Genomic DNA, 43,460 nt, shown 5'->3' with positions numbered 1-43,460 from the left:
CCGGGCTTCTGGCGCATGGTCTGCGCAGTGGCTTTCACGGCCTTTTGGTCGCGCGGCGTGTAGGCCCGCAACGCATGTTGCACACGGTTGCCCAGCTGGGCGAGCACGCTGTCGGGGATGTCCAGCGGGTTCTGCGTCACGAAATACACGCCCACGCCCTTGGAGCGCACCAGGCGCACCACCAGCTCGATGCGCTCGACCAGCACCTTGGGCGCTTCGTCGAACAAGAGGTGCGCCTCGTCGAAGAAGAACACCAGCTTGGGCTTCTCGGGGTCACCGATTTCCGGCAACTGCTCGAACAGCTCGGACAGCATCCACAAGAGGAAGGTCGCGTAAAGGCGCGGAGAGTTCAGCAACTTGTCGGCGGCCAGGATGTTGGCAACGCCGTGGCCCTTCTCGTCGGTCTGCAGGAAGTCGGCGATGTTGAGCATGGGTTCGCCGAAGAACTTTTCGCCGCCCTGCGATTCGATCTGCAGCAGCCCGCGCTGGATGGTGCCGACGCTGGCCGCGCTGACGTTGCCGTATTCGGTGCGGAAATCGGCCGCGTTGTCGCCCACATGCTGCAGCATCGCGCGCAGGTCTTTCAGGTCGAGCAGCAGCATGCCGTTGTCGTCGGCGATCTTGAAGACCAGGTTCAGCACGCCGGCCTGAGTTTCGTTGAGCCCGAGCATGCGGCCCAGCAGCAGCGGGCCCATATCGGAGACGGTTGCGCGCACCGGGTGGCCTTGCTCGCCAAAGACGTCCCAGAGCGTGGTGGGGCAGGCAAAGGGTTCGGGCGCCGGTAGCCCGCGCTCCTTGATGACTTCGGCCAACTTGCCTTCGATCTTGCCGGGTTGGCTGATGCCGGTGAGGTCGCCCTTGACGTCGGCCATGAAGACCGGGACGCCGATTTTCGAGAAGTTTTCGGCCAGCGCCTGCAAGGTCACGGTCTTGCCGGTGCCCGTGGCGCCAGTGACAAGTCCGTGCCGATTGGCCAAGCCGGGCAGCAAATGGCACTCGGTTTGGCCGTTTTTGGCGATCAAAAGAGGTTCAGCCATGGTGTGAAAAGTAAAATGCAGACCAACGCAATATAAGGCGAAGGGGAATACTTCAGTGGCCGGACACAGTAAATGGGCGAATATCCAGCACCGCAAGGGCCGCCAGGACGAAAAGCGGGGCAAGGTCTGGACGCGGGTCATCCGTGAAATCATGGTCGCGGCCCGCCTGGGCGGCGGCGACATGGCCATCAACCCCCGGCTCAGGCTCGCGGTCGAGAAAGCCAAAGCCGCCAACCTGCCGATCGACACGGTCAAGCGCAACATCGACAAGGCCACCGGCAACCTCGAAGGCGTGCACTACGAGGAAATCCGCTACGAGGGCTACGGCATCGGCGGCGCGGCGATCATCGTGGACACCATGACGGACAACAAGGTCCGCACCGTGGCCGACGTCCGCCATGCGTTCAGCAAGTACGGCGGCAGCATGGGCACGGCGGGTTCGGTCTCGTTCCAGTTCAAGCACGTGGGCCAGCTCATCTTTGCGCCGGGCACGAGTGAAGACAAGGTGATGGAAGTGGCGCTGGAAGCGGGCGCCGAAGACGTGATCACCGGCGATGATGGTGCCATCGAGGTGCTGACGGCCTACCCGGACTTCGAAGCCGTCAAGAACGCCCTGGAAGCAGCCGGCCTGAAGCCCGAAGTGGCCGAAGTCACGATGCGCCCGGAAAACACCATTGAACTCTCCGGCGAAGACGCGGCGAAAATGCAGAAGTTGCTGGATGTGATCGAGGACCTGGACGACGTGCAAGACGTCTTCCACAACGCAGAAATTGATCTATGAAAGTCCTCGTGATAGGTGGCGGCGGCCGTGAACACGCGCTGGCCTGGAAACTCGCCCAATCGCCGAAGGTGCAGGCGGTGTACGTGGCGCCCGGCAACGGCGGCACGGCGCTCGATGCGCGGCTGGAGAACGTAGACATCACCGACATCCCGGCGCTGCGCCAATGGGCGCTGGACCAGAAGATCCAGCTCACCGTGGTCGGCCCCGAGGCGCCGCTGGCGGCCGGTGTGGTCGACGATTTCCGCGCGCACGGTCTGCGGGTCTTCGGGCCGACCCAGGCGGCGGCGCAGCTGGAAAGCTCCAAGGCTTTCTCCAAGGCGTTCATGAAGCGCCATGGCATCCCCACGGCGGAATACGAAACCTTTTCCGACCCGGTGGCGGCCCACGCGTATGTGGACCGCATGGGCGCGCCCATCGTCGTGAAGGCCGATGGCCTGGCGGCGGGGAAGGGCGTGGTCGTCGCGACGACCGCGGCCGAGGCGCACGAGGCCATCGACTTCATGCTGCTGGACAACAAGCTGGGCGTCACGCATGTACGCGGAGAAGACGGACAGGTGGTCGCGCGCGTCGTGATCGAGGAGTTCCTTTCGGGCGAGGAAGCCAGCTTCATCGTGCTGTGCGACGGCAGGAACGTCACGGCGCTGGCCACCAGCCAGGACCACAAGCGCCTGCTCGACGACGACCAGGGCCCCAACACGGGCGGCATGGGAGCCTATTCGCCGGCGCCGGTGGTCACGCCCGAGATCCACGCACGCGCCATGCGCGAGATCATCCTGCCGACCATCAAGGGCATGGAAAGGGACGGCATTCCCTTCACCGGTTTCCTCTATGCGGGCTTGATGATCGACCCGCAGGGCCGCGTCAAGACGCTCGAATTCAACTGCCGCATGGGTGACCCGGAGACGCAGCCCATCATGATGCGGCTCAAGTCCGACCTGTACGACGTGATGATGCGCGCCACGTCCGGCACGCTGGACCAGATCGACCTGGAGTGGGACCGCCGCACGGCGCTGGGCGTGGTGATGGCCGCTGCCGGCTATCCCCTCAACCCGCGCAAGGGTGACGCGATCACGGGCCTGCCCAAGGCCAAGGAAGACTCGATGGTGTTTCACGCCGGCACGGTGCCGAAGGATGGCGGCACGCTGACCGCGGGCGGGCGGGTGCTCTGCGTCACGGCACTGGCAGACAGCGTCAAGGCGGCGCAGCATCGCGCTTACGAGGTTGCCGCCGAGATCCATTTCGACGGCGCCCAGTACCGCCGCGATATCGGCCATCGCGCGATCCGCGGTTGATACTTCCATGACCAACGTCGACGCCGTACGCGAGTACCTGCAGGACTTGCAGGCCCGCATCACCACGGCCTGCGCCGAAGTCGATGGCGGCACTTTCACCAAGGACAAGTGGATGAAGGGCAAGGGCGAGCCGCTGCAGGGCGACGGCGCGACCATGATCCTGGAAGAGGGCAACGTCTTCGAGCGCGCCGGCTGCGGCTTTTCGCACGTGGTGGGCACACGGCTGCCGCCGTCGGCCAGCCAGCATCGCCCGGAACTGGCCGGCGCCGGCTTCGAAGCGCTAGGCGTTTCGCTGGTGTTCCATCCGCGCAACCCCTATGTGCCGACGGTGCACATGAACGTGCGCATGATCTGCGCGACGCCCGAGAAGGGCGAACCGGTGTTCTGGTTCGGCGGTGGGATGGACCTGACGCCGTATTACGGGTTCGAAGAGGACGCCGAGCACTTCCACAGCGTGTGCAAGCAGGCGGTAGAGCCTTTTGGCGCCGATAAGTACCCGCGCTTCAAGACCTGGTGCGACGATTATTTCTATTTGAAGCACCGCGACGAGCAGCGCGGCATCGGCGGCATCTTCTTCGACGATTTTGCCGAAGGCGGTTTCATGAACAGCTTCGCGCTGATGAGCAGCGTGGGCGATTCATTCCTGGACGCCTATGTGCCCATCCTCAACGTCCGCAAGGGCACGCCCTACGGCGAGCGCGAACGCAACTTCCAGCTGTACCGGCGCGGCCGCTATGTGGAATTCAACCTGGTGTTCGACCGCGGCACGCACTTCGGCCTCCAGTCGGGCGGGCGCACGGAATCCATCCTGATGTCGATGCCGCCGCTGGTGAGCTGGGCCTACCAGCGCCAGACCAAGCCCGGCTCGCCCGAAGACGATCTCTACAAGAAATTCCTGGTTCGAAGGGACTGGGTGTGACCATTCCGGCGCGGCGCGTCGGCGTCTTCGGCGGCGCGTTCGACCCACCCCACGTCGCCCACGTGGCGCTGGCGCGGGCGGCGGTGGAGCAGCTGCGGCTGGACGAACTGCGTGTCTTTCCGACCGGGCAGGCGTGGCACAAACCCAACGCCCTCAGCCCGGCGGAACACCGCCTTGCCATGGCGCGCATCGCCTTCGACGGCCTGCCGCAGACGGTGATCGACGAACGTGAGCTGCGCCGCCCGGGCGCTACGTATACCATCGACACCCTGCGCGAACTCGCCGCCGAGATGCCCGGGGCTCAGCTGTTCCTCGTGATGGGCGAAGATCAGGCCGTTTCGCTGACCCGCTGGCACGAGTGGCGAGCCATCCTGGCGATGACCACCGTTTGCATGGCCTCGCGAGCCGCGGATCCGAATTCGGGGCCGCGACTGCTGCCTGTCGAAGCCGAGTTGAGGCTGCTGCGCCTGCCCGAGATGCCTGAGAGCGCCACCCAGGTGCGCGACCGAGTTGCCGCCGAAGAAGGGATCGCCCATCTGGTCCCGCCGGGCGTTGCACGTTATATTGACCAACATTCCCTTTACCAACCTGCCTGATGACCCAAGAAGCCGCCGCAAGAAAAGACACGCAACGCCTGCAAAGAGCCATCGTCGATGGCCTGGAGGACGTCAAAGCGCAGGACATCCAGGTTTTCAACACCGAGCACCTTTCGCCCTTGTTCGAACGCGTCATCGTCGCGTCGGGCACCTCGAATCGACAGACCAAGGCACTCGCGTCCAGCGTCCGCGATGCCGTCCGTGAGGCGGGCTTTCCCAAGCCGCGCATCGAAGGCGAGGAAAACGGCGAATGGATCATCGTGGACTGCGGTGCCGCAGTGGCGCACATCATGCAGCCGGCGATCCGGACGTACTATCATCTTGAAGAGATCTGGGGTGAGAAGCCCGTACGGTTGAAGTTCGGCGCCCCGAAGCCGGCGTTCGCCGAGGCTGAGCCCGAACCCGCCACAAAGAAGCCCGCCTCCAAGAAGGCACCCGCGAAGACAGCAGCAAAGGCAACTGCGAAGACGACAACCGGGAAACCGGCAGCCAAGGCGCCTGCGAAAAAAGCGCCCGCCAGGAAGTACCTTGTTCCCACACGCAAGCCGGCCGCGGGCAAGTCCACTGGCAAGACCGCAGGCAAGACGCCCACCCGCAAGAGATGAAGCTGCTGGTCGTGGCGGTCGGCCAGCGGGTCCCCGACTGGGCCCAGACCGCCTGGGACGACTATGCCAAGCGCTTCCCGCCTGAACTGCGCGTGGAACTGAAGGCCGTCAAGACCGAGCCGCGCGCTTCCAAGACGCTGGAAACGCTCTACGCCGCCGAAAGGCAGCGCATCGAGGCGGCCATTCCCAAGGGCACGCACGTGGTGGCGCTGGACGAGCGCGGCACCGCGCTCACCACAGTGGCCCTGGCGTCGCGCCTCAAAGGCTGGCAAATGCAGGGCGGCGATGTGGCGCTGGTGATCGGTGGTCCCGACGGGCTCGATCCCGGATTCAAGCAGGCCGCGCACGAGCGCGTCCGCCTGTCCGATCTGACGCTGCCGCACGCGATGGTGCGGGTGTTGCTGGTGGAACAGCTGTACCGCGCATGGTCGATCAATGCGAACCATCCCTATCACCGTGAATGATCCGAAGCCCACATTCGTTTACCTGGCATCCCAAAGCCCGCGCCGCAGGCAACTGCTGGAGCAGCTGGGCATCCGGCATGAACTGCTGCTGCCGGACGCCGGCGAAGATACCGAGTCGCTCGAAGACGTGCTGCCCGGCGAAGCACCGGCCCGCTACGTCGTGCGGGTGACCGGGCTCAAACTCGACGCCGCGTTGGCGCGCATGAAGCGCCGCGGCCTCCCGCCCGCGCCGGTGCTGTGCTCGGACACGACGGTGGCGCGGGGCCGCACGATTTACGGCAAGCCGGCCGATGCGCAAGACGCGGCGCGCATGCTGCGCGAGCTGTCCGGGTCCACGCATCGGGTGCTGACGGCCGTGGCGGTGCAATCGGGCCGCAAACGCCAGGAGGCGCTGAGCGATTCACGCGTCACCTTCGCGGCGATGACGCCCGCGCAGATCAAAAACTACGTCGAGGGCGGCGAGCCCATGGGCAAGGCCGGCGCCTATGCGGTGCAGGGCAGGGCGGCGGCCTATATTTCGCACATCAGCGGCAGCTACTCTGGCATCATGGGTTTGCCCATGCACGAAACCACGCAGCTGCTGCGCGGGCTGGGTTTCAAGATCTAGATAGTGAGACAAATGCAGCAGGACATCCTGATCAACTGGTCGCCGCAGGAGACGCGCGTGGCCATCGTCGAAAACGGCGCCGTGCAGGAACTGCATGTGGAACGCACGCTGGAACGCGGGCTGGTCAGCAACGTCTACCTGGGCAAGGTGGCACGCGTTCTGCCGGGCATGCAGTCGGCCTTCATCGACATCGGCCTGGAGCGCGCGGCGTTCCTGCACGTGGCGGACGTCTGGCACCGCCAGCCCGAGGGCGAGCCGCCGGGGTTTGTGCGCAACACGCTGCCGCAGGTGCCGATCGAAAAGCAGGTGTTCGAAGGCCAGTCGCTGATGGTGCAGGTGATCAAGGACCCGATCGGCACCAAGGGCGCACGGCTGTCGACGCAGATCAGCATCGCTGGGCGCCTGCTCGTGTTCCTGCCGCAGGACGACCACGTGGGCGTCTCCCAGAAGATCCCGGTTGAGCAGCGCGAAGCGCTGCGTGGCCGGCTGCAGGCGCTGGTCGGCGCGCAGGGCGGCGGCTTCATCCTGCGTACCAATGGCGAAGACGCGTCGGACGCCGAACTGGCGGAAGACATCGCGTACCTGCGCAAGACCTGGACCCGCATCAAGGAGGCTTCCACCCGCCTGCCGCCGATGTCGCTGCTGCACCAGGATCTGGACCTGCTGCAGCGCGTGCTGCGCGACCTGGTGAGCGAGGAGACACAGACCATCCGCCTTGACTCGAAAGAGCAGTTCGCGCGGCTGCATGCCTTCGGGCAGGAGTTCATGCCGGCCGCTGCCGGGCGGCTGCAGTTGTACAAGGGCGAGCGGCCGATCTTCGACCTGTTTTCGATCGACGACGAAATCGCCAAGGCGCTGGGCCGCCGCGTCGATCTCAAGTCGGGCGGCTACGTGATCGTCGACCAGACCGAAGCGCTGACCACCGTCGACGTCAACACCGGCGGATTCGTGGGCGCGCGCAATTTCGACGACACGATCTTCAAGACCAACCTGGAAGCGGCGCAAGCCATCGCGCGGCAACTTCGGCTGCGCAACCTGGGCGGCATCATCATCGTGGATTTCATCGACATGGGGCGCGAAGACCATCGCGACGCCGTGCTGGCGGAGTTCCGCAAGCAGCTGGGGCGCGACCGGGTCAAGACCATGTCGGGCGGCTTCTCGCAACTGGGCCTGGTGGAGATGACGCGCAAGCGCACCCGCGAATCGCTGGCGCACATGCTGTGCGAGCCTTGCCTCGCCTGCCAGGGCAAGGGCACGGTGAAGACCGCGCGCAGCGTGGCGTACGACATCTTGCGCGAGATACTTCGAGAGGCGCGCCAGTTCAATCCGCGCGAATACCGCGTCGTGGCGTCGCCCAAGGTGATCGAGCTGTTCCTCGACGAGGAAAGCCAGCATCTGGCCGGCCTGTCGGATTTCATCGGCAAGCCGATCTCGCTGCAAAGCGAAAGCGCGATGGGGCAGGAACAGTACGATATCGTGCTGCTCTGATGCGCCCCCCGATCCCGATCCTTACCTATCACCAGGTCGACGCCACGCCGCCGCGCGATACGGCCTATCGCAGCCTGGTGGTGTCGCCCGCGACGTTCGCGCGGCAAATGGGCCTGCTGAAGGTGCTGGGCTACCAGGGCCTCTCCATGACGGCGCTGGAGCCGTACCTGCGCGGCGAGAAAACCGGCAAGGTCGTGGGGATCACGCTCGACGACGGCTACGTCAACAACCTCGAGCACGCACTGCCGGTCCTGCAGCGCCACGGCTTCAGCGCGACGTGCTACATCGTGAGTGGCCAGATGGGCGGTTCCAACATGTGGGACCATGCCAAAGGGGTCGCACCCAAGCGGCTGATGAACGCGGCGCAGCTCAAGGCATGGGTGGCGGGCGGCCAGGAGGCCGGCGGACACACGCGCAACCACCTGGATCTTCTCAAGATCAGCGACGACCTGGCTCGCGACGAGATCGCGGGCTGCCGGCGCGACCTGCAGGACCTGCTGGGCACCGAGGTGCGGCACTTTTGCTATCCCTACGGATTTCACCGGCCCGAGCATGCGGCGATGGTGCGGGAAGCCGGCTACACCACCGGCACGACCACCCAGCGTTCCCGCACGCATGCTGCCGACGATTTGTTCGAATTGCCGCGCGTGCCCGTGCTGCGCACGACGTCGTGGCCCGTGCTGTGGATGAAGGTTGCGACCCGGTATGAGGACAAGCGCCGCGATGGCCGCTGAAACGCCGCGCCGCCTGCGCATCGCCGTGTTGAACCGCGTGTTCAGCCGCGCCGGCGGGGGCGCCGAAAGCTATTCGATCCATGTCGTGGAGCATCTGGCCGCGCGGCACGAAGTGCATGTGTTCGCGCAAGAGATCGTTCACGAGTTTCCCGGCGTCGTGTACCACCGGGTCTCACGCCCGCTGGTCAAGCCGCGCTGGATCAACCAGCTCTGGTACGCGACCCGCACCTGGTGGGCCACGCGGCACGGCTTCGACGCGGTGCACTCGCATGAGAACACTTGGCACGGCGACGTCCAGACCATTCACGTCAAGCCGGTGCGTGGCAACTTGCTGGTAGGGCGGAGAGACGGGGCCTTGGCGCTCGCGTGGCTGAAGATCGTCACCAGCCCTCGCCTTATCGCGAACCTGAGGCTGGAGTCGGCCCGCTTCGAGCGGAAGCCTGGACGCGCGATCGTGCTGGCTTCAGAGACGTTGCGGCAACAGGCCGCCGCCGCGTATCCCTCCGCGGGGCCGATGATGTCGGTCATCACGCCGGGCGTAGACCTGCCGGCCGCGGGGCCATCGCCGGGCGAGGCACGCCGGCTCCTGGGCTTGCCGCAATCCGGTGTGCTGATGCTGTTCGTCGCGAACGACTATGCGCGCAAGGGCCTGGACGCTTTGCTGGCGGCGATGGCTCGCCTTCCCGAAGGCACGATGCTGGCCGTGGTGGGCAACCCCGCCGGCATCCCGGCCTACAAGGAGCAGGCGCGGCGCCTTCACGTTGCCGAACAGGTTCACTTTCTCGGCACGATGAAGGACGTGAGCCTGGCCTATCGTGCCGCCACGCTGCTCGTGCATCCGACGCTGGACGACACCTTCGCCATGGTGGTGCTGGAGGCCATGGCGCACGGACTTCCGGTGGTGGTGAGCGGGCCTGCGTACTGCGGCATTTCGGCGCTGCTGAAGAACGGCGAAGATGCATTGCTGCTGGACGATCCTCGCAACGAGCGGCAGTTGTCCGCAGCGCTGTCGCGGCTGCTGGCCGATACGGCACTGGCCGCAAAATTGTCCGAGAACGGCCGCCGTTTTGCCCGGGACCACACGTGGGAAGAGGCGGCGCGGCGGTACGAAGCGCTTTATCTTTCGACGGTCTCTTAGGCCACCAGCTTGAAGTGCTTGCGGCTGAAGTCCAGGCCGGTCAGGTTTTCGATGGCCTTCGACAGGCGGTACTTTCGCTCCTTGCGTGTGAGCTGGTAGTCGGGGTTGAACACCAGTTCCTGCTCGGCCTCGGTGGCCAGCCAATGCGCCATCACCTTCGGATGCGTGCCCTTGAATGGCGTCACGGCCTGCGGGTCGAAGTTGGCGTAGTTGATCGTCGGCACCACCGCGCCCTGCCAGTATTTGGACACCTGGTCGAGCTTGGCCTGCATGTATTCGGCGCGGCGCACCCAGCCGTAGTGGTAGATGTGCGCCCCGGCCAGCGCACCGTGCGGGTTGCGGGGTTTCTTGTGCTGGTGCATCACCAGCCAGTACTGGCCGTCCGGAGCGTACGTGCGAATGGTGTTGCGCACCAGCCGGCATTCGCGCCGGTACCAGCCCGGGCTGATGGAGATATAGCCCGGCGAGCCGTAGAAGTGCAGGTAGTCGAACACCAGCGCCTCGACAGCCGGGTTGCCGTGGTGCTTCTCGACGCTGGCGCGGATGGCATCCAGCTCGCTCTCGTGCACCACCTCGTCGCCTTCGAGGTAAAAAGCCCAGTCGCCGGTGCAGGCGTACTGCGCCATCATCTTCTGCTGCGCGTAGACGAAACCACGGTCGGCCATGCGTTCGTTCCACACCGTTTCGATGATGCGAATCTTCGGGTCGCCGATGGCCTGCACGCGCGCCAACGTGTCGTCCTCCCCGCGCCCCACAGCGACGACGAACTCGTCCACGAGCGGCAGCAGCGACCGGATCGACTCCTCGAACGGAAAGCCCAGCGAGACGCCGTTGCGGATAAAGGTGAAGCCGCTGATCGAAACCTTCATTCCAGAACTTCCTCTTGCGAGCTGTCCAGGTCGCTCGTCACAGCCAGGTTGTACAGGCGAGCGTAGTGGCCGTTGCGGCGCAGCAGCTCATCGTGCGAGCCTTCTTCGACGATCTTGCCCGCGCCCATGACCAGGATGCGGTCAGCGTGCTCGATGGTGGACAGCCGGTGCGCGATGATGAGCGTGGTGCGGCCTGCCATCAGGCGCTGGAGCGCGGACTTCACGGCCTGCTCGGATTCCGTGTCCAGCGCCGACGTGGCCTCGTCGAGCACCAGGATGGGAGCGTCCTTGTAGAGCGCACGCGCGATCGCGAGCCGCTGGCGCTGCCCTCCCGAGAGCTGCGTGGCGTTGTGGCCGACGACAGTGTCCATCCCTTCCGGCAAGCCGGCGACGTGTGCGTCGAGGTTGGCGGCTTCCAGTGCGCGGGCGATGCGTTCGCGATCGGGCGGGAGGCCCAGCGTCACGTTCGCGGCAATGGTGTCGTTGAACATCACGACGTCCTGGCTGACGAACGAAAACTGCCTGCGCAGCGCCGACAGGCGCCAATCGCGCAGCTCGACGCCGTCCAGCGTGATGCGGCCGCTGGTGATTTCGACGAACCGCGGCAGCAGGTTGACCAGCGTCGTCTTGCCCGAGCCGGAACTGCCGACCAGTGCCATCGTCTGCCCCGGATCGACGCGCAGGCTGACGGCTTCCAGTGCGTCGCGGTTGCTGCCGGCATAGCGCACCGTCACGCCTTCCAGCACCAGTTCGCCGCGGGCGTGCGCGGCCTCGTGCGTGCCTTCCTGTTCGGGCGGCGTGTTCTGGATCAGGTCCAGGCCGCGTTCGACGGCGGCCAGGCCCCGCGTGATCGGCGATGCCACTTCCGACAGGTGCTTGATGGGTGAGATCAGCATCAGCATCGCCGTCACGAAAGCGGCGAAGGCGCCCACGGTGATCCCGCTGGTGCTGCTTTGCCACAGTGCGGTGCAGATCACCGCCGACAGTGCGAGCGCGGCCAGCATCTGCGTGAGCGGCGTCATGGCGGAAGCGGCGATGGTGGACTTCATGGCCAGGCGCCGCAGCTCGCTGCTGAGGCGCTCGAAGCGCTCGCCCTGGGCCTGCTGCGCCTCGTGCAGGCGCACCACGCGATGGGCCAGCACGTTCTCCTCCACCACGTACGCCAGGCGATCGGTGGCCTTCTGGCTGGCCTGGGTGATGCGATGCAGCCGCTTGGACAGCACCTTCATCACATAGGCCACGCCGGGGAAAATCACCAGCACGATCAGGGTGAGCTTCCAGTTCAGGTAGAGCAGGTAGCCCATCAGCGCGACGAGCGTCAGCGTGTCCTTGATCAGCGACAACATGGCGTTGACCAGCAGGAGGGTGCCGGTCTGCACTTCGTAGACCACGGTGTTGGACAAGGCGCTGGCGGACGTCTGGCCGAACAGCGTCATCGGCGCGTCCAGCAAGCGGCCGAACAGCCGGCTGCGCAGCCGCACCATCGCGTGGTTGGCCATGTAGGCCAGCGAATACTGGGCGATGAAACCGGCCAGGCCGCGAATGCCGAAGAGGCCCAGCAACGCCACGGGCACGACCCAGAGATAGAGCGTGCCGCCCTGGAAACCACGGTCCAGCAGCGGCTTCATCAGCGCCGGGATGACCGGCTCGGTGAGCGCGACGACGATGGTGGCAATGAGCAGCCCCGGCATGCTCCAGCCGGCGCCTTTGAAGTACGGCAGCAGTTGCGCGATGCGCGACCTGAGACTCGCTGCGGCTGTATTCATCGCCGCTCGGCGGACAGCGAATGCATGACCATGGCCGCAACCTCTTGTGGGGAAATGTCCGACACCCGGTCCGTCGCCGAGCGCAGTGCAGTGTAAGTGCAGTCTGCCGGCATCCGCCATTCGGGCGCGATCTTCGCGGCGAACAGCGGCACGATGGGCGCGCGCGTGGTGAGCGCCAGGTGCATCAGTCCGCCGTCGGGGCAGGCCGTCACGGCAGCGGCATCCAGCACCGCGCGCGTTTCGGGCAGCGTCAGGCGGCCCGTGAGGTCGGCGACCTCGGCACTGCCGGACAGCGCCTGGGCCAGGGCTTGCGCTTGCGTCCTGGCGTTGTCGCTGCCGACAAGCACGAACCGGCGCCGGCCCGCCGCCAGCAGCTCGCGCATGACTGCTTCCCAGTGGGAATAGGTGCGCGCGTCATGGACGCCGCCCACGCCGAGCGCAACGGCACCGGGCGCCACGGTCGAGTGCTCGGGCTGGATCGGCCCCAGTTTCTGGCGGCCATGGTGGTCGATCTGTGCGGGGCTCAGCGCCTGTCCGGCCAGGTCCGCCAAGCGCTGCGCCGCAAAAAGGCCGCGATGAAAATTGGGGCCAGTGAAGTTCTCGTGCACCGACACCCACGGCAGGCGCGGGAAGCTGCGCATCTTCGGCTGCAGGGGACGGCGCTTGTTGCTGAGCACGATCGCACACTGGTATTCCGCACCCACGAAGTCGGAAGCAAGCGAGCCCACCCTGCGCAGCCAGGGATCGCCCTGGAATACCGCTGCGAGCGCAGGGACGGTGAACAGGTCGACTTCGAACCCCAGCTCCTGCAGCAGGGAGCGCGGCGCGAGGTCCATCAGGGCATCCCCGAGCTGCGCTTCGCCGAAGTAGCACCACAGGACCTTGCGCGCAGCTGCGGGGAAACGGTCATGCTTGAACTTGCGCTGGCCCGTGAGCCAGAGCACGCCCTGGCGCAACGCGGCCCGGCGGGCAGCCTTCGCCGGGCCGACAGCGGCCAGGTGGCTGGCAGCGCTTTCGCCGGGCACGGGCCGGCTCAGCGGCTGCGTCGCGGAGGCGAGGGCGAGTTTGCGCAGCATCGCGGTCAGGCGGGACGGGCTTGGGGTATCTGCGGCGCCGACCCGGCGGCCAGCAAGAGCCCGAAGAGGATGCAGAAGTAGTCGCCGATGAGGGCGTCGTAGAGCATGGAATTGAACATGCACACGGCAGCGAAGATCACCACCAGCGACCAGGCCGCCTCGCGAACCGGCGGCGTGAACCGCGACGCGTCATGCGCCAGCGCGGCCAGGAGCGCGAGGAACAGCGCGACGCCCACCGCACCCAATTGCACGGCCCACATCAGGTATTCCTGGTGCGGGTTGCGCAGGTTCTGTACTTCGCTGCGCAGGTGAGTGCCCTCTAGCCGGCGGAATTCGGTGTTCCAGCTGCCCACCCCATGGCCCAGGATCGGGCGTTCGGCGAAGGCCTCGACCGATCGACGCCAGTACGTCAGGCGCAGGCCCGACGAGGTGGGTTTGACGTCGCCGCGCTGGTAGGCCTGGGCTTCGGACACCACGGCCGCGGCCCGGTCGCGGAATTCCGTCGGCAACCACAGCATCGCGGCCACGAGCAACAAAGGCGCCGCGAGCGCGGCCGGACGCAACCGGCCCGGGAGCGCCCACAGCAGCGACATCGTCAGCACCGCGAGCAAGGCGACATGGCCGCTGCGCCCGGGCAAGAGGAACAACACGTTGCCCGCGCACAGCAAGGCGATGGCAACGCCGATCTTTGTGCCATGCCGGCCCGGAATCTCATGGCGCAGGTGCCACGCGAGCGCCCCCAGGCCGACGGTCATGATCGACTGGTCGAGGTAGCTGGAAAACACCGCGCCTTCCGAGGTGCGTTCGACAACGGTCTTGTAGACCCAGGGGAGGGGTACGTTGACGCTGAGCAGGTAAGACGACGCCACGACGAACAGCTGCGCGCACGCGTACACGCCGAGGGCGATGAGGGCGTGCCGCCGGGTGGGCAAGACCAGCAGCAGCAAGGGAATCGCCAGCAGCTTGCTGTACTTGACCCAGTCATGGGCGCCCTGCGACAAGGTCGCGGATGTGTACCCCAGGCTCATTGCCAGGGCGCCCAGCATCAAGGCAATGACCACCAATGTGCGGCGGCCTTGCAGCGGCTCCAGCCGCCTGCGCCCGGCCACCGCACCGAGCAAAAGCGACAGCGCGAAGACCAGCAGCACGGCCTTGAAGACATTGGTGGCGGCCAGCGAAATGGGCACCGAAGCCGCGACGGCATAGGCAGGCCACGGCCGAAGGCTTTCCCAACTGAATCTTTCCGACACCCGGTCCCACCTCTTCGTTCTGAGAGCCTTCGATTATGGACGCCCTGCAATAGGCCAAAATACCCGCCCAGACGCCCCACAGCGAGACAGCCCTTCATGCCCCGGATTTCCGCCTACATCATTGCCTACAACGAAGCTGCCAAGGTGGCCGACGCCATCCGCAGCGTGCAATGGGCCGACGAGGTGGTGGTGGCGGATTCCAATAGTACGGACGGGACGATAGCGATCGCCGAGGGCCTGGGTGCGCGCGTGGTGCAGATTCCGTTCGAAGGCTTCGGCAAGCTGCGCAACGATGCGATTGCCGCATGCACGCACGACTGGATCTTCAGCCTCGACTCCGACGAGCGCTGCACGCCCGAGGTCGGCCAGGAAGTGCGTGCCTTGGCCGAGCGTGCCGAGCATGGCGCCTACTTCGTGCCGCGGCGCAACTTTTTCCTGGGCCGCGAAATCCGTCATTCGGGCTGGTACCCCAACTACCGCCAGCCGCAGCTCTTCCGCAGGGACTCGATGCGCTACGAGATGAGCCCCGTACACGAAGGTTTTGAACTCTCGCCTGGCGTTACCACAGGTTACCTGCGCAATGCCATCTGGCAGCTGCCGTTCAAGGATCTGGCCGAATCCATCAGTAAGATGAACCGCTATTCGACGCTGGGCGCCACCAAGCGGCGGCAGGCCGGCTCCAGCTACGGCAAGGCGCTGGTCCACGCGAAGTGGGCTTTCCTGAAGCACTACCTCTTCAAGCGCGGATTCATGGACGGCTGGGCGGGCTTCATCATTGCCCTGTCGTATTTCGAAGTGACGTTCTACCGATACGCCAAAGCTGTCGAGCTGGAGCACCGGGACAGCTGGGCGGCTAGCTGGAAAGACATCGGCAAGCGTTAAGCAGTTTCAAAAACAAGGACCAGACAAGTCATGGGTGAAAAAATGATGAAACGACGAACCTGCGTGGCCGGCCTGCTGCTGGCACCGGTGGCCGGGGCCTGGGCGCAGTTCCGCGTGGAGGTAACGGGTGTGGGACTCACGCAGCTACCAATCGCCATCGCGCCTTTCCGCGGCGAAAGCGCGGCGCCGCAGAAGATCGCGGCCATCATCCAGGCCGACCTGGAGCGCAGCGGCCAATTCCGATCCATCGATGCGGCCGGCGCCGCGCTCGATGAAACCAGCCGCCCCGACCTCACGCCTTGGCGCCAGAAAAATGCCGACTCGCTGGCCACGGGTAGCGTCGCCCGGCTGGCCGACGGCCGCTGGGACGTGCGCTTCCGGCTGTGGGACGTGGTCAAGGGCGTGGACCTGGGCGGCCAGAGCTACGCGGTCACGGAAGCCGACCTGCGCCTTGCGGCCCACCGCATCGCCGACTTCATCTACGAAAAACTCACCGGCGAGAAGGGCGTGTTCTCCACCCGCATCGCGTACGTGACGAAGGCCGGCAACCGCTACAACCTGTGGGTGGCCGATTCCGACGGCGAGAACGCGCAATCGGCGCTGGCCAGTGCCGAGCCCATCATTTCGCCCGCTTGGTCGGCCGACGGCGGGCGGCTGGCGTACGTGTCGTTCGAATCCCGCAAGCCCGTGGTCTACGTGCACGAGGTCTCGAGCGGCAGGCGCCGCCTGATCGCGAACTTCCGCGGCTCCAACAGCGCGCCGGCATGGTCGCCGGACGGGCGCACGCTGGCCGTCACCCTGAGCCGCGACGGCGGCTCGCAGCTCTACACCATCGACGCGAACGGCGGCGAGCCGCGGCGCCTCACGCAGTCGTCCAGCATCGATACCGAGCCCCTCTATTCGCCCGACGGCCGCAGCATCTATTTCGTGAGCGACCGGGGCGGCGCGCCGCAGATTTACCGCGTGCCGCCCAGCGGTGGGAATGCCGAGCGCGTTACCTTTACGGGGAGTTACAACATATCACCGACCATCAGCCCAGACGGGCGGTGGCTGGCCTACATTTCGCGCATCAACGGTGCGTTCAAGCTGCAGGTCATGGAACTCGGCAGCGGGACGGTGCACTCAATCACTGATACCAGCGCCGATGAAAGCCCCAGTTTCGCGCCCAATGGCCGCCTCATCGTCTACGCGACACGGCAGAATGGGCAGGAAGCCCTCATGACCACCACGCTCGACGGCAAGATCAAGGCACGCCTGCCGGGCCGCGGTGGCGACATTCGTGAGCCCGATTGGGGTCCTTTTCAGAAGTGAACACATTTTCAGGAGGTAATTGAATGATCAAGCGTATGTTGCTGGCCCTTGGCGTCGTGGCCGTCATGGCCGGCTGTTCCAGCGTTCCGCTCAGCGACGTGCCGGTCGAGGACAAGACGCCCAAGACGGGCGCCGCGACCCAAGCCGGCACCGGCGGGCAGACCCAGGTAACGCCGGTGGTGACCGACCCGACCGCCGGCACCACCCAGGGCCCCGTCAACGTGGCGCGCCTGGTGTACTTCGACTACGACAGCTACGTCATCAAGTCGGAATACCAATCGCTGATCGAGGCGCATGCGCGCTTCCTGAAGGCCAACGCCGGCCGCAAGATCAACATCGAAGGCCACACCGACGAGCGCGGCGGCCGCGAATACAACCTGGCCCTGGGGCAGCGCCGCGCCGAGGCCGTGCGCCGCGCGCTGGGCCTGCTGGGCGTGACGGACAACCAGGTCGAAGCCGTGAGCTTCGGCAAGGAAAAGCCTGCGGCCCAGGGTAGCGACGAAGCGTCGTACGCCCGGAACCGCCGCGCCGAGATCGTCTACCGTTGATGAGCAGCTCCTTCATTCGCTCCGCCGTCCTGGCCTCGGCTGCCTTGTTGGCCGCCTCCGGCGCGTCGGCCGCGCTCTTCGACGACGACGAGGCACGCCGCGCTATCCTGGAATTGCGTGGCCGCGTGGAGCAGCAGCGGCTCGCGCACGAGCGCGACGCTGAAGCCCAGCGCCAGGACACCATGCAGTTGCGCCGCAGCCTGCTCGATCTGCAGGCACAGATCGAAACCGTGCGCGGCGAGCTTGCGCGTATCACTGGCCAGAACGAGCAACTCCTGCGCGAGATCGCCGACCTGCAGCGCCGCCAGAAAGACATCGCCGCGGGCGTGGACGAGCGTCTGCGCAAGTTCGAGCCATCCAAGGTGTCGGTCGACGGCAAGGAGTTCATCGCCGACCCCACCGAGTCGCGTGACTTCGAGGCCGCGCTTGCCGTCTTCCGCAAAGGCGATTTCCCCGGCGCGCAAACGGCGTTCGCGGATTTCATCAAGCGCTTCCCGCAAAGCGGTTTCCGTCCGACGGCGCTCTTCTGGCTGGGCAACTCGCAGTACGCCAACCGCGACTACCGGGGCGCCATCGCTAATTTCCGCGGGCTCCTGGCCCAGGCTCCCGATCACCCGCGCGCGCCCGAGGCCGTGCTGTCGATTGCCAATTGCCAGATCGAGCTGAAAGACGCTGCGGGTGCGCGCCGCACGCTGGACGAGCTGATCAAGACGTACCCGCAGTCCGAGGCGGCAGTGGCAGCGAAAGACCGGCTGTCCAAGATCCGCTAGTCCCTAGAATCGGGCGGTGACCCACCTCGATGAAACCGCCGACCTCCAACGCCGCTTCGGCGGCTTGGAGCGCCTCTTTGGAGTCCCCGGCGCGCAGGCCATCCGCGCGGCCCACGTGGCGGTGGTGGGAATCGGCGGCGTAGGCTCGTGGGCGGCGGAAGCGCTGGCCCGCAGCGGCGTGGGCCAGCTCACGCTGATCGACCTGGACCACATCGCCGAATCCAACATCAACCGGCAGGTCCACGCACTGGCCGCAACGCTCGGCCAGGCCAAGGTGCAGGCGATGGCGGAGCGCATCGCGCAGATCAACCCGTCATGCAAGGTGCATTGCGTCGAGGAGTTCGTCGAACCTGACAATTGGCCCCGGCTGCTGCCGCCGGGCGTCGATGCGGTGGTGGACGCGTGCGACCAGGTGAAGGCCAAGGCGGCCATGGCGGCGTGGGCGCGGGATACCGGCACATTGTTCGTCGCGGCTGGCGCGGCCGGCGGCAAGCGGCTGGCGCACAAGGTCGACATTGACGACCTGGCCCACACCACGCATGACCCGTTGCTCGCGCAACTGCGGTACCGGCTGCGCAAGTTTCACGGCGCGCCCAAGGAGGGCAAGAAGATCGGCGTGGCCTGCGTGTTCAGCCGCGAAGCCGTGGCGCCGCCCGACCCGTCCTGCGCGATCGAAGGCGACGGCTCGCTCAACTGCCACGGCTACGGATCGGTCGTAAGCGTCACCGCGACGTTCGGCCAATGCGCGGCGGGGTGGGTGTTGGATCGGTTGGCTACGTCAAAAGGCCAAAAACCGGGGATATAATCGTTGGCTTTGCTGGGACGTTAGCTCAGTTGGTAGAGCAGCGGACTTTTAATCCGTTGGTCACAAGTTCGAATCTTGTACGTCCTACCAGTTTCCCCTCGTGGGGTTTGAAAAGCCTGCTACTTAAAAGTGAGCAGGCTTTTTTCTTTTCGGGTTGGGTGACAGTTTTCCGGCCCCGCGATTGATGCGAAAAGGTGGCATGCGTAACCGAAACGGAAGGGTATGTTGGCAAGCGTTGGGGTCGATACCCCCCAGTCCGGGTCGACAGCGTCTAGGGGTTCAACGAGGATTTGCCGTGCAGTAGCGATGCCATGTCGGCGTCGGCTGACCCAAGGAGCCGCGAAGATGGATGAAGACCAAGGTGCGATCATGAAGATGCAGGCTTCGCCCAAGCGTTCGCTGTACCGGGGGCGGCCGCAATTTCCCGGCGCGACTCTCTCTATGCTCCCGCGAACCCTCCAGGGTCCGGATCCACAATTGATGACGAGCGCCCCGAGGCTGCATATCGAGCCTGCACCTGCGCGAACTGCGCCGCCGAAGCATAGGGACCGACGATAAATTCGCAGCTGTGGGGCCAAGCACGCACGCCATTGCGTTTTACGAAGCCGATCAAGCGCTTTTCCATCTTGTTCACCGTGAGCTTCGCAATCAGCAGCTGCCTTGAGCCCGAGCTCTTTTGCTCGTCGAGCATCAGCCGCGCCGCCATGAAAACAAGTGATGCTGCGGTGCACGCGCGAAGCGAGTCCCCCTCGGTGTCGTGCGCGCGCTGAAGAGTCGTTGCGGTGATCTCGCTTCCCATTACGAGACGCACGATCGTCTCTGCGTAGCCGCACCGCTCCGAGTGGGATCCGAGGTCCGCGACCCTCATCGCGACTTCCATGTCTGTGTGCATACGGCGAACGGCCGCAAGCAGAGGGTCGGAATTGAAGAGCTGAGTCAGTGTTCCCATGATTGCCACCTCCTGTGGAAACCGGCGCGCGATCCCATAGTAGGTGAGCCCGCAGGGAATGGCACATGACATTTGCCCCGGATCCCATGGGAAAAACCTCCCCTTTAACGTGGCAGTCCTGTCAGCTGCGCCCTCGCAACTCCCAGCGCTCAAAGTGTGCGGCGTGGTGAGGCTAAACGCTCACAGGAAGCGCGATCGGCATCACGGTGAGGGTTGGGCCCCGGTTCACCCGCTAACCGGTTCCATGCGGACGGGATGTGACACTGGTGGAGCGCTCGATCAATGCCAGCGCCTTCTGCAGCTCATCGAGAATTTCTGACTTCAGTGTGCCCACGCTGTCTGCGGCGTCGTGCATACCGAGGGATGAAGCGCTCGCAAAATGAACGAGCAGGCGCAGAAGCCCAGGGATCTCGTGGTCCGGATGTGACGGGCCGATCTCCTCCTCGTTTTGCCACCGGGCAAGTTGCCGGCCGCCTCCATGGGAGTAGTCGCACAAGGCATCCCACGCCAGGGCCTTCGATTGCGCAAAGACGCCGCTTGGGGCCGCGCCAGGAGCGCGATGGAGCTGCTTAACGATCGTCTCAAACTTGGGGCTCACCCCTTGGCGCATGCCGACTAGCTGGTGTTCTTCGGCGGCGTAGTTGACCCAGAGTCCGCGGAAACAGGCTTCATAGACCGACCTCACCAGCGCGTTGCATTGCACCTGCCGGGCTTCCTGCTCCGGGACAAAAACGGGACATTTTTCCCATACAGGTTTCCGCGCTGCTCCCCTCTAATGACCTACCGGCCCTTTAGCTGTAGTAGAGGTCGACGTGAGGCAGTTGATTGTGAAAGAGCAGACCGAGAGCTGGCGGCTCGACTCGGGCTCGTGGTATCGCGATCCAGGATCGGACACCTGGCATCTTGCCGCGTCCACCGATGGGACGCTCGTCAACGCAAATCTCTCAACCCAGGACGTGCGCCGGATGATCGGCGCACGAAAAGACACCTCCACGGGCCAGTGGTTCCCGTCGGATTTCAATTACTCACCGCAATCCGGCACTCAGCTGCATGACACGATCCTGGGCCAGGACTCGTCGTGGGTTCCACCCTTCGGCGCGTCGCCGGTATCCGACACCTGCGGCCCTGCGTCAGCGGGCTTGAGGCAAACAGCTGCGCCCCTGGTCTTGGCACGGTCGAACGCGCGCCTCGATCCAGCAAGCGATGCGGACAGAACCTTGCCGGCATTGCCACCGGGGCAGTATCGATTCGTGGTTCACAAGTTCGATGTGGCCTCGTCGACCTTGATGGCCATAGAGCCGCAGCAAGGCAAGCTCCTCGTGTTTCTGCCGGAATCGAAGGTCTGGTTCCCGCTCGAAGGCCAGGCCGGTGCGACCTTGGCACCGGGGTTGCAGAACTTCCGTGGTTGGCGCATGGAAGTCGCCGAGGGGGTCCGCAGCGCCACGTTGTACTTTCCGACGGCTGATGGATTGGCGGTGCTAACACCGACTGTGATCGGTTTGTCGTACACGGTAGAGTATTTTGGAGACGGCCCGGCGCTCGGCGGTCCAGTTGCATGGGCAGGCGAAATCTGGTTGCCGCAACTGGGCAAGAACGGCACCGTGAACCTCGTCGGCCAACCCCTGGGTGCGGCCGAAACGGTGGTCCTGCCGACGGGTGCCGTCGCTCCCGCACATGGCTTCGAGGCGCCGGTTTTCGATTCCCTGCATGTGATCTGGCCAAGCGAGGAAGGACAGCTCATTCTTCGCCTCAATCAAACGGACAAGAAGAAGTCCGATTGGATGGCCTGGCCGGATGGGCTGAGGCCGGCTTTCTCGTTGGGCTGTCCCTTGTTTTTCGAGTCTTTCTGGCAGCAGTGTTGGAGCGACCAGAACGCGCCGCTGGAGTACGTGCAAATGGGCAAGCTGTTTCCGCAGCGGGTACCCATCGAAGCGCCGCGGCTGTGCACAGGGTGCATCAGCTACGCGAATGACCAACGCATCGAGGGCAGCCCCGGAATGCAGCCCGGGTGTGTTTCCGCTCGTACGTCTCCACAGGTCGTTGTGCCACTTGTCGAATCGGAGTGTGAGCGGGCGGTCGTCGGCCTGCGGATCGATGCACCCCAGGGGGTTCTCGCCTTGCTCGCATCCGATGAAGAAACACATCTTGCCGTTCTTCAACTGCAGGCAGATGGCAACCCTGAGGTGCTGTTCGGCACATTGAGCGTCGCAAGGCCATGGCTCACGTCGCTGTTTGTCTACGACGCTCATTTGTGGGCATACCACCCCGCGCTTTCGCAAGCGTCCGGTTGGAAATTGGAGAGCCAGGTTGACTAGGCGAACGTCCAGATGAACAACCCGACTCAATCGCCGCAAGCTGACAACCTGTGTGAGTATTGCCGGCGGCCGTGGTTCGGGGTAGTGGCCTTTTGTCCATACTGCGGACGCAAGCCCCGCTTCGGGGCGGCCGACCGGCAGCCCGAGGGCGCTCCTGGAGGTGGCGTAGCGATCGCACTTCGACAAGAAAGCTCGGGGCGGCCGACGGGCCGGACGGCATCTCCGCTTCTGTTCACGACCGTCATCGCGGGCGTCATCGCCTTGGTGCTGTTATGGATGGTGGCGAAGATTCTCGCATCCCGGACCAGCGAAGACGCATCGCCGCAGCCACCGGCGCACGCCACAGCTATCGCCTCCCCAGCTCACATCCCGTTGACGAGCGGGGCAGAAGCGTCATCGGTGCTGCTCACCGAGAGTCCGGTTGCGCCGCGATCAAGCAGGTCGCCGTGCTCCGCGGCGCACCAGACCGCAGGGTTGTGCACATCGCAAGAGTGATGTTTTCAAGGAAAGGATACGCCATGCAACGAATGACACCAACGGCCCACTTGTGGCTTGACTTGATGAAAGGTGTGCTTGTGCTTGTGCTCGTGGCTGTCGCGGTGGCTAGTGCACATGCAGAAGTCATCGTGACGGGTGGGAAGACCGGCACTTACTACCAGATAGGCAACAACCTCAAGGAATTCGTTTCCCCGGCGCTGGAAGTGCGCGATTCAAAGGGCTCCTGGGCGAACGTGGAGGACATGAGCCAGACGGAAGGCGTTACCTTGGGGATTGTGCAGTCGGATGTTTATGCCGCTTTTGTGTACTTGCGCGACAGCCGTGACGTGCCTGCGGAAACAAGACGGCAATACGGCAAACTCCTCAAGAATCTCAGAGTCTTCATGCCGCTGTACAGAGAGGAGATCCATTTCCTGGTACACAAAGACAGCCCGCTTGAGTTCATTTACCAGGTCCGGGGCAGGCGGATCTGGATGGATGCCGAGAAGAGCGGGACATATCTGACTGCACTGAACATCTACAGCAAGATGTTCAACGAACGACCAACCGCCGTGGCGCCTTTCATCAATCCCGCTGTGACGGGCGACGATGAAGGCACCCGGACGCGGAGATCGGCATTGATGGTCCTGAGCGACCCGGACTTCTACTCGGCCTTCCCCAAAATCGATGTACTTGTGCTTGTCGGCGGCCAGCCTCTCAAGTTGCTCGAGGCGAACGTGCCTCCAAACTTAAGGCTGCTGAAGTTCGATCCGGCGCATGGCACCTCGGCAAAAGTTCTGCAGGACTACAAAAGGGCGGAGATTCAGAAGTCCAGCTACCCCGCATTGAATATCACTGGTGCGGGCCTGCCCTCGCTCGGCGTCGATTCGTATCTGATCACCGCCAACTTCATAAGCGAAGAACGCAATCAATTCATCACCAGTCTGGCCGGCCAGTTCTGCGAAAAGTTTGAAGCCCTCCAGAGCAAGGGCCATCCGAAGTGGAAGACGCTCAGTTGGAAACCAGGTGCGCCTTTGCCTCCCCTGGCCGTGGGGTGGCAATACTCCGCAAGGGTGAAGGATCGGCTCAGCCGATGCCACGTGCAAGGATCTGTTGATGAAAGCCCGGCCGCCATTCCCGGTGCGACTTGCAAGCCACAAGACCGTTTCGCCGGGCTATGCCGATGAGGCGCGTCTGACCAGATCATTGACGGAAGAGGCGGCTGCCATGGCCTGTCCCTTTTTTTCGTCGCTTGCCAGGGCGCTGAAGCGCCGGGTATGAGCCCTTTAGTTAGCATCAATATTGATGATCGCGTGATCCTTCCGTTTGCGTTAAGGTCCGGCGCACCCCCATCCATCGCCTACGCTGACGAGAGCACACGCGCCCTATGGAGTACATCGCTGGCCCGATCCATGGCTTCTATCTGGCCTGCTACACCGTCCCTTCCCCCGATGGCCACTACGCCTATGCGAAGGTCTGCGTCAACTGTCCGGAATCGGTCTGGGAAGAAGGAATCGCTACCCGCAAGATCGGCGCGGGACCGTTTGCGACGGAACAGCGGGCGCTAGATGCCGTACAGGCTGAATCACGCAGGCGGCTGGCTGCGCGTGCTGCCCATATGGGACTTCTGATGGGGCACGGCGCGGAAAAAATCGCCTCGTAGCGCGCCAGCAAGAGGGCCCAAAAGGCCTCGCCGTCTAGGCGCCCAGCCGCCGGTGGGCCGTCGGCGCCGGAAGCGCCAATTGCGCGGCCTGTGCCACCCGCACGCAATCCTTGATGTGCTCTTCACCCAGGTAGCGCAGGGCCGTGTAACCCATCACAGCGGCTATCGCCTGCCCGGCCAGGGGCACGTACTTGGCGGCCTGCTTGGTGGTCATGCGCATGCCGACAGTCTTTGCCATGCGCAGCACCATGTCGCGCGTGATGAGCTTGCCCACCAGCACCGAGCCGACCGTGGCCAACGCCTTCTGCACATTGTCGCGCTGGTGCGCGGGCAGTTCAGCGAGCTGCTGGGGCGTCAGACCGAATTCGGAATTGATGGCGGGGACAAGGCGGGACAGCAGCGCGGCGTCCACGGCCCAGTCCAGGCCCGGCACGGGCACGGCGCTGGCAGCCGCGCCCACCAGGGCCCGCCGGTTCAGCAGCTTTCGGCTGCGGCGCACGGCGTCCATGAGGATGGGGTTGCCTTCGGCGAGCTGCAGGGCGGTGGGCATCGCAGCATGTTAACAATCCCTGGGCGGGGATGGGCAAATCACCTAAGGCTGGCTAGTCCACATCCTTAACTGGCTGGCGTGAGGCGGTGGCCCAATGCATTCAAGGGTTGAAGTCATTCCAGCTCTGCCAAGAAAGGACCCGCTATGCAAACCATCACAACCAAGGTCGCAGCCGTGGCCATTCTGCTCGGACTGGTGGGCGGTGTTGCTTCGGCGGTCCGGCCGCACAGCGGTGGTGCGACTGTGGCGGTCCACGATACCGCCGACGTGTGTGCCATTGCGGCGAGCTTCCAGGGCGACCACGCCACCCGCAACGCGGTCCGCGCCGCTATGGGCTGCGCCCCCGAATCCGTCCGCCACTGACCCAACCGATTCCGGTTCAGCGCTTGAAATTGGCCTGCCCCAGGTCCCACATGGGCAGGAAGATGCCCAGCACCAGGGTGCCCACCAGGATGCCCATCAAGGCCAGCAACAGCGGCTCGATCGTCTGGCTCAGCCTGGCAACCTCGTACTCCACTTCTTCGGAGTACATCAGCGCGATCTGCTCTACCGCCTGGTCGACCTCGCCGGTGCGCTCCGCCACCGTGATCAGCTGCAGTTCGAGCGGCGAAAAGATTCCCGAAGTTCGCATCACGCGGCTCAAGATCTCGCCGCGCTCGACGCCCGTGCGCATCAGCAAGATCCGCGCTTCAAAGAAGGCGTTGTCAACTACCCGCGACACCAACTGGAAGGCGGTGACGATGGGCACATTGCTCTTCATGGCGGTGGCAAAGCTGCGGCTGAACCGTGCCACGGTACCCTTCGTCAGGATCTGCCCGATGATAGGAAGCCCCAACTTGAACCTGTCCCAGGCATAGCGGCCGTCCGGCGATTTCAGGACGAGATGAATGATGAAATACAGCGTTCCTACACCGATCAGCATTGCCCACCAATAGTTCACCGTGAAGGTCGAAATGCCCAGCAGGAAGCGCGTGATCAGCGGGAGCTCGACTTTGAGACCGGCATAGGTCTTGGCGAACGAAGGTATGACGAAAACCGTCATGATCGTCATAGCGATGGCGAGCGCAATGAGGATGAAAGTCGGATAGCGCAGCGCAGCCTTGATCTTTTGGCGCATCTGCCGATCGAATTCCACCTGCTTGTACAGGCTTTGGAACGATTCTTCGAGCCTGCCTGTACCCTCGCCCACGCGGACCATGCTCACGTAGTAGTCATCGAACACCTCCGGTTGCCGCGCAAATGCGCCGCTAAGAACAATGCCGCGGTCCAGGTCATCTCGCACGCTGCGTAGAACCTTGGCGAGAGGTTTGCTTGCTGTCGTTCTTTGGATGCCGTCGATGGCATCCATCATCTGCAAGCCAGCCCGCACCATGTTGGCCATCTGCCGGGTGAACAACAGCAGGTCGATTGGCGCCACTTTTTCCTGGCCTGAAATCCGCGTGAACCAGGCGGGCTGCTTGAACGCCGGGGCCTGGGCCTTGATAGAGACAGGAAAGATGTCCGTGTCCATCAACCACGTGGCCACGGCCTGCGCGCTTGCAGATTCAACCGTGCCGCGCATGCTTTCTCCGCGACGATTGCGCCCCGAGTATTCAAATATTTCCATGGCACGTCCTCCGTTAACCCAGATCGCCACCCATCGTCACCGTCATGGCTTCCGAGATGGTGGTCTCGCCTGCAAGCACCAGTTCGTGCGCGTTGCGCTCGATGGTGTAGATACCGATTTGATCGCGCGCCAGCGGCTCGAACGTGCTGGGGTCCGGCTGCTGGATCGCCAGCGCGAGCGGTGGGGTCATCTCGACGACCTCGAACACGCCCCTACGGCCGAAGTAGCCCACGCCATTGCAGCGCACACAGCCCTTGCCGTGCCGGAACTTGGCCAGCGATAGTTCTTCTTCGCTCACGCGGCTCTTGAACCATGCAAGGTGTTCCGGTGAAGGGGTGTAGGGCGCGGCGCAATTGCCGCAGATCAGCCGGACGAGGCGCTGCGACACGACGGCCAGCAGGCTGGACGCGATCAGGTAGCCAGGGACATGCATGTCCAACAGGCGCAGCGGTGTCGTGGCGGCGTCATTGGTGTGCAGCGTCGACAAGACGAGATGTCCGGTCATCGCCGCGCGCGCGGCGATGTCCGCTGTTTCGTTGTCCCGAATTTCGCCGACCAGCAGAATGTCCGGGTCCTGACGCAGGAAGGAGCGCAAAACGCGCGCGAAAGTGAGCTCGATCTTTTCGTTGATCTGGACTTGGTTGATGCCGGGCAGGCGATACTCCACGGGATCCTCGCAGGTGAGGATCTTGACGTCCGGCTTGTTGAGCATCTCGAGAGCCGCATACAGAGTGGTCGTCTTGCCGCTGCCGGTCGGGCCGGTGACCAGGACGATGCCGTGTGGCGACTGCAAAGCCTTCTCAAACGTCTTGCGTGCGCGCCGGGTCATGATCTGCGCCAGCTGCAACCGCTTCGAATCCTGGCGCAGGAGGCGCAGCACTACCGATTCGCCGAACTGCGTGGGCATCGTCGACATCCGGACGTCGAAGCGGGACTCGCCCACCTTGATGTTCAACCGGCCGTCCTGCGGCAGCCTTCTTTCCGCGATGTCCAGTCCAGCCATCAGCTTCAGCCGGACAATGAGGGTGGACGCGATTCGAGGGTCGGTTTCCACCTGGACGTGAAGGAGGCCGTCGATCCGGAAACGGACCACCAGGCTCGTTTCCTGCGGTTCGAAGTGGATGTCGGACGCGTTGATGCGGGCCGCGTCGTCAAAGATCGTTTGCAGGAGCTTGACAACCGGCACCTCGGCGTCCTCGATCGCGTGACTCAGATTCTTCAGGTCGAACACGTTGTCATGCGCCTGGACCTCTTGCCCTACAGCCCTAGCGAACTGGCCGATCTGTTCGGTCTTGCGATAGACCCGTTCGATCGTGTCGTTCAGCTGTTCTGCCGTAATGACGGCTACGTCCAGCGGCCGTTTCAGCGCACCCGCGACCTCGTCCTGCGCGCGCAGGTCCCAGGGGTCGACGAACCCGATCAGGTAGGTTTCGCCGCGGTCTTCCAGGACCAGCGCCTTGAAGCGGCGGGCTTGCGCTTCGTTGAGCAGCTTGACGGTTTGCGGATGAAAGTCGTGCTCGCGCAGGTTGACGAACGGCACGCCGAGTCTCTTGGCGTGCGCCTTGGCCGCTTCATCTTCAGTCGGGTCCACGTCTGGCGGCCTCACTTCCAACTGCGGGATGTGCTCCACCATGAACGACCGGGTCATCTCGAAATCTTGCGGCATCATGACTGCTCCGATGTTGCTGTCGGTTGAATGCGTTTCACTGCACCTGTTCCTGCCACCTGCCGGGCTTGACGGTGGAGCTCGTGACCGGCGCGATGAGACTGGCATCCACGCCCTTCAGGCACGCGAAGCCGCTGCTCCATTGGCTTGTGTCAGCTCCCACAGTGCTGCGTTCGATCCTGAATTCAGTGACGGAACTGGTACTTGACGGCCCGTTGAAGAATGCGCATGTGCCACCGCAGGCGACGCCGCCTTCGATGGCCGCAGTGGGCGCCGGCGAAACCACGAAGGAATTGGCCCCGACGGACTGCACCGTCGTGTTGGCCGCAAACGCGCCGGCTCCTCCGTTGTTGGTGAACAGCGCAACTCGAGTACCAACCGAAGGCAAGGAACTGGATGTCGAGACGCGGATCGTGTCTCCAGAGCCAGCGGAGCCTTGGGTGATCGGGACTGAGATGGGAACTGAGGTTTCTGTCGACAACGTGTAGATCGAGGCCACCGGCCCTGACGCGATAGTGACCGCCCCGTTGTTGGTCGCGCCAGCAGTGAATGCGATCCCGGCCTGGCCCTGAACGATCAGGTTCTTTGACGATGCAAGGGGCACCGTCCCGGCATTCATGTTGCTGGTGGTCGGTGTATCGAAAGTGTATGTCCCGGCTGCGCTGTTGCACGTTGCGCCGCCCGGAGTCGCCGTGATTTTCGTGCCACTTACAAACCGATTGTTGCCCGAATATGTGGACAGTAAGTCGTCGACGCAAATTTTGCTTCCCGCACCGACGACCGATGACACTTCCATGGTGGTTGTACCGCCTGACATGCTTGAACTCAAATTGATGTGCGCACCAACGGTCCCCAACACGGCCGCTGGATAGGAGGTCGCGGGAGCGCTCGTGGACGAAAGATAGTCGGCGTTGGTCGCCACCCAGATTTCCGAATAGATCGTCCCGGAGGCGTTCGCCGTGCCCCCGCCGGTGTCCGGAAAATGGACGAAGCGTGTCAACTGAACGTTCTGGGCCGGGGTTCCGCTGATGTTGAACGTGACGGTGCTGAGCTCGGCCGACACGCCGGCCGACCTCCCAGCCAAGCCATAGATCAGGGTGTCGCCGCCGTGGCACCAGCTGTTGCAGGATTGCTCGGTGCCGGCGCTGGGCGCTGCAACGCAGGTGCCCGAGGTCGCGGCCACCACGCCACTATTGACTTCGCCGGTGTAGCCCGAGTTGTTGACCGTCTTGCTGCCGGTACCCCCGCCGCTTTGATCATCCCAATACGAACCCACAAAGGTTGGCGCAGCGCCATAACTGACGGTGGCAGGGAACAGCGCGCCTACCTCAACGTAATCGCGGCTGAGACTGAGGTTCTGCGTAACAACCTGGCTGTAGGTGAGAGGGGCGATTGGAACCGTCACGCCCATGGCACCGACGCTGGGATTTCCACTGCTGGACTCGACGGTCCATCTGTTGCCGCAAGTGCCGCAGATCGAGGCGTTGGCGTTGCCTCCTGCACCTTGCCGCTGCCAGGCAAGATGGAACAAAGCCAACGCCGGAACCGTGTGAATGTTCTTCAATACCATGGTGACCACCGTTCCCCGGCCAGTGACGCCATAGGACTGGCTGATGTTGAATGTCGTGCTCAGGGAACGCTGAGCCGAATTAACCGTTCCGGTGACCGGAACCGAACAGCTGGAACACGCTGTGCCTGCGTAGCTGCATCCTGCTGGGTCGGCCACTGGTGCCGCATAGCTGAAACTTCCTCGGCCAAGTGCAAACGGACCGCCGGTAGCGATTCCGCTACATACAGCATCGCTCATGATTCCTGAACTCGACGCAGTAGCAATTACGGCCTGCGCCCGCTGCAACCCGCTTTCAGCCAGTTCCAGCGCCGCGGTGCTATCCAGCTGTCGGGTGGTATCACCGCCGCGTGTGCCGACTATGCCCATGGTTTGGCCGAGGATGAACACCACGCCGGCGATCAGCAACAGCACCACGATGATGGAGGCCACGCCGCGCTGGCGGTCACGCTGAGTTCGCTCACGGCGTTGCTCGTTCATCATGAACTCCTCAAGGCAACGCGTAGACGCTCGGTGATCGACTGTCCACTGGTGCCATCGGTCACCGTGAGGCTGATGACGACGAAGCGCACATTCGCTGTTGACGTGGCGGCGCTGTTATCGAGCTGGAGGTAATTCACCGTGAAGCCGCTCACGTTGCCGCACAGAACCAAGGGGGCGCCGTAGCTGAGGCGCAGGTCCGTGCCGTTCACGTCCACAGAGACCGCCTGTTCGACGCCATTGATGACGTTCGTGAAGGAGGCGGAAGATGCCGGCGAAGTAATCGAGCCAATCACGTAGTTGCTGCCGGTGTATTTCACCTGGCGAATCTCGCGAGCCAGCCGTTCGACTGCGTACCGGGCCTGGGTGGCGGCGGACTGGCTTGCATAAACCATCTTCGTCGTCTTGAATGTGTCGACGATCATCGTGGATCCGACGGCCGACAGGAAGCCAAGGACGACAACGACGATGACCAGTTCCATCAGCGTGAAGCCACGCTGGAGGAAAGGGGATCTTGTCGTTCGGATCATGATCAGTAGTCAGCCAACATCAGGGTCAGCGGCGTCATGCCGTTCTGCGTGATCGTCACGAGCTTGCACGTGCCGTTGGTTGGGCAGGCAGTGCCGGTGTAGCCTTCGGTGATGGATACAGTCGGGATCGCATAGCCAGCTTGGGCGGGGGCCGTCAGTCCCCCGCAGAGGTTGGTGCCGAAGCTTCCGTTGGACACCGCGGCATAGGATTCGTCGACGGTGAAGCGCCTCACCGCGAGCACCTGCTCAGCACACTCCTCCATGAGGCGGATGCGGATCTGCAGGTCCTTGACCGACGACTGGCCATCGAAGATGTTGCCTTGCATCGCGGCGATCCCCGTGCCGGCGATTGCGAGCACGACGATGACGATGATGCACTCGATCAGCGTGAATCCGTGATCTCTCCGCCGAAGGTCCGTACGATATTTGTTCATGGCGCATTCACGAAACCCGTCACAGCGGAAACTGTCACGTTTTTGGAAGTGCTCCCGGCAGTCAGCACGTAGGCCGCGGCGGCCGCGGGCTTGCCAAGGCTGTTGATATCGAGGGTGGCAGTGCCGCTCAAGGAAATATCTTTCTCAAGAGCGACCGCGAAGTTTGACCCAGTCAGGGGGTTGGTCATCGGCGTATTGACGACGGAGTTGCAAGGCGACGCACCCGGGGTGACGCAACTCACGCTATAGCTGCCATTGGTGCCGGTGATGATCGAAATTCGCAAGCTCTTGCCCAGGGTGGTGGCCAACGCCTGTGCATGGCGCAAGTCGCTGACCATGGTCTGCGCTTGCGAATGGAGCGTGTAGTCACCTGACGAGCCGTTCTTGACGGCGGCGTAGACGCTCAGCACGCCAATCACCACGATCACGATGATCAGCTCGATCAGTGTGAAACCCGCTTGAAGTGTTCGCACAGGTGTGGTCATTTGAGGCGGTACAACTGGGCCGGACCGTTGCCGGCCCAGCCTTGGCTTATGCCGGTACGCCGTAAATGTTGGTCGCGGTGTACGACGAACTGCCGGGGCCGGTGAACGTGCACGAGCCGCCGGGCCCGGTTGCCAATGCGGCTGCTGTGATCGAAACGCCGGCGGGAACTTCGATCAGCGAGGTCAAAGCCGAGCAGTTGGTGATGGTCGTGTGCGTGAGATTTCCCTGCTGCAGCGAATATTGCACTGCGCTAGCCGAGGCAGCCGCCCCCGCAGCCGCCTTTAGCACGCCGACATTGGCTTCTGCAGTCAGGTCCTGATACTTTGGGATAGCCACCGCGGCAAGGATGCCGATCACCACGATGACGATGATCAACTCGATCAGCGTGAAGCCGGATTGCAGTGGCTTGTGAAATTGGCGTGTACGCATGAGGATCTCCGAAAGCTATTGAGGTTGATGGGTGAATTGGGGCGGTACCGCTGCCGGCCCCGCCCTGTCATGTCACATCCTTATGCCGGTACGCCATAGATGTTCGTCGCGGTGTAAGTCGACCCGCCGGGGCCGGTGAAGGTGCATGAGCCGCCGGCTCCCGTGGCCAGCGCAGCCGCTGTGATCGCAACGCCGGACGGAACCTCAATCAGGGCGGTCAACGCCGAGCAGTTGGTAATCGTCGTATGCGTCAGACCCCCCTGCTGCAGCGAGTACTGCACCGCGCTGGCGGAGGCAGCCGCGCCTGCAGCGGCCTTGAGCACGCCCACGTTGGCTTGCGCAGTCAAGTCCTGGTACTTGGGTATGGCCACCGCGGCAAGAATGCCGATCACCACGATGACGATGATCAGTTCGATCAGCGTGAAGCCCGATTGCAGGGGTTTGCGAAGTTGATGTGTACGCATGAGTGATCTCCGTAGGCTGTTTGAACGGTGGATAGGCGATGGAATCTCCGCTTTCGACTAGATGGACTAGGTCTTTTGGCTGAACGCAAGGTGTAACTACTGTGTGCAAAACCAAGAGGCCAAAAAAGTGTCACACGTGTACTTGCAAAAGGACATAGTGCATTTGCGTGATGTCCCCCGTACAGCACACTTTGTTGTAAGAACCTATATACAAAATCTAACCTTGTGTGACATGATGAATCGCATCACAGGTGTGAAGGTGAGTTGTCTTTGAACTGCGGTTTTTAGCGCTCGACATCTGTGAGGCCACGCAGCCGCTCCTGTGACAGGGGGCGAGAGGGGAATGCAAGCATGAACCTTTATTGGCCCATGTTCGGATCGGGCACCCAAGGTTGGACGGCGTTCGACGCGGCCGCTGATGGCACCTTCGCTGCGGTGAGTGTGCGCACATCGCGCTATCCGAGTCGCAGACCGCAGGTCCTCCAGTGCGCGCACAGCTCCGCCGTCTCAATAGGCGCGCAAGCCATAGCGGACTTGATGAAGAAGGTAGGGGGCGCGGGCTATCCTTGCACGCTTGCGCTGGCGCGAGGCAGCTACCAGGTGCTCGTGATGCCAGAAGCACCTGTGCTCGATTCAGAAATGGATGCGAGCCTTCGCTGGTCGATCGCATCGATGATCGAGTTCCCTGTGAGCGAAGCGGGGCTCTCATGGATGCGAATACCCACCGTGGAGTTTCAGCCCGATCGCGAGAAGCAACTCTATGCGATTGTTGCGCGCAAGTCGTTGCTGGACGAACAGGCGGGCTGGTTCAAGCACGCCAAGCCCGCCCTCAAGGCGATCGACATTCGCGAAACCGCGCTGCGCAACATTGCTGGCTTGCTGGAAAAAAAGAACGAAGGTTTGGGCCTGTTGACTGTGAGCCCGGCCGGCGTGACGAGCACGTTCACCTTCAGGGGTGAGCTGTATCTGGACAGGTTCATTGCCCAACCGATGGACGAAGTTCTCTCCGGCGATGAGCAACGAAAGCGAAAATTTCTTGATCGCGTGACGCAGCAGGTTTACCAATCCATGGAGCTGATCACGCGAACGCACCCCTTCGTGTCGATCGAACGCATCGTGGTTGGGCCGTCGCCAACCCCGTTGGAGCTGGGGCGCCACCTTGCCGGCAAACTGCCGGTGCCCGTGCAGATGCTTGATCTCGCGTCGATCTTCGATATCTCCGCCGCGCCCCAACTGGCGCAGCCGGAGGCGCAGGCCCGCTATCTGGTTGCGCTGGGCGCTGCCCTGCGCGGCCTAAGGAAGACAACATGAGCCAACAGATCAACCTTCTTCAGCCCAAGGACCGATCAGCCAACACAACGGCCTGGATGCTGGCGGGCGTTGGTGTGGTGTTGATTGGCTTGCTGGTTAATTTTCAGGCCATCATGTCGCAGACAAACCGGCTGCGAGAAACCGCCGCCGCGGGACAGAGGCAGCTCGTGCAGTTGCGCGCCGTCGTCCAGGCGGTGCAGCAGAAGAGCGCCGCGCAGGGTGACCCTGCGGCCCTGGCCGCTGAAATCTCCGCTTTGCGCCCTCGTGCCGACGCCATGGGCCAGCTCGTCCGAGAAGTTCGTGCCGGAAGCCTGGGCAGTCCTCAAGGTTTTTCGCAGCATTACCGGACGCTGGCCGCGATTTCGGAAGACGGGGTCTGGCTTACCAGCGTCACGGTGACCAAGGGCGGTGGTTCCGTCAGCATCAGTGGGCGGGCTCTGCGCAGTGAATCGGTCATGGCGTATGCAAGACGGCTCAATGAAGCCTTCGGTTCAACCGCTGTGCGATTCAACTCGCTGGAGCTGACCCCCGAAAACGTGGCCAAGCCGGGCGCTCCGAACGCTGCCCCGGCCCTGGCTGTCATAGCGTTCAAGCTGTCCTGAAGCCATGAAATATTTCACGCCCCTCGTCAAACAGTTCCAGGCGCTCAGCATGCGTGAGCGGTTGTGGGCGATCGCCGCTCTTGTCGGCGTTGTCTACTTCATATTCGAATTCGCGTTGCTACGGCCGCAGCAGAGTACTGCCAGGGCACTCGGCACACAGATAGAGCAGCAGCAAGTCGAGCTGGACGCGGTGACCAAGGCATTGCGGGTGCTAGAGGATCCAGGCAAGGTCGATCCGCTTGCCAGGCAACGCGCCGAGCGAGACGAACTGCGCAATACGGCCGCGCAGGGTGATGCGGTGATCGCCCATGCCTCGGTGGATGTGAACTTGCTCCAATTGATCCGTGCAACGACGACATCCAAACCTGGACTGACCCTCGTCTCTCTCAAGACACTGCCAGTTGACATATTTCTTCGGGTGGGCGCGGCGCCAGCGGTCGGGATGGCCGACATGAAGACGGCGGGTGCTGCCCCCGCACCGGCTCTCTACAAGCACGGGATCGAAGTGACGGTGCAGGGGAGCTATCCCGCACTGGTGGCCTACATGCAGGAACTTGAGCGTAACGCAAAGGGCGTTTTTTGGGGAAATGTGCGGCTGGAAACGCTTGCCTATCCTGACGCGACGCTCAAGATGACGATCCACACACTGAGTGCCCGGCAAGAGTTGCCGCTGGGATGAGGCGAACCATGCAAACATCCATTCTTCGCTACAGTGGCCACACAGCCGTGACGCTGGTCCTGGCCGCCTTGTCGCCATGCCACGCCCAGATGGCCGACCCCACGCGCCCCGCGCCCGCCTGGCTCGCCGCGCAGGCGGCCAAGCCAGGTGCCGAGCCGGTGGCCGAGGCAGCAACTCCCGAGGTTCAGATCTTCGTGACGGGACCTACCCGCAGGTTCGCCATGGTCGATGGTGAAGCCATCCGGCCGGGTGACACTCACAACGGTGCCAAGCTCGTCGCGATCAATGCCGATGGCGCAGTCTGGCAAAAGGGTGGCGTGCTCGAGAAAACACTCGTGAATTCCAGTGTCGAGAAAACCGAGCCAGGAAGGCAGACCCCACTGCAGGGGTCGCCCAAGGTGCAAAAGAAAATTGTGATTGGAGAAGGCAAATGAGGCGATATCTGATCCCGTGTTTGGCCCCCGTCTTGTTTGGGTGCAGCGTTCCCATGCTGCCCCATGACCAGACGGTGCAGACCCGCATCAACGCAGAGATGCAGCAAGCTGCCGTGCCGCGTCCGCGCGCCGAGCCCACGCCTGGGTTGCCGCCGACGGTGAGCAACTCCTTGTTGCCTCCACTGCGCGGCGGAACACCTCGGGCATCGGCGCGCCAACTCGAGCAGCGCTTTGACCTGAAGGTGACGGACGCACCGATCGGTCAAGTGTTGCTGGCGATTGTGCAGGACACGCCGTATAGCGTTCTCCTCAGTCCCAAGACCATTCCGCCCTCCACGCCGGTTGCTGCTGGGCAGGTAGCGTCAGCCTCGGGTACGGGGGTCTCAGAGTCCCTTACTGTCAACCTCAAGGATGTGACGGTCTTTGAGGCGCTCGACGCAATCCGTGAGATGTACGGCTACGAATACACGGTGGACGGGAATCGCATCTATGTGCAGCCGCCTGAGATGCGCACCAAGCTGTACCAAGTCAACTACATCTTGGGCCAGCGCAGGGGCGTTAGCGATGTGCAGGTGGTGGGCGGCGCATCACCCAACTCGTCGGGCGGCAGCAGTGGTAGCGGGACGACCGGAGGCGGCGGCACTGGCAACACGACAAGCGGAACCACCGGGGCTACCGGATCCTCCTCTGGCGGAAGTTATCCCGCCATCCAGACCAGCGGCTTGAGCTCGATCTCGAAGTCCGATATCTGGGGCGAGATGGAAGATGCGGTGCGTACGGTCCTCGGTTGCCAAATCGCCAGGATCCAGAACCGCCCCACTACGAATGCGGGAAGCTCAGGCAGTGGCCGTGCGGATGTCTCGTTTGTCGGCGACACCCAGGTTGGTGAACGGATGCGCGGCTCCGAAGGTTGCAGCGGCGGCCGGGCGATGACGGTCAACCAAATGAGCGGGATCGTGGTGGTGCGTGGATTGCCCAAGGAGCTGCGTCAAGTGGAAAGCCTGCTGCGCTCTATGCAACTGAGCATCGAGCGTCAGGTGATCATCGAGGCGAAAATCATCGAGGTCGAACTGAACTCCGGCTCGCAGCAGGGCATCAACTGGTCGGGGTTCCGACAAGGCCTGTTCCGGGGCGGAGTCGGCGCCAATCCCAACGTGATCGGCAGTAATGGCACCTCCGGAAGGAGCCGCATCCTCTCGCAAACCGCAGACGACGGTTCCGCGATTTTCACGAGTTCCATGGGCGACGTTTTGGGCGGCGGCCTGCTGGGTGTAGCCACGCCCAATGCGTTTTCTGCGGGTCTTGGCGTCGCGCTTCAGTTCAGCAATTTTTCGGCGCTCATTAACTTCCTGGAATCGCAAGGCCGCGTGCAGGTGCTGTCCAGCCCTCGTATCGCAACATTGAACAATCAGAAGGCGGTTCTGAAGGTGGGTAGCGAAGAGCCGTTCGTGACCAACATAACGGCCGGGACCACCAGCCAGAACAACAATTCGAACATCTCGACGCCACCCACGATCAACTACCAGCCGTTTTTCTCCGGAATCGCGCTCGACGTGACGCCGCAGATCGACGACAACGACAACATCACGCTCCACGTTCATTCGATGGTGAATTCGATCACCGAGAAGGAAAAGATCGCGTCGCCGTCCGGGGGCGGCGCGCGCGTGCCGTTCGCCGTGAACAGCATCAACGAGACCGACAGCGTGGTGAAGTCGAGGGACGGGCAGGTCATCGTGATTGGCGGGTTGATGACTGAAAGCAGCTCTGACAGCCGTGACAAGGTGCCGTTGGCGGGGGATGTGCCGGTGGTTGGTGCGCTGTTCGGCAAGAGCAACCGGCAAACCGTCAAGCGCGAATTGGTCATCCTGCTGAAGCCCACCGTCGTCAAGGGCGACGAAACCTGGACGACGGACATCAATGCCGCACAGAGCCGTATCGAACGCATGAACGTCGCGCCGACCACGCGCCTGGTCCAGTAGTGCCATGTACCTCCGCCACTTCGGCCTGCGCGAGTTCCCGTTCAGCATCACGCCGGACACGAGCTTCTTTTTCTCGTCCGCGGGATCGCAGGAGGCGCTGAACACGCTGCTGGTGGCCGCACGCATGGGCGAGGGCTTCATCAAGATCACGGGCGAGGTGGGCACCGGCAAGACGCTGCTTTGCCGCAAGCTCATGTCCAGCCTCGGCAGGGACTTTTGCGTTGCGTACATTCCGAACCCGTACCTCGAGCCCATCTCGCTTTTCATGGAGTTGGCCTCGGAGCTCGGGATCGAGCTGGAGCCGGGCGCCAACTTCAACCAGCACCACCTGCTGCGGCGCCTGACGCTGCGCCTCGTGGAACTGACAGGGCAGGGCAAGCGCGTGGTGATCTGCCTGGACGAAGCGCAGGCAATGCCCATTGAGACACTGGAAGCGTTGCGCCTGCTGACGAACCTGGAGACAGAGAAGCGCAAGCTGCTGCAGGTGATCATCTTCGGCCAGCCCGAACTGGAAGACAAACTCAACCACCCGTCGATCCGGCAATTGAAGCAGCGCATCACCTTCGACTACCACCTGGCGCCGCTGACCGGGTCCGAGCTGGACTACTACCTGCACCACCGGCTGGTGGTGGCGGGCTTCAAGGGCGGCCGGCTGTTCGACAGCTCGGCGACCTGGCTGCTGGAGCGCCGCACGCGGCGCATTCCTCGCCTGGTCAACATCGTCGCGCACAAGTCGCTGCTCAGCGCGTACGGCAAAGGCAAGCGCCGCGTCGGGTTCTTCGACGTACTGGCGGCCACCAACGACACGGCGTCGCTCGAGGGGAACGGCACCTCGGGCATGCGCGGCGTGCTTCTCGTCCTGCTTCTGGGCAGCTGCCTTGCCACTCTTGGATGGGTATCGCTATGAGCTTGATCAACAAATTGCTGCAAGACCTCGAACAGCGCCAGGGCCAGGGTGCCGGCAACGAACCGATGTCGACCGAGATCCGGTCCGTGATGCCGCTGCCTAACCGGGCCCGATGGCTGATTCCTGTTGCGTTGATCCTGCCGGTGGTCGCCGCCGCCGGCCTCTGGATGCTGATGATGCCGTCGGAATCCAAACGACCCGTCGTCGCAGCTGTTCCGGCGCCGCAACCTGCGGCGAAGCCGGTGCCGACCGTGGTTGCGGCGGCGCCTGTGGCAATGGCTGCGCCAGTGCCGGTCGCTGCGCCTGTACCTGTAGCGGTACCCATGGCCGTGGCTGCCGCTCCAGTCGCCGCGCCCGTTGTGGCTGCAGTTGTTGCACCCGCTCCCGCGCCGGCCGTCGCACCAGTCATCGCGCGAGCTGTACCACCGGAGCCTGCCAAGGTTGTCGCTGCAGCCTCGCCCAGGCTACAGGCGCCGAAGGTCGAGCAGGCCGAGCGCCCGGTGGTTGCCGTGCGCCCGGTGCAAGAGGGCATCAAGGTCGTGGCAATGGCGGGCGTCACCAAGAGGGCCGTCGCGGTTGCGGAGCCTCTTCCCGCCGATGCGCCCGCCGAAAAGCCGATGGACAAACCGGCAGTCAAAGTCAGTGCCGCAGAAGCGCAGTCGCAGAAGACGGTGAGTCCCCAGCAGCTGTCCGACAACATGTACAAGCGGGCCGTCGTGCTGTCGCAGCAGGGCCGCAGCAAGGAAGCCCGCGCAGCGCTGGCCGAATCGCTCGTGGCCTCGCCCCGCAATGCGCCCGCGCGCCAACTCCTCGTGGGCCTGCATGTAGAGGCCAGCAACCTCAGCGAAGCTTCGGCGCTGCTGCGCGAAGGCGTGAAGCTGTCGCCCGACCACAGCGGCTTGTGGATGAATCTCGCGCGCCTGCAGTTGGAGAACGCCGATGCGAATGGCGCGACCGCCACGCTGGAGCAGGGATTGCCGTCTGCGTCCGAAGACGGCGCCTATCACGCCTTCTACGCCGCCTTGCTGCAGCGGGCAGGGCGCCACGACGAGGCGGTGAAGCATTACCTCGCGGCGCTGCGCATCGAGCCGGGCATGCCCAACTGGCTGGTCGGCATCGGCATTTCCCTGCAGGCCATCGGCAAGGGACAGGACGCTGCCGAAGCTTTCCAGCGCGCCAAAGACGGCGGGCAGCTGCCGCCCGCGTTCATTGCCTTTGTGGACCAGCGGCTGAGTCAGCTGAAGCGCTAAGCTGGGTTTCACTGGATCGGACGGTCGCGATGGCACAATGTCTCAAGCACTCCTTCAGACGCGGGTGCAGAGGGAATTTGATTGAAAGAACTGCTTGCAAGGTTCCTGGGCGTCCGGCGTGAGCTGGTGTTGCCAGAGCGATCCGCACCTTCCGCCCACCCCGAAAACTTTGTCTCCCCGTTGAATTGGGGACTTGCCGACCCCAAACGCTTCACGGAACTGTTGCAGGAGTTGCTGACGCTCATGCCGCCCGGCGTGTATTCCGGGGACAACCTGATCACGTGGGGCCGCAACAATTCCGCACTCGGGGATGGCCCGTTCTGCGAGGCTTGGAAGGCCAATTTGCAGAACGACGCCGATCACACCATCTTGTGGCGCAGGTACGTGCTCGCGTGCGCGGGTTATCACTGTGTCCATCTGAATGGCGACTTCGTGGAGTGCGGTGTCTATCGCGGCACGGGCATCAAGACCGTGATGGACTATCTTGGTGGCAGAGCCTTCCCAAAGCGTTTTTTCGGCTACGACACGTTCGACTACAACCCGGTACCTGGCCATGCCTTCCCCGGCCAGGAGGCAGGTTTGTACGAGGAGGTTATCTCGCGGTTCGACGGTTATCCGCAGGTCAGGCTCATCAAAGGCTTGATTCCGGAAAGCTTCACCCAAGGGTTACCGCCTGCGATCTCGTACCTGCACATCGACTTGAACAGCGCCGAGGCGGAGATCGCCGTGTTGGAGATGCTGTTCGACCGTGTCGTTCCAGGTGGCATCGTGATCCTTGACGACTACGAGTGGTCGGGAGTCTACCGGGTCCAGAAGGTCGCTGAGGACGCCTGGCTTGACAAACGCGGCTATCGAGTGTTTCCGCTGCCTACCGGCCAGGGTCTGGTTCTCAAGAGGTAACGGCGCCTGCCTGCATCGCTTCGATCTGTTGCGATACGGCCAGCCAACGCTCCTCGAGCGCGTGGAGTTCGTCGCTCAGCTCCTTCATGCGCTTGCCCGCGCGGGCGATCTCGGCCGGGGGCAGGGCAGTTGCCATGCGCGCCTCCAGGCCGGCCTTCTCGGCGTTGAGGTCGGCCATCTTCTTTTCGGCCTGCTCCAGTTCGCGCTTGAGCGGCTTGGTGCGCGCACTCTGCTGCTGCCGCAGCTGCGCATCCTGCTTGCGGGTGTCTTGCACGGGCGCAGCGGGCGGGGGTGCCGCGGCGATCGCTTCCTGCTTGGCCACTTCGCGCAGGCGCTTGGCTTCGTCCAGCAGATATTTCTGGTAGTCGTCCAGGTCGCCGTCGAACGGCGACACCTTGCCGCGGCCCACCAGCCAGAACTCGTCGCACACGGCGCGCAGCAAGGCTCGGTCGTGGCTCACCAGCATCACCGTGCCTTCGAACTCGTTGAGCGCCATCGACAACGCCTCGCGCGTCGCCAGGTCCAGGTGGTTGGTCGGCTCGTCCAGCAGCAGCAGGTTGGGGCGCTGCCAAACCATCATGGCCAGCACCAACCGCGCTTTCTCGCCGCCGCTCATCGTGCCCACGGTCTGCTTGACCATGTCGCCCGTGAAGTTGAAGGTGCCGAGGAAGTTGCGCAGGTCCTGCTCGCGGCCCGATTCGCCCGAGTTGGGGCCGAGCTCACGCGCCAGGCGGAACATGTGTTCCAGGGGCGTGTCGCCGGGCCGCAGCACGTCCAGCTCCTGTTGCGCGAAGTAGCCAATATTCAGGCCCTTGCCTTCGGTGATGGTGCCGCCCAGCGCGGGCAGGTCGCGCGCGATGGACTTCACCAGCGTCGACTTGCCCTGGCCGTTGGCGCCCAGGATGCCGATGCGCTGGCCGGCCATCACGGACTTGCTGACGCCGCCGACGATCAGCTTGGGCTCGTCGTCCACCACGTAGCCGAACTGGCCGTCGGTGATCGCGAGCATCGGGTTCGGCAGGTTGGCCGGCTCCTTGAACTCGAACGTGAACTCGGCGTCGGCCAGCACCGGCGCGATCTTCTCCATGCGCTCCAGAGCCTTGACCCGGCTCTGGGCCTGCTTGGCCTTGGACGCCTTCGCCTTGAAGCGGTCGATGAACTTCTGCAGGTGAGCGATCTTTTCCTTCTGCTTCGAGAACGCAGACTGCTGCAGTTCGAGCTGCTGCGAACGCAGGGTTTCGAAGGCGCTGTAGTTGCCGCCGTAGCGCGTGAGCTGTTGGCGCTCGATGTGCAGCGTGACGTCGGTCACGGCATCGAGAAATTCGCGGTCATGGCTGATGACGATCATCGTGCCGGCATAGCGCTTGAGCCACGCTTCCAGCCACACCAATGCATCGAGGTCCAAGTGGTTGGTGGGTTCGTCCAGCAGCAGCAGGTCCGACGGGCACATCAGCGCGCGCGCCAATTGCAGGCGCATGCGCCATCCCCCGGAGAAGCTGTTGACGGGATGTTCCAGCTCGTGCGTTTTGAAACCCAGGCCCAGGATCAGCGCCTGCGCGCGCGGCACGGCGTCGTGCTCGCCCGCGTCCGCGAGATCGGAGTGCAGGTGCGCGATCTCCATCCCCAGGTCGTGGTTGTCCATGTCCTGGTCATGCGCCGTTTCGGCGCGTGAGAGCGCCTCTCGCAGTTCCATCAGGCGTGTGTCGCCGCCCAGCACGAAGTCGGTAGCCGACTCTTCGGTCTCAGGCATGTTCTGCGCGACCTGGCCCAGACGCCATTGCGCGGGCATGGAGAAGTCGCCGCTGTCCTCGTGCAACGTGCCGTTGAGAAGGCCGAACAAGGTCGATTTGCCGGCGCCGTTGCGCCCCACCAGGCCGACTTTTTCGCCGGGGTTGATCGTCACGGACACGTTGTCCAGCAGCACCTTCGCGCTGCGGCGAAGGATCAGGTTACGCAGAAAAATCACTTGGTTCCTGTCATCCCGGATTGATTCCGGGATCCATTCAATGTGGCAAAGGCCTGGGCAAAGTCGTCCAGCAAGTCTTGTTGTGCTTCGATGCCGACCGACACGCGGATCAGCGAATCGGCGATGTCCATGCTTTCGCGCTGCTCGGCGCCCATCTCCCAGAAGATGGTGCGGGCCACGGGGATCGCGAGCGTCCGGTTGTCTCCGAGGTGGCTGGACTTGATCACCAGATCCAGCGCATTGAGCACCTCGAAGGGGTCGACACCCTCGACGGTCTCGAAGCTCAGCAGGGCACCGGCGTCCTTGAACAGCGCCTTGGCGCGTGCGTGTTGCGGATGGCTAGTGAGGCCCGGGTAATGCACCTTCGACACCAGCGGCTGGGCTTCCAGCCATTCGGCCAAGGCCCGCGCATTGGCGCAAGCACGCTCCATGCGCAGCGGCAGTGTTTCCGCGCCCGCCGCGATGCGGTGGCCGTGTTCCGCGCTCAGCGTCGCGCCCATGTCGCGCAGGCCCTTCTTGCGGATCTGCAGCAGGCCCCACGCCGTGGGCGGGCCTTTTCGGTAGGCGGGCATGAGGTTCGGGTACTTGTCCCAGTCATACAGGCCCGTATCGGAAATGGAGCCGCCCAGCGCGTTGCCGTGGCCGCAGATCGACTTGCTGAGCGAATGCAGCACCAGCGAAGCGCCCACGGCTTTGGGTTGGAACAGTGCCGGCGTGCTCATGGTGCTGTCCACGATGTAGAGCAGTCCGCGCTGTTGGCACAGTTGGCCAATGCCTTCCAGATCCGCCACCTGCGTGCGCGGATTGGCGACTGTTTCCACGAACACCATGCGTGTTTCGGGCCGCAGGGCCTGTTCGACATTGACCGCCTCGGTCGC

Annotated in this window: 45 protein-coding genes and 1 tRNA gene (1 of these 46 only partly in view); 28 read left to right on the top strand and 18 right to left on the bottom strand. The window is 63.7% G+C overall.

The annotated features are described in order from the left end of the window. On the bottom strand, positions 1-1,037 hold a 1,037-nt coding region (locus EEB15_RS25385; protein ID WP_141512748.1), incomplete at its 3' end, for a helicase HerA-like domain-containing protein. Positions 1,038-1,092: 55 nt separating this feature from the next. On the opposite strand from EEB15_RS25385, the gene EEB15_RS25380 reads away from it, so the two are divergent. From EEB15_RS25380 to EEB15_RS25335, 10 genes are read left to right on the top strand one after another with little or no spacing between them, the layout of a single operon-like run. Next, positions 1,093-1,818 (top strand): YebC/PmpR family DNA-binding transcriptional regulator, encoded by a 726-nt coding sequence (locus EEB15_RS25380; protein ID WP_141512747.1) that lies wholly within the window; start codon positions 1,093-1,095, stop codon positions 1,816-1,818. Then, a complete protein-coding gene (purD, locus tag EEB15_RS25375; RefSeq protein WP_141512746.1) occupies positions 1,815-3,110 on the top strand; it encodes a phosphoribosylamine--glycine ligase in 1,296 nt (431 codons plus the stop codon). Before EEB15_RS25380 ends, purD begins: the two co-directional genes overlap by 4 nt. A 7-nt stretch (positions 3,111-3,117) precedes the next feature. After that, positions 3,118-4,029 carry an oxygen-dependent coproporphyrinogen oxidase gene (gene hemF, locus EEB15_RS25370; protein ID WP_141512745.1) on the top strand — a complete coding sequence of 304 codons (912 nt, stop codon included), beginning with the start codon at positions 3,118-3,120 and terminating at the stop codon, positions 4,027-4,029. Continuing rightward, positions 4,026-4,625: a nicotinate-nucleotide adenylyltransferase gene (gene nadD / locus EEB15_RS25365; RefSeq protein WP_233259617.1), complete on the top strand. Its 600-nt coding sequence runs from the start codon at positions 4,026-4,028 to the stop codon at positions 4,623-4,625. Before hemF ends, nadD begins: the two co-directional genes overlap by 4 nt. After that, on the top strand, positions 4,625-5,230 hold the full coding sequence (rsfS, locus tag EEB15_RS25360; RefSeq protein ID WP_141512744.1) for a ribosome silencing factor: 606 nt from the start codon (positions 4,625-4,627) through the stop codon (positions 5,228-5,230). The genes nadD and rsfS overlap by 1 nt, the downstream gene beginning before the upstream one ends. Then, complete coding sequence (gene rlmH / locus EEB15_RS25355) at positions 5,227-5,694, top strand: 23S rRNA (pseudouridine(1915)-N(3))-methyltransferase RlmH (protein WP_141512743.1); 468 nt, start codon at positions 5,227-5,229, stop codon at positions 5,692-5,694. The genes rsfS and rlmH overlap by 4 nt, the downstream gene beginning before the upstream one ends. Continuing rightward, a complete protein-coding gene (locus tag EEB15_RS25350) occupies positions 5,666-6,301 on the top strand; it encodes a nucleoside triphosphate pyrophosphatase (RefSeq protein WP_141512742.1) in 636 nt (211 codons plus the stop codon). The genes rlmH and EEB15_RS25350 overlap by 29 nt, the downstream gene beginning before the upstream one ends. A gap of 12 nt (positions 6,302-6,313) precedes the next feature. Continuing rightward, positions 6,314-7,789, top strand: coding sequence for a ribonuclease G (gene rng / locus EEB15_RS25345; RefSeq protein ID WP_141512741.1), 1,476 nt, complete (start codon positions 6,314-6,316; stop codon positions 7,787-7,789). Further along, complete coding sequence (locus EEB15_RS25340; protein ID WP_141512740.1) at positions 7,789-8,523, top strand: polysaccharide deacetylase family protein; 735 nt, start codon at positions 7,789-7,791, stop codon at positions 8,521-8,523. Before rng ends, EEB15_RS25340 begins: the two co-directional genes overlap by 1 nt. Beyond that, positions 8,513-9,661 carry a glycosyltransferase family 4 protein gene (locus EEB15_RS25335; protein ID WP_141512739.1) on the top strand — a complete coding sequence of 383 codons (1,149 nt, stop codon included), beginning with the start codon at positions 8,513-8,515 and terminating at the stop codon, positions 9,659-9,661. The genes EEB15_RS25340 and EEB15_RS25335 overlap by 11 nt, the downstream gene beginning before the upstream one ends. On the opposite strand, the gene EEB15_RS25330 is transcribed toward EEB15_RS25335, so the two are convergent. Genes EEB15_RS25330 through EEB15_RS25315 form a run of 4 tightly spaced genes read right to left on the bottom strand, consistent with a single transcriptional unit; the run spans position 9,658 to position 14,622 of the window. Beyond that, positions 9,658-10,530: a glycosyltransferase gene (locus EEB15_RS25330; RefSeq protein ID WP_141512738.1), complete on the bottom strand. Its 873-nt coding sequence runs from the start codon at positions 10,528-10,530 to the stop codon at positions 9,658-9,660. The genes EEB15_RS25335 and EEB15_RS25330 overlap by 4 nt on opposite strands. Further along, positions 10,527-12,296 (bottom strand): lipid A export permease/ATP-binding protein MsbA, encoded by a 1,770-nt coding sequence (gene msbA / locus EEB15_RS25325; RefSeq protein WP_141512737.1) that lies wholly within the window; start codon positions 12,294-12,296, stop codon positions 10,527-10,529. The genes EEB15_RS25330 and msbA overlap by 4 nt, the downstream gene beginning before the upstream one ends. Next, a complete protein-coding gene (locus tag EEB15_RS25320) occupies positions 12,293-13,372 on the bottom strand; it encodes a glycosyltransferase family 9 protein (RefSeq protein ID WP_141512736.1) in 1,080 nt (359 codons plus the stop codon). Before EEB15_RS25320 ends, msbA begins: the two co-directional genes overlap by 4 nt. Positions 13,373-13,377: 5 nt before the next feature. Next, positions 13,378-14,622: an O-antigen ligase gene (locus tag EEB15_RS25315; RefSeq protein ID WP_141512735.1), complete on the bottom strand. Its 1,245-nt coding sequence runs from the start codon at positions 14,620-14,622 to the stop codon at positions 13,378-13,380. 96 nt (positions 14,623-14,718) lie between these two features. Here EEB15_RS25315 and EEB15_RS25310 point away from each other — a divergent pair, with 96 nt between their 5' ends. The 6 genes from EEB15_RS25310 to EEB15_RS25285 all read left to right on the top strand — a co-directional run bounded on the left by EEB15_RS25310 (position 14,719) and on the right by EEB15_RS25285 (position 19,028). After that, positions 14,719-15,504, top strand: a complete 786-nt coding sequence (locus EEB15_RS25310; RefSeq protein WP_141512734.1) for a glycosyltransferase family 2 protein — start codon at positions 14,719-14,721, stop codon at positions 15,502-15,504. A 42-nt stretch (positions 15,505-15,546) separates the two neighbouring features. Further along, positions 15,547-16,815: a Tol-Pal system beta propeller repeat protein TolB gene (tolB, locus tag EEB15_RS25305; RefSeq protein ID WP_233259616.1), complete on the top strand. Its 1,269-nt coding sequence runs from the start codon at positions 15,547-15,549 to the stop codon at positions 16,813-16,815. A gap of 23 nt (positions 16,816-16,838) precedes the next feature. Next, on the top strand, positions 16,839-17,363 hold the full coding sequence (pal, locus tag EEB15_RS25300) for a peptidoglycan-associated lipoprotein Pal (RefSeq protein ID WP_141512732.1): 525 nt from the start codon (positions 16,839-16,841) through the stop codon (positions 17,361-17,363). Then, positions 17,363-18,133, top strand: coding sequence for a tol-pal system protein YbgF (gene ybgF, locus EEB15_RS25295; protein WP_141512731.1), 771 nt, complete (start codon positions 17,363-17,365; stop codon positions 18,131-18,133). Before pal ends, ybgF begins: the two co-directional genes overlap by 1 nt. 16 nt (positions 18,134-18,149) lie before the next feature. Continuing rightward, positions 18,150-18,938, top strand: coding sequence for a ThiF family adenylyltransferase (locus EEB15_RS25290; protein WP_141512730.1), 789 nt, complete (start codon positions 18,150-18,152; stop codon positions 18,936-18,938). A gap of 14 nt (positions 18,939-18,952) precedes the next feature. Continuing rightward, positions 18,953-19,028: transfer RNA gene (locus EEB15_RS25285), tRNA-Lys, on the top strand. Positions 19,029-19,377: 349 nt separating this feature from the next. Here EEB15_RS25285 and EEB15_RS25280 read toward each other — a convergent pair. Next, positions 19,378-19,887, bottom strand: coding sequence for a hypothetical protein (locus EEB15_RS25280; protein ID WP_141512729.1), 510 nt, complete (start codon positions 19,885-19,887; stop codon positions 19,378-19,380). 232 nt (positions 19,888-20,119) lie between these two features. Beyond that, positions 20,120-20,590, bottom strand: a complete 471-nt coding sequence (locus EEB15_RS25275; protein ID WP_141512728.1) for a hypothetical protein — start codon at positions 20,588-20,590, stop codon at positions 20,120-20,122. Positions 20,591-20,699: 109 nt separating this feature from the next. On the opposite strand from EEB15_RS25275, the gene EEB15_RS25270 reads away from it, so the two are divergent. The 3 genes from EEB15_RS25270 to EEB15_RS25260 all read left to right on the top strand — a co-directional run bounded on the left by EEB15_RS25270 (position 20,700) and on the right by EEB15_RS25260 (position 24,342). Beyond that, positions 20,700-22,202, top strand: coding sequence for a hypothetical protein (locus tag EEB15_RS25270; protein WP_141512727.1), 1,503 nt, complete (start codon positions 20,700-20,702; stop codon positions 22,200-22,202). Positions 22,203-22,720: 518 nt separating this feature from the next. After that, complete coding sequence (locus EEB15_RS25265; RefSeq protein WP_158290227.1) at positions 22,721-23,866, top strand: TAXI family TRAP transporter solute-binding subunit; 1,146 nt, start codon at positions 22,721-22,723, stop codon at positions 23,864-23,866. A gap of 200 nt (positions 23,867-24,066) precedes the next feature. Next, positions 24,067-24,342: a hypothetical protein gene (locus EEB15_RS25260; RefSeq protein WP_141512725.1), complete on the top strand. Its 276-nt coding sequence runs from the start codon at positions 24,067-24,069 to the stop codon at positions 24,340-24,342. A 34-nt stretch (positions 24,343-24,376) separates the two neighbouring features. On the opposite strand, the gene EEB15_RS25255 is transcribed toward EEB15_RS25260, so the two are convergent. Continuing rightward, on the bottom strand, positions 24,377-24,892 hold the full coding sequence (locus EEB15_RS25255; RefSeq protein WP_141512724.1) for a hypothetical protein: 516 nt from the start codon (positions 24,890-24,892) through the stop codon (positions 24,377-24,379). A 144-nt stretch (positions 24,893-25,036) separates the two neighbouring features. Here EEB15_RS25255 and EEB15_RS25250 point away from each other — a divergent pair, with 144 nt between their 5' ends. After that, positions 25,037-25,255 (top strand): hypothetical protein, encoded by a 219-nt coding sequence (locus EEB15_RS25250; protein WP_141512723.1) that lies wholly within the window; start codon positions 25,037-25,039, stop codon positions 25,253-25,255. Positions 25,256-25,271: 16 nt separating this feature from the next. On the opposite strand, the gene EEB15_RS25245 is transcribed toward EEB15_RS25250, so the two are convergent. The 8 genes from EEB15_RS25245 to EEB15_RS34510 form a co-directional block, all read right to left on the bottom strand. Continuing rightward, on the bottom strand, positions 25,272-26,528 hold the full coding sequence (locus EEB15_RS25245; RefSeq protein WP_141512722.1) for a type II secretion system F family protein: 1,257 nt from the start codon (positions 26,526-26,528) through the stop codon (positions 25,272-25,274). Then, positions 26,512-28,167, bottom strand: coding sequence for a GspE/PulE family protein (locus EEB15_RS25240; RefSeq protein WP_158290226.1), 1,656 nt, complete (start codon positions 28,165-28,167; stop codon positions 26,512-26,514). Before EEB15_RS25240 ends, EEB15_RS25245 begins: the two co-directional genes overlap by 17 nt. A gap of 34 nt (positions 28,168-28,201) precedes the next feature. Further along, positions 28,202-30,211, bottom strand: coding sequence for a hypothetical protein (locus EEB15_RS25235; protein ID WP_141512720.1), 2,010 nt, complete (start codon positions 30,209-30,211; stop codon positions 28,202-28,204). Further along, the gene (locus tag EEB15_RS25230; protein ID WP_141512719.1) at positions 30,211-30,741 is read right to left on the bottom strand and encodes a PilW family protein; all 531 of its coding nucleotides are present in this window, start codon (positions 30,739-30,741) and stop codon (positions 30,211-30,213) included. The genes EEB15_RS25235 and EEB15_RS25230 overlap by 1 nt, the downstream gene beginning before the upstream one ends. A 2-nt stretch (positions 30,742-30,743) precedes the next feature. After that, the gene (locus EEB15_RS25225) at positions 30,744-31,175 is read right to left on the bottom strand and encodes a type II secretion system protein (RefSeq protein ID WP_141512718.1); all 432 of its coding nucleotides are present in this window, start codon (positions 31,173-31,175) and stop codon (positions 30,744-30,746) included. After that, a complete protein-coding gene (locus EEB15_RS25220; RefSeq protein WP_141512717.1) occupies positions 31,172-31,660 on the bottom strand; it encodes a prepilin-type N-terminal cleavage/methylation domain-containing protein in 489 nt (162 codons plus the stop codon). Before EEB15_RS25220 ends, EEB15_RS25225 begins: the two co-directional genes overlap by 4 nt. 46 nt (positions 31,661-31,706) lie before the next feature. After that, the gene (locus EEB15_RS34515; RefSeq protein ID WP_141512716.1) at positions 31,707-32,090 is read right to left on the bottom strand and encodes a prepilin-type N-terminal cleavage/methylation domain-containing protein; all 384 of its coding nucleotides are present in this window, start codon (positions 32,088-32,090) and stop codon (positions 31,707-31,709) included. A gap of 80 nt (positions 32,091-32,170) precedes the next feature. Beyond that, positions 32,171-32,554 (bottom strand): prepilin-type N-terminal cleavage/methylation domain-containing protein, encoded by a 384-nt coding sequence (locus tag EEB15_RS34510; protein ID WP_141512715.1) that lies wholly within the window; start codon positions 32,552-32,554, stop codon positions 32,171-32,173. A 351-nt stretch (positions 32,555-32,905) separates the two neighbouring features. Between EEB15_RS34510 and EEB15_RS25205 the strand changes: the two genes are divergently transcribed. The 8 genes from EEB15_RS25205 to EEB15_RS25170 all read left to right on the top strand — a co-directional run bounded on the left by EEB15_RS25205 (position 32,906) and on the right by EEB15_RS25170 (position 40,616). Continuing rightward, entirely contained in the window at positions 32,906-33,865 is a 960-nt protein-coding gene (locus tag EEB15_RS25205; protein ID WP_141512714.1) for a hypothetical protein, read from the top strand. Next, entirely contained in the window at positions 33,862-34,467 is a 606-nt protein-coding gene (locus tag EEB15_RS25200; protein WP_141512713.1) for a PilN domain-containing protein, read from the top strand. The genes EEB15_RS25205 and EEB15_RS25200 overlap by 4 nt, the downstream gene beginning before the upstream one ends. 4 nt (positions 34,468-34,471) lie before the next feature. Then, positions 34,472-35,146 (top strand): hypothetical protein, encoded by a 675-nt coding sequence (locus EEB15_RS25195; RefSeq protein ID WP_141512712.1) that lies wholly within the window; start codon positions 34,472-34,474, stop codon positions 35,144-35,146. 8 nt (positions 35,147-35,154) lie between these two features. Continuing rightward, positions 35,155-35,580: a hypothetical protein gene (locus tag EEB15_RS25190; RefSeq protein ID WP_141512711.1), complete on the top strand. Its 426-nt coding sequence runs from the start codon at positions 35,155-35,157 to the stop codon at positions 35,578-35,580. Between the two features lie 53 nt (positions 35,581-35,633). Beyond that, complete coding sequence (locus EEB15_RS25185; protein WP_158290225.1) at positions 35,634-37,559, top strand: secretin N-terminal domain-containing protein; 1,926 nt, start codon at positions 35,634-35,636, stop codon at positions 37,557-37,559. Positions 37,560-37,563: 4 nt separating this feature from the next. Beyond that, complete coding sequence (locus EEB15_RS25180; protein ID WP_141512709.1) at positions 37,564-38,466, top strand: ExeA family protein; 903 nt, start codon at positions 37,564-37,566, stop codon at positions 38,464-38,466. Next, positions 38,463-39,716, top strand: a complete 1,254-nt coding sequence (locus EEB15_RS25175) for a tetratricopeptide repeat protein (protein WP_158290224.1) — start codon at positions 38,463-38,465, stop codon at positions 39,714-39,716. The genes EEB15_RS25180 and EEB15_RS25175 overlap by 4 nt, the downstream gene beginning before the upstream one ends. A gap of 81 nt (positions 39,717-39,797) precedes the next feature. Beyond that, positions 39,798-40,616, top strand: a complete 819-nt coding sequence (locus tag EEB15_RS25170; protein ID WP_199236631.1) for a TylF/MycF/NovP-related O-methyltransferase — start codon at positions 39,798-39,800, stop codon at positions 40,614-40,616. Here EEB15_RS25170 and EEB15_RS25165 read toward each other — a convergent pair. Further along, a complete protein-coding gene (locus tag EEB15_RS25165; RefSeq protein ID WP_141512707.1) occupies positions 40,606-42,582 on the bottom strand; it encodes an ABC-F family ATP-binding cassette domain-containing protein in 1,977 nt (658 codons plus the stop codon). The genes EEB15_RS25170 and EEB15_RS25165 overlap by 11 nt on opposite strands. Then, positions 42,579-43,460, bottom strand: partial view of a cystathionine gamma-synthase family protein gene (locus EEB15_RS25160; protein WP_141512706.1) — the 3' portion only. The gene runs 390 nt beyond the window's last position; 882 of the gene's 1,272 nt are visible here — the last part of the coding sequence; its start codon lies beyond the right edge, outside the window — the gene reads right to left on this strand; it ends in the stop codon at positions 42,579-42,581. Before EEB15_RS25160 ends, EEB15_RS25165 begins: the two co-directional genes overlap by 4 nt.

It is taken from the genome of Ramlibacter sp. WS9, assembly GCF_003797765.1.
In the GTDB taxonomy this organism is placed as follows: Bacteria; Pseudomonadota; Gammaproteobacteria; order Burkholderiales; family Burkholderiaceae_C; genus Ramlibacter.
This window is presented reverse-complemented; position numbering and strand designations above follow the sequence as displayed.

What these genes read in the sequence shown, in the direction of transcription:
- purD (WP_141512746.1), top strand. Translation starts at nt 1,815, where the DNA reads ATGAAAGTCCTCGTGATAGGTGGCGGCGGCCGTGAACACGCGCTGGCC.
- hemF (WP_141512745.1), top strand. Translation starts at nt 3,118, where the DNA reads ATGACCAACGTCGACGCCGTACGCGAGTACCTGCAGGACTTGCAGGCC.
- rsfS (WP_141512744.1), top strand. Translation starts at nt 4,625, where the DNA reads ATGACCCAAGAAGCCGCCGCAAGAAAAGACACGCAACGCCTGCAAAGA.
- rlmH (WP_141512743.1), top strand. Translation starts at nt 5,227, where the DNA reads ATGAAGCTGCTGGTCGTGGCGGTCGGCCAGCGGGTCCCCGACTGGGCC.
- EEB15_RS25350 (WP_141512742.1), top strand. Translation starts at nt 5,666, where the DNA reads ATGCGAACCATCCCTATCACCGTGAATGATCCGAAGCCCACATTCGTT.
- rng (WP_141512741.1), top strand. Translation starts at nt 6,314, where the DNA reads ATGCAGCAGGACATCCTGATCAACTGGTCGCCGCAGGAGACGCGCGTG.
- EEB15_RS25340 (WP_141512740.1), top strand. Translation starts at nt 7,789, where the DNA reads ATGCGCCCCCCGATCCCGATCCTTACCTATCACCAGGTCGACGCCACG.
- EEB15_RS25335 (WP_141512739.1), top strand. Translation starts at nt 8,513, where the DNA reads ATGGCCGCTGAAACGCCGCGCCGCCTGCGCATCGCCGTGTTGAACCGC.
- EEB15_RS25330 (WP_141512738.1), bottom strand. Translation starts at nt 10,530, where the DNA reads ATGAAGGTTTCGATCAGCGGCTTCACCTTTATCCGCAACGGCGTCTCG.
- msbA (WP_141512737.1), bottom strand. Translation starts at nt 12,296, where the DNA reads ATGAATACAGCCGCAGCGAGTCTCAGGTCGCGCATCGCGCAACTGCTG.
- EEB15_RS25320 (WP_141512736.1), bottom strand. Translation starts at nt 13,372, where the DNA reads ATGCTGCGCAAACTCGCCCTCGCCTCCGCGACGCAGCCGCTGAGCCGG.
- EEB15_RS25310 (WP_141512734.1), top strand. Translation starts at nt 14,719, where the DNA reads ATGCCCCGGATTTCCGCCTACATCATTGCCTACAACGAAGCTGCCAAG.
- tolB (WP_233259616.1), top strand. Translation starts at nt 15,547, where the DNA reads ATGATGAAACGACGAACCTGCGTGGCCGGCCTGCTGCTGGCACCGGTG.
- pal (WP_141512732.1), top strand. Translation starts at nt 16,839, where the DNA reads ATGATCAAGCGTATGTTGCTGGCCCTTGGCGTCGTGGCCGTCATGGCC.
- ybgF (WP_141512731.1), top strand. Translation starts at nt 17,363, where the DNA reads ATGAGCAGCTCCTTCATTCGCTCCGCCGTCCTGGCCTCGGCTGCCTTG.
- EEB15_RS25280 (WP_141512729.1), bottom strand. Translation starts at nt 19,887, where the DNA reads ATGGGAACACTGACTCAGCTCTTCAATTCCGACCCTCTGCTTGCGGCC.
- EEB15_RS25265 (WP_158290227.1), top strand. Translation starts at nt 22,721, where the DNA reads ATGCAACGAATGACACCAACGGCCCACTTGTGGCTTGACTTGATGAAA.
- EEB15_RS25260 (WP_141512725.1), top strand. Translation starts at nt 24,067, where the DNA reads ATGGAGTACATCGCTGGCCCGATCCATGGCTTCTATCTGGCCTGCTAC.
- EEB15_RS25255 (WP_141512724.1), bottom strand. Translation starts at nt 24,892, where the DNA reads ATGCCCACCGCCCTGCAGCTCGCCGAAGGCAACCCCATCCTCATGGAC.
- EEB15_RS25250 (WP_141512723.1), top strand. Translation starts at nt 25,037, where the DNA reads ATGCAAACCATCACAACCAAGGTCGCAGCCGTGGCCATTCTGCTCGGA.
- EEB15_RS25240 (WP_158290226.1), bottom strand. Translation starts at nt 28,167, where the DNA reads ATGATGCCGCAAGATTTCGAGATGACCCGGTCGTTCATGGTGGAGCAC.
- EEB15_RS25235 (WP_141512720.1), bottom strand. Translation starts at nt 30,211, where the DNA reads ATGAACGAGCAACGCCGTGAGCGAACTCAGCGTGACCGCCAGCGCGGC.
- EEB15_RS25230 (WP_141512719.1), bottom strand. Translation starts at nt 30,741, where the DNA reads ATGATCCGAACGACAAGATCCCCTTTCCTCCAGCGTGGCTTCACGCTG.
- EEB15_RS25225 (WP_141512718.1), bottom strand. Translation starts at nt 31,175, where the DNA reads ATGAACAAATATCGTACGGACCTTCGGCGGAGAGATCACGGATTCACG.
- EEB15_RS25220 (WP_141512717.1), bottom strand. Translation starts at nt 31,660, where the DNA reads ATGACCACACCTGTGCGAACACTTCAAGCGGGTTTCACACTGATCGAG.
- EEB15_RS34515 (WP_141512716.1), bottom strand. Translation starts at nt 32,090, where the DNA reads ATGCGTACACGCCAATTTCACAAGCCACTGCAATCCGGCTTCACGCTG.
- EEB15_RS34510 (WP_141512715.1), bottom strand. Translation starts at nt 32,554, where the DNA reads ATGCGTACACATCAACTTCGCAAACCCCTGCAATCGGGCTTCACGCTG.
- EEB15_RS25205 (WP_141512714.1), top strand. Translation starts at nt 32,906, where the DNA reads ATGAACCTTTATTGGCCCATGTTCGGATCGGGCACCCAAGGTTGGACG.
- EEB15_RS25200 (WP_141512713.1), top strand. Translation starts at nt 33,862, where the DNA reads ATGAGCCAACAGATCAACCTTCTTCAGCCCAAGGACCGATCAGCCAAC.
- EEB15_RS25195 (WP_141512712.1), top strand. Translation starts at nt 34,472, where the DNA reads ATGAAATATTTCACGCCCCTCGTCAAACAGTTCCAGGCGCTCAGCATG.
- EEB15_RS25190 (WP_141512711.1), top strand. Translation starts at nt 35,155, where the DNA reads ATGCAAACATCCATTCTTCGCTACAGTGGCCACACAGCCGTGACGCTG.
- EEB15_RS25185 (WP_158290225.1), top strand. Translation starts at nt 35,634, where the DNA reads ATGCTGCCCCATGACCAGACGGTGCAGACCCGCATCAACGCAGAGATG.
- EEB15_RS25180 (WP_141512709.1), top strand. Translation starts at nt 37,564, where the DNA reads ATGTACCTCCGCCACTTCGGCCTGCGCGAGTTCCCGTTCAGCATCACG.
- EEB15_RS25175 (WP_158290224.1), top strand. Translation starts at nt 38,463, where the DNA reads ATGAGCTTGATCAACAAATTGCTGCAAGACCTCGAACAGCGCCAGGGC.